Annotated in this window: 54 protein-coding genes (2 of these 54 only partly in view); 14 read left to right on the top strand and 40 right to left on the bottom strand. The window is 55.4% G+C overall.

Annotated features, from left to right (window positions below; genetic code table 11):
- Positions 1 to 180, bottom strand: the 5' portion of a protein-coding gene (yobA, locus tag INF86_RS02820) for a CopC domain-containing protein YobA (RefSeq protein ID WP_045308323.1). Its footprint begins 192 nt before the window's first position; only the first 180 of its 372 coding nucleotides appear in the window; it begins with the start codon at positions 178 to 180; its stop codon lies beyond the left edge, outside the window.
- A 137-nt stretch (positions 181 to 317) separates the two neighbouring features.
- Between yobA and INF86_RS02815 the strand changes: the two genes are divergently transcribed.
- The 3 genes from INF86_RS02815 (at position 318) to exoX (ending at position 1,985) form a co-directional block, all read left to right on the top strand.
- Positions 318 to 548: a DNA polymerase III subunit theta gene (locus tag INF86_RS02815; RefSeq protein WP_003859784.1), complete on the top strand. Its 231-nt coding sequence runs from the start codon at positions 318 to 320 to the stop codon at positions 546 to 548.
- Positions 549 to 659: 111 nt separating this feature from the next.
- Positions 660 to 1,298, top strand: a complete 639-nt coding sequence (locus tag INF86_RS02810) for a nitrilase-related carbon-nitrogen hydrolase (RefSeq protein WP_023300434.1) — start codon at positions 660 to 662, stop codon at positions 1,296 to 1,298.
- Positions 1,299 to 1,322: 24 nt separating this feature from the next.
- A complete protein-coding gene (gene exoX, locus INF86_RS02805; RefSeq protein ID WP_022648468.1) occupies positions 1,323 to 1,985 on the top strand; it encodes an exodeoxyribonuclease X in 663 nt (220 codons plus the stop codon).
- Here exoX and ptrB read toward each other — a convergent pair.
- Positions 1,967 to 4,042: an oligopeptidase B gene (gene ptrB, locus INF86_RS02800; protein ID WP_022648469.1), complete on the bottom strand. Its 2,076-nt coding sequence runs from the start codon at positions 4,040 to 4,042 to the stop codon at positions 1,967 to 1,969. The two genes, exoX and ptrB, sit on opposite strands and share 19 nt — an antisense overlap.
- Before the next feature lie 75 nt (positions 4,043 to 4,117).
- Entirely contained in the window at positions 4,118 to 4,768 is a 651-nt protein-coding gene (locus tag INF86_RS02795) for a tellurite resistance TerB family protein (protein WP_022648470.1), read from the bottom strand.
- Between the two features lie 172 nt (positions 4,769 to 4,940).
- Between INF86_RS02795 and purT the strand changes: the two genes are divergently transcribed.
- Complete coding sequence (gene purT / locus INF86_RS02790) at positions 4,941 to 6,119, top strand: formate-dependent phosphoribosylglycinamide formyltransferase (RefSeq protein ID WP_022648471.1); 1,179 nt, start codon at positions 4,941 to 4,943, stop codon at positions 6,117 to 6,119.
- A 61-nt stretch (positions 6,120 to 6,180) separates the two neighbouring features.
- Here purT and INF86_RS02785 read toward each other — a convergent pair whose 3' ends face one another.
- The 11 genes from INF86_RS02785 to zwf form a co-directional block, all read right to left on the bottom strand.
- A complete protein-coding gene (locus tag INF86_RS02785) occupies positions 6,181 to 7,575 on the bottom strand; it encodes a hypothetical protein (RefSeq protein WP_193543206.1) in 1,395 nt (464 codons plus the stop codon).
- Complete coding sequence (locus INF86_RS02780; RefSeq protein ID WP_369705944.1) at positions 7,575 to 7,757, bottom strand: PAAR domain-containing protein; 183 nt, start codon at positions 7,755 to 7,757, stop codon at positions 7,575 to 7,577. Before INF86_RS02780 ends, INF86_RS02785 begins: the two co-directional genes overlap by 1 nt.
- Before the next feature lie 87 nt (positions 7,758 to 7,844).
- Positions 7,845 to 8,552: a hypothetical protein gene (locus INF86_RS02775; RefSeq protein WP_193543205.1), complete on the bottom strand. Its 708-nt coding sequence runs from the start codon at positions 8,550 to 8,552 to the stop codon at positions 7,845 to 7,847.
- A 3-nt stretch (positions 8,553 to 8,555) separates the two neighbouring features.
- Positions 8,556 to 9,275 carry a hypothetical protein gene (locus tag INF86_RS02770; RefSeq protein ID WP_193543204.1) on the bottom strand — a complete coding sequence of 240 codons (720 nt, stop codon included), beginning with the start codon at positions 9,273 to 9,275 and terminating at the stop codon, positions 8,556 to 8,558.
- Between the two features lie 3 nt (positions 9,276 to 9,278).
- A complete protein-coding gene (locus tag INF86_RS02765; protein WP_193543203.1) occupies positions 9,279 to 9,986 on the bottom strand; it encodes a hypothetical protein in 708 nt (235 codons plus the stop codon).
- A 3-nt stretch (positions 9,987 to 9,989) separates the two neighbouring features.
- The gene (locus INF86_RS02760; RefSeq protein WP_193543202.1) at positions 9,990 to 10,697 is read right to left on the bottom strand and encodes a hypothetical protein; all 708 of its coding nucleotides are present in this window, start codon (positions 10,695 to 10,697) and stop codon (positions 9,990 to 9,992) included.
- A gap of 9 nt (positions 10,698 to 10,706) precedes the next feature.
- A complete protein-coding gene (locus tag INF86_RS02755; RefSeq protein WP_193543201.1) occupies positions 10,707 to 12,821 on the bottom strand; it encodes a DUF3274 domain-containing protein in 2,115 nt (704 codons plus the stop codon).
- Positions 12,818 to 15,331: a type VI secretion system tip protein VgrG gene (locus tag INF86_RS02750; RefSeq protein ID WP_193543200.1), complete on the bottom strand. Its 2,514-nt coding sequence runs from the start codon at positions 15,329 to 15,331 to the stop codon at positions 12,818 to 12,820. The genes INF86_RS02755 and INF86_RS02750 overlap by 4 nt, the downstream gene beginning before the upstream one ends.
- A gap of 335 nt (positions 15,332 to 15,666) precedes the next feature.
- On the bottom strand, positions 15,667 to 16,308 hold the full coding sequence (kdgA, locus tag INF86_RS02745) for a bifunctional 4-hydroxy-2-oxoglutarate aldolase/2-dehydro-3-deoxy-phosphogluconate aldolase (RefSeq protein WP_003859774.1): 642 nt from the start codon (positions 16,306 to 16,308) through the stop codon (positions 15,667 to 15,669).
- A gap of 39 nt (positions 16,309 to 16,347) precedes the next feature.
- The gene (edd, locus tag INF86_RS02740) at positions 16,348 to 18,159 is read right to left on the bottom strand and encodes a phosphogluconate dehydratase (RefSeq protein WP_023300442.1); all 1,812 of its coding nucleotides are present in this window, start codon (positions 18,157 to 18,159) and stop codon (positions 16,348 to 16,350) included.
- Positions 18,160 to 18,393: 234 nt separating this feature from the next.
- Entirely contained in the window at positions 18,394 to 19,869 is a 1,476-nt protein-coding gene (zwf, locus tag INF86_RS02735; protein ID WP_022648481.1) for a glucose-6-phosphate dehydrogenase, read from the bottom strand.
- A gap of 354 nt (positions 19,870 to 20,223) precedes the next feature.
- Here zwf and INF86_RS02730 point away from each other — a divergent pair, with 354 nt between their 5' ends.
- Together INF86_RS02730 and pyk are read left to right on the top strand one after the other, a co-directional pair.
- Positions 20,224 to 21,093 (top strand): MurR/RpiR family transcriptional regulator, encoded by an 870-nt coding sequence (locus INF86_RS02730; RefSeq protein ID WP_003859769.1) that lies wholly within the window; start codon positions 20,224 to 20,226, stop codon positions 21,091 to 21,093.
- Positions 21,094 to 21,207: 114 nt separating this feature from the next.
- Positions 21,208 to 22,650 carry a pyruvate kinase gene (gene pyk / locus INF86_RS02725; RefSeq protein ID WP_003859767.1) on the top strand — a complete coding sequence of 481 codons (1,443 nt, stop codon included), beginning with the start codon at positions 21,208 to 21,210 and terminating at the stop codon, positions 22,648 to 22,650.
- 43 nt (positions 22,651 to 22,693) lie between these two features.
- On the opposite strand, the gene lpxM is transcribed toward pyk, so the two are convergent.
- The 3 genes from lpxM to znuA form a co-directional block, all read right to left on the bottom strand.
- The gene (gene lpxM, locus INF86_RS02720; protein ID WP_193543199.1) at positions 22,694 to 23,665 is read right to left on the bottom strand and encodes a lauroyl-Kdo(2)-lipid IV(A) myristoyltransferase; all 972 of its coding nucleotides are present in this window, start codon (positions 23,663 to 23,665) and stop codon (positions 22,694 to 22,696) included.
- A 119-nt stretch (positions 23,666 to 23,784) separates the two neighbouring features.
- Complete coding sequence (gene mepM / locus INF86_RS02715) at positions 23,785 to 25,104, bottom strand: murein DD-endopeptidase MepM (RefSeq protein WP_063146310.1); 1,320 nt, start codon at positions 25,102 to 25,104, stop codon at positions 23,785 to 23,787.
- A gap of 15 nt (positions 25,105 to 25,119) precedes the next feature.
- Positions 25,120 to 26,064, bottom strand: a complete 945-nt coding sequence (znuA, locus tag INF86_RS02710) for a zinc ABC transporter substrate-binding protein ZnuA (RefSeq protein ID WP_032622452.1) — start codon at positions 26,062 to 26,064, stop codon at positions 25,120 to 25,122.
- 77 nt (positions 26,065 to 26,141) lie between these two features.
- On the opposite strand from znuA, the gene znuC reads away from it, so the two are divergent.
- Both znuC and znuB read left to right on the top strand, forming a co-directional pair.
- Positions 26,142 to 26,897: a zinc ABC transporter ATP-binding protein ZnuC gene (gene znuC, locus INF86_RS02705; RefSeq protein ID WP_003859757.1), complete on the top strand. Its 756-nt coding sequence runs from the start codon at positions 26,142 to 26,144 to the stop codon at positions 26,895 to 26,897.
- Positions 26,894 to 27,679 carry a zinc ABC transporter permease subunit ZnuB gene (gene znuB / locus INF86_RS02700; RefSeq protein ID WP_022648485.1) on the top strand — a complete coding sequence of 262 codons (786 nt, stop codon included), beginning with the start codon at positions 26,894 to 26,896 and terminating at the stop codon, positions 27,677 to 27,679. Before znuC ends, znuB begins: the two co-directional genes overlap by 4 nt.
- Before the next feature lie 52 nt (positions 27,680 to 27,731).
- Here znuB and ruvB read toward each other — a convergent pair whose 3' ends face one another.
- The 6 genes from ruvB to aspS form a co-directional block, all read right to left on the bottom strand.
- On the bottom strand, positions 27,732 to 28,742 hold the full coding sequence (gene ruvB, locus INF86_RS02695; RefSeq protein ID WP_006811035.1) for a Holliday junction branch migration DNA helicase RuvB: 1,011 nt from the start codon (positions 28,740 to 28,742) through the stop codon (positions 27,732 to 27,734).
- Positions 28,743 to 28,750: 8 nt separating this feature from the next.
- A complete protein-coding gene (gene ruvA / locus INF86_RS02690; RefSeq protein WP_022648487.1) occupies positions 28,751 to 29,365 on the bottom strand; it encodes a Holliday junction branch migration protein RuvA in 615 nt (204 codons plus the stop codon).
- An 80-nt stretch (positions 29,366 to 29,445) separates the two neighbouring features.
- Positions 29,446 to 29,967, bottom strand: a complete 522-nt coding sequence (ruvC, locus tag INF86_RS02685) for a crossover junction endodeoxyribonuclease RuvC (RefSeq protein WP_014884319.1) — start codon at positions 29,965 to 29,967, stop codon at positions 29,446 to 29,448.
- A 34-nt stretch (positions 29,968 to 30,001) separates the two neighbouring features.
- Positions 30,002 to 30,742 carry a YebC/PmpR family DNA-binding transcriptional regulator gene (locus INF86_RS02680; protein ID WP_003859747.1) on the bottom strand — a complete coding sequence of 247 codons (741 nt, stop codon included), beginning with the start codon at positions 30,740 to 30,742 and terminating at the stop codon, positions 30,002 to 30,004.
- A gap of 27 nt (positions 30,743 to 30,769) precedes the next feature.
- Positions 30,770 to 31,213: a dihydroneopterin triphosphate diphosphatase gene (gene nudB / locus INF86_RS02675; protein ID WP_023300445.1), complete on the bottom strand. Its 444-nt coding sequence runs from the start codon at positions 31,211 to 31,213 to the stop codon at positions 30,770 to 30,772.
- Between the two features lies 1 nt (position 31,214).
- Positions 31,215 to 32,987 carry an aspartate--tRNA ligase gene (gene aspS / locus INF86_RS02670; protein ID WP_023300446.1) on the bottom strand — a complete coding sequence of 591 codons (1,773 nt, stop codon included), beginning with the start codon at positions 32,985 to 32,987 and terminating at the stop codon, positions 31,215 to 31,217.
- 263 nt (positions 32,988 to 33,250) lie between these two features.
- Here aspS and INF86_RS02665 point away from each other — a divergent pair, with 263 nt between their 5' ends.
- The 5 genes from INF86_RS02665 to cmoB are packed head-to-tail and all read left to right on the top strand — an operon-like array spanning position 33,251 to position 36,831.
- On the top strand, positions 33,251 to 33,817 hold the full coding sequence (locus INF86_RS02665) for a hydrolase (RefSeq protein WP_023300447.1): 567 nt from the start codon (positions 33,251 to 33,253) through the stop codon (positions 33,815 to 33,817).
- A complete protein-coding gene (locus INF86_RS02660; RefSeq protein WP_165715581.1) occupies positions 33,814 to 34,632 on the top strand; it encodes a DUF72 domain-containing protein in 819 nt (272 codons plus the stop codon). Before INF86_RS02665 ends, INF86_RS02660 begins: the two co-directional genes overlap by 4 nt.
- 51 nt (positions 34,633 to 34,683) lie before the next feature.
- A complete protein-coding gene (locus INF86_RS02655; protein ID WP_003859737.1) occupies positions 34,684 to 35,079 on the top strand; it encodes an MAPEG family protein in 396 nt (131 codons plus the stop codon).
- Between the two features lie 40 nt (positions 35,080 to 35,119).
- Complete coding sequence (gene cmoA / locus INF86_RS02650; RefSeq protein WP_193543198.1) at positions 35,120 to 35,863, top strand: carboxy-S-adenosyl-L-methionine synthase CmoA; 744 nt, start codon at positions 35,120 to 35,122, stop codon at positions 35,861 to 35,863.
- Complete coding sequence (gene cmoB / locus INF86_RS02645; RefSeq protein WP_015570275.1) at positions 35,860 to 36,831, top strand: tRNA 5-methoxyuridine(34)/uridine 5-oxyacetic acid(34) synthase CmoB; 972 nt, start codon at positions 35,860 to 35,862, stop codon at positions 36,829 to 36,831. The genes cmoA and cmoB overlap by 4 nt, the downstream gene beginning before the upstream one ends.
- 244 nt (positions 36,832 to 37,075) lie before the next feature.
- Here the strand turns inward: cmoB and cutC are convergent, their stop codons facing one another.
- Together cutC and INF86_RS02635 are read right to left on the bottom strand one after the other, a co-directional pair.
- A complete protein-coding gene (gene cutC, locus INF86_RS02640) occupies positions 37,076 to 37,819 on the bottom strand; it encodes a copper homeostasis protein CutC (protein ID WP_023300450.1) in 744 nt (247 codons plus the stop codon).
- Between the two features lie 78 nt (positions 37,820 to 37,897).
- Positions 37,898 to 38,458 (bottom strand): VOC family protein, encoded by a 561-nt coding sequence (locus INF86_RS02635; protein WP_023306486.1) that lies wholly within the window; start codon positions 38,456 to 38,458, stop codon positions 37,898 to 37,900.
- Positions 38,459 to 38,696: 238 nt separating this feature from the next.
- Here INF86_RS02635 and argS point away from each other — a divergent pair, with 238 nt between their 5' ends.
- The gene (gene argS, locus INF86_RS02630; protein ID WP_193543197.1) at positions 38,697 to 40,430 is read left to right on the top strand and encodes an arginine--tRNA ligase; all 1,734 of its coding nucleotides are present in this window, start codon (positions 38,697 to 38,699) and stop codon (positions 40,428 to 40,430) included.
- A gap of 45 nt (positions 40,431 to 40,475) precedes the next feature.
- Here the strand turns inward: argS and INF86_RS02625 are convergent, their stop codons facing one another.
- From INF86_RS02625 to INF86_RS02555, 15 genes are all read right to left on the bottom strand, one after another.
- Positions 40,476 to 40,916 (bottom strand): DUF3421 domain-containing protein, encoded by a 441-nt coding sequence (locus tag INF86_RS02625; protein WP_022648495.1) that lies wholly within the window; start codon positions 40,914 to 40,916, stop codon positions 40,476 to 40,478.
- A 45-nt stretch (positions 40,917 to 40,961) separates the two neighbouring features.
- Positions 40,962 to 41,252, bottom strand: a complete 291-nt coding sequence (locus tag INF86_RS02620) for a hypothetical protein (RefSeq protein WP_022648496.1) — start codon at positions 41,250 to 41,252, stop codon at positions 40,962 to 40,964.
- 245 nt (positions 41,253 to 41,497) lie between these two features.
- Positions 41,498 to 42,637 (bottom strand): glycoside hydrolase family 105 protein, encoded by a 1,140-nt coding sequence (locus tag INF86_RS02615; protein WP_045308666.1) that lies wholly within the window; start codon positions 42,635 to 42,637, stop codon positions 41,498 to 41,500.
- Between the two features lie 4 nt (positions 42,638 to 42,641).
- Entirely contained in the window at positions 42,642 to 44,225 is a 1,584-nt protein-coding gene (locus tag INF86_RS02610) for an MFS transporter (RefSeq protein ID WP_022648498.1), read from the bottom strand.
- 261 nt (positions 44,226 to 44,486) lie between these two features.
- A complete protein-coding gene (locus INF86_RS02605; protein ID WP_048966690.1) occupies positions 44,487 to 44,879 on the bottom strand; it encodes a flagellar protein FlhE in 393 nt (130 codons plus the stop codon).
- Positions 44,879 to 46,957 (bottom strand): flagellar biosynthesis protein FlhA, encoded by a 2,079-nt coding sequence (gene flhA, locus INF86_RS02600; protein WP_003859723.1) that lies wholly within the window; start codon positions 46,955 to 46,957, stop codon positions 44,879 to 44,881. Before flhA ends, INF86_RS02605 begins: the two co-directional genes overlap by 1 nt.
- Entirely contained in the window at positions 46,950 to 48,098 is a 1,149-nt protein-coding gene (gene flhB / locus INF86_RS02595) for a flagellar biosynthesis protein FlhB (RefSeq protein WP_193543196.1), read from the bottom strand. Before flhB ends, flhA begins: the two co-directional genes overlap by 8 nt.
- Positions 48,099 to 48,247: 149 nt before the next feature.
- On the bottom strand, positions 48,248 to 48,892 hold the full coding sequence (gene cheZ / locus INF86_RS02590) for a protein phosphatase CheZ (protein WP_022648501.1): 645 nt from the start codon (positions 48,890 to 48,892) through the stop codon (positions 48,248 to 48,250).
- A gap of 10 nt (positions 48,893 to 48,902) precedes the next feature.
- Positions 48,903 to 49,292: a chemotaxis response regulator CheY gene (gene cheY / locus INF86_RS02585; protein WP_000763862.1), complete on the bottom strand. Its 390-nt coding sequence runs from the start codon at positions 49,290 to 49,292 to the stop codon at positions 48,903 to 48,905.
- Positions 49,293 to 49,309: 17 nt separating this feature from the next.
- Positions 49,310 to 50,359 (bottom strand): chemotaxis response regulator protein-glutamate methylesterase, encoded by a 1,050-nt coding sequence (locus INF86_RS02580; protein ID WP_193543195.1) that lies wholly within the window; start codon positions 50,357 to 50,359, stop codon positions 49,310 to 49,312.
- A complete protein-coding gene (cheR, locus tag INF86_RS02575; RefSeq protein WP_017384409.1) occupies positions 50,356 to 51,222 on the bottom strand; it encodes a protein-glutamate O-methyltransferase CheR in 867 nt (288 codons plus the stop codon). Before cheR ends, INF86_RS02580 begins: the two co-directional genes overlap by 4 nt.
- Positions 51,223 to 51,241: 19 nt before the next feature.
- Complete coding sequence (gene tap, locus INF86_RS02570; RefSeq protein ID WP_193543194.1) at positions 51,242 to 52,843, bottom strand: methyl-accepting chemotaxis protein IV; 1,602 nt, start codon at positions 52,841 to 52,843, stop codon at positions 51,242 to 51,244.
- A gap of 44 nt (positions 52,844 to 52,887) precedes the next feature.
- Entirely contained in the window at positions 52,888 to 54,555 is a 1,668-nt protein-coding gene (tar, locus tag INF86_RS02565) for a methyl-accepting chemotaxis protein II (RefSeq protein ID WP_045308580.1), read from the bottom strand.
- Between the two features lie 86 nt (positions 54,556 to 54,641).
- Complete coding sequence (locus tag INF86_RS02560) at positions 54,642 to 55,604, bottom strand: spore coat U domain-containing protein (protein WP_193543193.1); 963 nt, start codon at positions 55,602 to 55,604, stop codon at positions 54,642 to 54,644.
- Positions 55,601 to 57,671, bottom strand: partial view of a fimbria/pilus outer membrane usher protein gene (locus tag INF86_RS02555; protein WP_193543192.1) — the 3' portion only. It continues 314 nt past the right edge of the window; only the last 2,071 of its 2,385 coding nucleotides appear in the window; its start codon lies beyond the right edge, outside the window; the stop codon is at positions 55,601 to 55,603. The genes INF86_RS02560 and INF86_RS02555 overlap by 4 nt, the downstream gene beginning before the upstream one ends.

The following is a 57,671-nucleotide window of genomic DNA, read 5'->3' as shown; positions in this document are numbered from 1 at the left end:
GCTGAAGGCAGGTTCAATGCCTTCCGAGAAATTCAGGGTAATGACGTCGGGTGCCGTCGCGACGGTATTTTCCTGCGGGGATTGTTGCTTAAGGTGCGCATGGGCCAGAGCTGATGGCGCGATTGCCGAAGAGAGCAGAAACACCAGCGCACACGCGACGCGGGAAGGGGTAAAGTGCATCACAATCATTCCTTTTCGTTATGCCTGAATGCTAAAGAATAACTCTGTATAATTAACGAGTCGAGGAACATCCTTTGCTCCCTTGTCATCGTTGAACAATCGCGGTAACGTTGCCGCCGCAGAAAAAGGAGAAGGAAATGAACGTTAACCTGGCCGCCCTTCCTCAGGACGAGATGGACAAAGTGAATGTCGATCTCGCCGCCGCGGGGGTCGCATTCAAAGAGCGTTACAACATGCCCGTCGTGGCTGAAGTGGTAGAGCGTGAACAACCCGCGCATCTGCGCGACTGGTTCCGCGAACGTCTTATTGCGCATCGCCTCGCCTCCGTTAATCTCTCGCGCCTGCCGTACGAACCTAAAGTTAAATAAGCTTAACGTCCCGTTACACTTCCTTACGCGTTATGTGGCAGGATAAGAAAACCCTGATAAATTTAGGTGTAATCTTAAAATCCCAGCGACTTAGTGTATAAGGAAGTCACGATGTCACGATGGACTATTGCCGCGGCTCAGTATGCTCCGCGGCACAACTGTGTTGATGAGCACGTAAAACATCACCTGCACTTTATTGCCGAGGCTGCCTCGCATGGGTGCGATTTAGTCGTCTTTCCGGAGCTTTCGCTTACCGGCCCTGGCGGAACAACCTTACCCCCACCCCCTGACGATTTGCAGCTTGCCCCCCTCCTTCACGCGGCGCAGTCACGTTTCATCACGGTGATTGCCGGTATTACTCTCCAGCAACAGAAAGGACTCGCGCTTTTCACCCCTAACCTGTCGACCATCCGGCGCTATCCGCAGGGTAACGGTGCGGGTGTTATTCCTGGCAATAAACGGTTAACCATCGTTGATAATCAGGCTGACGCCCCGGAACTGGACCCAGAGGCAACGCTGTTCACCAGCAGCCTGGCGGTGGGTGAGCAACGCTGGCGGCAATCCATCAGTTCGTTACAACGCTTCGCGCATAAGTACGCCATCGCGGTATTAATGGCGAACGCGCGCAGCGGTAGCGCGTTATGGGATGAAAAAGGTCAGCTGATCGTGCGTGCCGATAAGGGAGAGTTGCTGTTAACCGGTTCTTTGGGCCGACAGGGTTGGCAAGGGGATATCATTCCATTAGGCTAGGCATTTTAGGATCAGGAGCGATCAATGCTGCGCGTTATCGATACCGAAACCTGCGATTTGCAGGGTGGAATTGTGGAAGTCGCCTCTGTCGACGTGGTTGACGGAAAGATAGTCAATCCAATGAGCCACCTGGTGCGCCCGGACCGTCCTATCAGTGCGCAGGCGATGGCAATTCATCGCATTACGGAATCGATGGTGGCGGATAAGCCGTGGATTGAAGAGATCATCCCTCTTTACCACGGTAGCCAGTGGTATGTCGCCCATAACGCCAGCTTTGACCGCCGCGTGCTGCCGGAGATGCCCGGTGAATGGATTTGCACCATGAAGCTGGCGCGCCGTCTGTGGCCGGGGATCAAATACAGCAATATGGCGCTGTATAAGTCGCGCAAACTAAGCGTGCGGACGCCGGAAGGGCTGCATCATCACCGCGCCCTCTATGACTGCTACATCACCGCAGCGCTCCTGATTGATATCATGAATACTTCCGGCTGGACGCCGGACGATATGGCGACCATTACCGGCCGCCCCGCCCTACTGACCACCTTCACGTTCGGTAAATATCGTGGAAAACCGGTATCGGAAGTGGCGGACAACGATCCGGGCTATCTGCGCTGGCTGTACAACAACCTCGACAGAATGAGCCCGGAACTGCGCCTGACGCTGAAGCATTATTTAGGCGAAGCCTGAGTTCCCGCGCGGCCTGGCAGCGTATCCTGCGCCAGGCCAATCAAAAAGGCGTACTCCAGCGCCACCCCTTCATAGGATTTAAATCGCCCTGATTTCCCTCCGTGCCCCGAGTCCATATCGGTACACAGCAGCAGCAGATTATCGTCAGTTTTTAGCTCACGCAGCTTCGCCACCCATTTCGCGGGCTCCCAGTACTGCACCTGGGAATCGTGCAGGCCGGTGGTCACCAGCATATGCGGATAGGCTTTCGCCTCGACGTTATCGTACGGGCTGTACTCTTTCATGTAGCGGTAATAGGTTTCATCCTGCGGGTTCCCCCACTCCTCAAACTCCCCGGTGGTCAGCGGAATGGTTTCGTCCAGCATGGTCGTCACCACGTCCACAAACGGCACCTGAGCGATAACGCCTTTAAACAGTTCAGGCCGCTGGTTTACCACGGCTCCCATTAACATGCCTCCGGCGCTGCCCCCCATGCCAAAGCAGAGTTGCGGATCGCCATAACCCTGCGCGATCAGCGCATCGCAGACATCAAGGTAGTCATTGAAGGTATTTTTCTTTTTGAGAAATTTTCCGTCTTCATACCAGTGCTGACCCAGCTCGCCGCCGCCGCGAATATGGGCAATCGCATAAACAAAACCGCGGTCGAGCAGGCTCAGCCTGCTGCTGCTGAAATCGGCGTCCATGCTGGATCCGTAGGAGCCGTAACCGTAGACGAGGATGGGGTTTTTACCTTTGTTGAAGTGATCCTTGTGGTAGACGAGAGACACGGGGACTTCAACGCCGTCGCGCGCGGTCACCCACAGGTGTTCACTCCGATAATTTTCCGACTCAAATCCCCGGACCTCAGCCTGTTTAATCACCTGACGCTGCCCGGTGTCCATATCCAGCTCAAACAACGTGTCCGGGGTAGTCATTGACGAATAGCCGTACCGCAGGCGGGAAGATTCCGGTTCCGGGTTAAAGCCGATCCACGTCACGTAAGCCGGGTCATCGAACGCAATGCCCACCACTTCGCGGGTTTTGCGGTTGATTTGGCGGATACTGGTCAGTCCGCGCTGACGCTCTTCCACCACCAGCCAGTCGGTAAACAGGGTGAACCCCTCCAGCATCACCTGATCGCGCGCAGGAATTAACACTTCCCACTTCCGTTCATCGCGCACTTTGGTTTTATAAAGGCCAAAGTTTTTGCCCTCGCGGTTCGAACGCAGGTAAAAGCTGTGCTGGAAGTGATCCAGACTGTACTCATGATCTTTACGGCGCGGCAGGAAGCATAACGGCTGGGCATCCGGCAGTTCGGCATCCAGCAGCAGCACCTCAGAGGTGGTGGCGCTGGCAAGGAAGATAATCACGTAGTGGCGAGACGAGGTTTTATGCAGGCTGACGTAGAACGTCTCGTCTTTTTCTTCATACACAAGCTCATCGTCGGCGGAATCGGTCCCCACCGTATGACGCCAGACCTGATAAGGCAGCAGCGTTGAGGCATGCTTTTTAACGTAGTAGACCGTTTCTGAATCGTTACCCCAGACGAAATCGGGGGAGACATTATCCAGCATTTCGGGATACCAGTTTCCCGTTTCAAGATTGCGGAAACGCAAACCGTACTGGCGGCGGGAGAGGTAATCCTCAGCCAGCGCCATAATGGCGTTATCGGGGGAAATGGACATGCCGCCCAGCGTATAAAACTCACTGTGGGCAGCACGTTTGTTAGCATCCAGCAGGATCTCCCATTCGTCCCACTCGGCGCTTAGCACAGACTGGCGCTGGTAGATGGGATATTCGTTTCCCGGCTCATAAATATGGCGATAGCGATAACCGTTTTTGCACCACGGGGCAGAGACATCACGCTGGGGGATACGCTGTACCATTTCGTTCAGGAGCTGATCCTGAAGCGCCTGCTGGCTGGCCATGACCTGGCGGCCATAGTCGTTTTCCTCGTGCAGATAGTCGAGCACCTCTGGCCGGGAACGAGAATCGTCCCGCAGCCAGTAGTAGTTATCGATACGCGTATCGCCATGCGTGGTGATCGCATAAGGAGTACGTCGGGCTTTTGGAGGCATGGCATTCTTACTTTTTCGTTTTACATCCTATAAGGTTGGCAAAACACGCGTATGATGCAAGCGAAACATGGCCTTCTAGCCCGCGAGGGTCTGCTTCTGCTGCTGAATATCCTGCTCAATTCCCTCACGAACGTCCTGTGGGATCTTCAGCGCATCACCCAGGGCGTTCAGGTAGCTGCGCTCCATAAAGTGATCGATATCGATGGCGGCACAGCTCAGAAAATAGAGTTCCAGTGCCTCTTCTTCGTTTTTCACGCTTTGCGCCAGACGCTGCGGATCGAGCGGCTGTTCGATGGCCTGCGCCACCAGCGCCCTGCCCTGCTCCTCAACGCCCGCTTCCCGCATCTGCTGTTCAATTGCGGCACGTTCACTGGCATCAATATGCCCGTCGCTCTTGGCTGCAAAGACCAGGGCGAGGATCAGACGCTCGGTGCGTAAATCTAACGGCGATACCTGCTTCCCGTACTGCGGTTCATCCTGATGCGCGTTGCGCACCTTGTCTTTGTATTTGTTCCATAAGACGGAGCCTGCAATAGCCCCTCCGCCCGCCAGCAGCGCGCCGGTACCGTATTTGGTAAGCAGTTTCCGCGATGATTTATTGGCAACCAGCAAACCGGCCAGCCCGCCGAGCGCACCCGGCACAAGCAGCTTGCTCAGACCCTGCTCGCCGGACGACGAGCCTTTTTGTCCCAACAGGGATTGCAGTTGATTCATCCAGCCTGACATATTTTTCCTCACGTAACCGTGCGTAACCTTCACAGCCTAAGCGAGCGGGTGTCAGGAAATGTCTGTCAGTGCTAAAGAAGCGCAAATTTCTCCCCTGTTCGGGTTATCCCTATACAAGACATACGCAAACGTTTTCGTTTATACTGCCCGCATCTTTTTCAGGGGGATTTTTATGACTCGTTTAGGAACTGCGCTGCGTCCTGCCGCGACGCGCGTTATGCTGTTGGGATCGGGTGAACTGGGTAAAGAAGTGGCCATTGAATGCCAGCGTTTGGGTGTGGAAGTGATTGCGGTGGACCGTTATGCGAATGCGCCCGCCATGCACGTCGCGCATCGCTCGCACGTCATCGATATGCTTGACGGTAATGCCCTGCGGGCGTTAATTGCCGACGAAAAACCGGATTTCGTGGTACCTGAAATTGAGGCCATTGCCACTGAGATGTTGGTTGCCCTTGAACAGGAAGGCCAGCGCGTGGTGCCCTGTGCCACAGCGGCAAAACTGACCATGAACCGGGAAGGCATTCGTCGCCTGGCGGCAGAAGAATTACAGCTCCCGACCTCCAGCTACCGTTTTGCCGGGGATAAAGCTGCGTTTCTCCAGGCCGTAGAGGAGATTGGCTACCCGTGCATCATTAAGCCGGTAATGAGCTCCTCCGGCAAAGGGCAGAGCTTTATCCGCGACAGCAGCACGCTGGACAAAGCCTGGGACTATGCCCAGCAGGGCGGCCGTGCCGGTGCCGGGCGCGTCATCGTAGAAGGCGTGGTGAAGTTTGATTTTGAAATTACCCTGCTCACCGTCAGCGCCGTGGACGGTGTTTATTTCTGCGACCCGATTGGTCATCGCCAGGAAGACGGCGATTATCGCGAATCCTGGCAGCCGCAGCGAATGAGCGCGCTGGCGCTGGCACGCGCGCAGGAGATCGCCCGCAAAACGGTGCTGGCGCTGGGCGGCTACGGCCTGTTCGGCGTGGAGTTATTTGTTTGCGGCGACGAGGTGATCTTCAGTGAAGTCTCCCCTCGCCCGCACGATACCGGGATGGTCACGCTGATTTCGCAGGATCTCTCTGAGTTCGCGCTGCACGTACGTGCTTTCCTCGGCCTGCCGGTTGGCGGCATCCGTCAGTACGGCCCGGCAGCCTCGGCGGTGATCCTGCCGCAGCTGACCAGCCAGAATGTCACCTTTGATAACGTCGAAGGTGCGGTTGGTGCAGGCTTACAGGTCAGACTGTTCGGCAAACCGGAGATCGACGGAAGCCGTCGTCTGGGCGTGGCATTAGCAACCGGGGAAAACGTGGACGAAGCCGTCGCGAGAGCGAAAAAAGCGGCCACTGCGGTAAAAGTGACAGGGTAAATAACTAGAGGCTGGTCAAGTAAGCGACCAGCCACATAGCATGATTAACGTTGTTTCGTTTCTATCGCTTCCATTCGTATTCCATGTCCTCGTAGGCTTCATTCGTTTTCGAGATGAAAACAAAACTACCGAGGCCTATAAAAATAACGAAGGGAATGATTATGCTCGCAATCAGTTCCCAGATTGCTGGCGGATCGTTTTGCGCCAGGAAACTGATACGATAGGCAATGAGGGATAACACGCAGAATAAAGCCGCCATCCCCGCAGGATAAAGGGGATTACTCCAGTTACACCAGGTAAGTTTATTTGGGATAGCTGTCTTCATGGAGGAAAGCGCAGTAATACAAAATTTGTTTTTGTCTGAATATGCTACCAGTTGCTCCCCCTGGGCATATTTGACCGCATCCGCCGCAAATGCCAGAACCAGCCACCGATACCCGGCACTCTTTGCGCCCAGAGAGGCATCGATATCCAGCCGTTCCACCGTGAGCGCTTTTTTGTCCAGTGCCTGCATTAATGGATATTTTTCAATACGGGATAGCCCGGTATACCAGAGATTTTTCGGCGTAAGTACCGAACCCGTCTCAAGGAAGACCGCCATTTTGTCCTCTACATCGGTCACGTCAGACATAGGTTGATATAAATATACCGGTTTTTCGCCCTCCTCCCGGACATAATGACTGGTTAGCAGGAATGCACATGCATTTTCCATGCTCTTTGATTCGCCGCTTTCTTCATGTAAATCAACGATAACAATCAACCGGTTTTCAACTCTGTAATCAGATAAGTTCATCCATTGGCTAACGATCGCGTAGTCAGGACATTCTGTGCTGTACTCAATTTTACACGTGCTGGCCGTTTCAATACCCAACCGCTCCAGAGTGCGCCTCAGTTCATCAATGCAGGATCCACTCCCTCCGTGAACCCAGACAACGGTTTCAAAAATACGGTAGTTATAGTCCTTCAATTTTTCTGCCATCGGATCCAGTAAGCGGTAAAACATCTGTTCATTCCTGGTCTGGTCGAAGCGATCTTCCAGCTGAATATTAACCGGCGTTTTCGGTGCCAGCGGAAATTCGCCTTCCAGTTTCAACATATTCAGCGCGGGTTGCTCCAGGGGGGTGATTGCAGACCATGCTGCGATAGCGATATTTTTTCGCGCATACGCCTTTAAATTAATCTCCTGCTCTTTTGCTATGAATTTTCGGGTTTCAGCATAATGAATGTTGGCGTCATGAAATATGAAACTTGTAAAAACTAACAACGACACAACACAGATGGGCAGAATAACTGAAGGCACAAAAAAGAGAGCCGTAATGTGTTCCTGTTCAGGCCAGGTGAGAGCCCGGATCGCGAGGCCCATTGCGACGGCTATCACATAGAGGAAAACAATCATGACGACTGGCACAGTGGAATCCGGGTCTGGCTGTTTTTTGTATAACCACCATGCGCGCATTACGAAGCTCCCGCCACAGGTAAGGTACTTTTGATTTCACATCCACACGCCGCGCGACAGCCATCTACCACAACCCCACGGCCATGCATGGTCCAGGTTGGGTGACATTCAGTGATTGCGAACGTCCCTTTATGGAGCGGACACTGCGCAAGATCATCTTTTAATGCCACGGGCTGACCCATAAAGTCTGCCCCAGAGGCCTTAGTGACTTTTCCTCCGCTTATCAGCGGATCGTTTAACCTAATGACGCCTTTCATCGCTTTATCTCCCTATTTTCCCGCATCCATGTTGCATTGCATGTGCTCCCAGCCGGTATAGCCTTTCACGTCGGGTACGCTGTCGGGTAAATCTTGCCAGTTAGCCTTAAATTGCTGCGTGCTGTGCTTAAGCCCCTGCTTAGTCATATAGACCATTCCCCAGGCCCAGCCAGGGAAACGGGGGTCCAGCGTATCGCTTACTTTATTTCCCATTCCGTCATCCACGGTATAGGTAATCCCCGGCCCACCGGGCAGAATGCGCGGGTCTTCAAATGGTTTTGACGACATGTACAGCCGGTGCTTGGTTAGTAGAAAGCCCTGATCGTTGACGACGGTGAAAGAAATAATATCCTCATAGGATGGTTGGTTAGTACCATCGGGCTCATTAGGCCCTACCGAAAAAAACTGGGGAGACCATGTTTTACCATAATCTTTTGAAATCATTGTTCCTGGGTCATCCCAGGTGGGTATGGCAATATATCGTTCAGAAGGATGAACAAATTTTTTGGTGAAAATCCGATAAAATTGACTGACGGGCCTGGTATGAATACCCCGAAGAGTATCCGTATACCAGAGTTCACCTTCGCAGCCCCAGCCTTTTAACTCAAGGTAGCGATGATCATCAAACCGGTAAACTATCTGCGTCGGTGGCTCTTTCGCCTGGCATCCGGTTGCCAGCACAACGGACGTCGCTGCGAGAACGGTACATAATCCTTTCATCAGTTATCGCCCCGCATCCATATCACAGCGCATATGATCGCAGCCGGTGTACTCCTTCACTTCGGGTACGCTGTCGGGTAAAACTTGCCAGTTTGCCTTAAGTTGCTGCGTGCTGCCCTCGAGCCCCTGTTTAGTCATGTAGACCATTCCCCAGGCCCAGCCAGGGGAACGGGGTTCCAGCTTCCCGCTGACTTTATTTCCCATTCCGTCATCCACGGTATAGGCAATCCCCGGCCCGCCGGGCAGAATGCGCGGGTCTTCAAATGGTTTTGACGACATATACAGCCGGTGTTTGGTCAGTAAAAAGCCCTGATCGCTGACGACGGTGAAAGATATAACATCATCATAATAAGGAGCGTTACTTCCATCAGGTTCATTGCTCCCTGATGACATAGATGCACCACCTCTTTCCCACGTTTTCCCATAGTCTTTTGATACTGAAAAACCACCAGTAACATTTCCCCACCACGGAATAGCAAGATAGTGCTCTGAAGGATGCACGAATTTTTTGGTGAAGATTCGATAAAACTGACTGGCAATCTGTGAATGGATACCTTTCTTAGTATCGCTAAACCAGAGTTCACCTTCGCAATCCCAGCCTTTCAGTTCGAGATAACGATGATCATCGAACCGATAAACAACCTGTGTCGGCGGTTCTTTCGCCTGGCATCCGGTTGCCAGCACAACGGACGTAGCTGCGAGAACGGTACATAATCCTTTCATCAGTTATCGCCCCGCATCCATATCACAGCGCATATGATCCCAGCCGGTATAGCCCTTCACCTCGGGTACGCTGTCGGGTAGGTCCTGATAGTTTGTCTTAAATTGAGATATATCTTCGTGCAGACCTTCTTTGGTGATGTAATCCAGCCCCCAAGCAGGGCCAGAAGAACCGGGTTCCAGCTTACCTCTGACTTTATTTCCCATTCCGTCATCCACGGTATAGGTAATCCCCGGCCCACCGGGCAGAATGCGCGGGTCTTCAAATGGTTTTGACGACATGTACAGCCGGTGCTTGGTCAGTAAAAAGCCCTGATCGTTGACGACGGTAAAAGACACTGCATCTTCTGCGGGTGCTCTGTTATCTCCATTTGGTTCATTACCCGCTGGGGAAAAACCGACAGCTTTCCATGTTTCGCCATAGTCTTTCGATACATGAAACCCATCCACCTCCCAGTTAGGAATTGAGATATATCGTTCTGATGGATGAATAAACTTACGGGTAAATACTCGATAAAATTGAAAATAAGGCTGTGAATGAATACCCCTTTTCGTATCTGTATACCAGAGCTGGCCTTCACAGCCCCAGCCTTTTAACTCAAGATAACGATGATCATCGAACCGGTAAACAACCTGTGTCGGCGGTTCTTTCGCCTGGCATCCGGTTGCCAGCACAACGGACGTAGCTGCGAGAACGGTACATAATCCTTTCATCAGTTATCGCCCCGCATCCATATCACAGCGCATATGATCCCAGCCGGTGTACTCCTTCACTTCGGGTACGCTGTCGGGTAAATCTTGCCAGTTAGCCTTAAATTGCTGCGTGCTGTGCTTAAGCCCCTGCTTAGTCATATAGACCATTCCCCAGGCCCAGCCAGGGAAACGGGGGTCCAGCGTATCGCTTACTTTATTTCCCATTCCGTCATCCACGGTATAGGCAATCCCCGGCCCACCGGGCAGAATGCGCGGGTCTTCAAATGGCTTTGATGACATATACAGCCGGTGTTTGGTCAGTAAAAAGCCCTGATCGTTGACGACGGTGAAAGAAATAATATCCTCATACGGCGCGTAGTCATCACCATTGGGTTCATTATGATTTGGTGAAAACGCTACAGAGCGCCACGTTTTCCCATAGTCCTTAGATACTATGAATCCACTCACTCCCCATCCCGTCAGTGCAATATATCGCTCTGATGGATGAATAAATTTACGGGTAAAGAGTCGATAAAACTGACTAACTGGTTCGGTGTGAATGCCTCGCTTCTTATCCGTGTACCAGAGTTCGCCTTCACAGCCCCAGCCTTTTAACTCAAGGTAACGGTGATCATCGAACCGGTAAACTATCTGCGTCGGTGGCTCTTTCGCCTGGCATCCAGTTGTCAGCAAGATAGCTATAGCAGCAAGAGCTTTGCATAATCCCTTCATGTTTTGTCCTTACGCCAGTTGACTGTCACTCATTGGTTTTGGCATATCCCATTGGAGGCTTTTCAATTCTTGATTTCCTGAAACCTGATCGTGAGAAGGCTTGAAAGAGGTATGTTTGTTAAACTGATTTTTCACACCGTAAGTGCTCTTTGGAAGCACTTCGTCAGGTCTGTTCATGAAGTCTTTCGTCTCAGCAATTGGCAACCTTCCCGAACGATAATATTCTCTGGCATCGGCATTGCCGTTCTGCGGATCGCGCCAGTCCGCACGATGTAACAACCCTTCCCAAAATTTCCCCGCCTGATAATCGAATGATTTGCACTGCCCAATAGCCAAATCAAACGCCATAGCGTGCGATGGCGCAAATTCGCTCATCACAATAGAGGAGTGCTGGCTGTAGCCTACCGGGTCAATTTTCTGCCATTCCGCTTGCAGTTCTTCCGGTGTTTTCTTCCAGGTAAGGGTAACTAACTGAAAATCACGCGAACCTGACACCTCACCATAAATAACCTCATGCTTGCGTTCAAAACTCTCTTCTTTAAGCTCTGAAGCAGATAAAACGTGACCCGGCTGCCAGCCAATATTTTGATAGCGGTTCACAGCAAAGGTTGTCGTTACCGTGCGCTTAATGGCGCTGGCTTTGGCGGAATAGGAAATGTAGGCGTCCGGGCTGTCCGGATCGACATAATAGGTATACGGTTTATCACTGGTTTTAGGATCGTTATCCGGGTGATTATCCTCCCCCTGAAGTTTGAAAATAAAAGGTTCCGGTAACTCCTCACCGTTTATTACCACATCGCGAGCGCTGTAACTGGCGTTCGTGAGAAAGGCATATTTTGCATCCCCCTCATTTCGCGATGGTAGCTCAAAGGGGTTAGCGTCAGGGATTTTTCCTACTTCACCATGCTGGTAAAACACGCGCTGAAACAGATTCGGTATATCACTGGCAATATTCTGAGGAATGCCCCGCCAGCCAACCCCCTGCACATTCTCCAGCGACACGACGCCATCATTCGGGCAAAAGTAGTTATACACTTTTCCGTCGTTGCTTCGGCAATATCTGTCATCCGTTCGTAGCGGATTATCGGAAGGTTTACGCAGGGTACAGGAGGCCTCCAGAGCCAGTAATTCGCTCTCTGCTATTTTCCCGCCACCTTTCCATTGCGTATGCATAAGGCGACAGAAATTTTTAAATGTCTGCTGTCTGGCATCGTCGGTCTGTTGATAACCCGGCTGAATATTTTCAGCCACGCGCGACTTAAGAGAATACGGTGAGTGATTAAGAATGACACAGTTGACAGGCTTTAATCCCTCTTGTTTGACCAACATATTCGCCAGCATGGTAAGGATTGTGCCCTGACTATGCGCCACTACGTTGATAACATCATTTGCTGTGACCGGATTTCGGCGGATAGTTAAAATCAAATCCGCCAGCCGTTGAGCGGCAAAAAACTGGTAAATGCGGTGTGGGCTTTCATAGATAGGATGGGTAAAATCGCCATCATTGAAGTGCAGCGAGGCAAATCCCGCAGCGGCAACGCCGAAGCCACCGGCGCCGGGTCCCAGCATATCCGGGATCGTCGTCGTTGCGTTGGCAAAGGTCCCGCCCCCCTTGGCAAAACTCGTATCAAGTGCATTTTTAAAGTTATCGTTCTGGTACTGAAACGGCCCTTTCCCGTCATTACCCAGCGACTTTTTATTCGTCTCGTTATCTTCCTGGTACGCATCATAGGGCAGATGCGCTTTGTCACTCAGCTTCCCGACTTCCTCCCGGTAGCGCTTCTGGTCCGCCCGGTAGTCAGCATGCGTAACCGGTTTATATCCCCAGTAAAACGGGATGATGGGGGAACGCCCGGGAGTGATAATTCTGTAGTCTTTCCATTCGTGGGCGTAAAAATCCTGCCGGTTGAGTCGCTTACCCAGCCCGACAAGTATTCCTTTCTCCTGATTCTGGTAAGCTTCACCCACGTCGTTCACGCCATGGACGAGGATCACAATGCCGGGCATCGGACGCGGTATCCCGACGTTGCGCGTCTGGGCGACTTCGCCCAGGGTTTTGTGTACCGGAATATCGCCTTCTGATACCACCCGTGGAGCGTAGGGTTTTGTCTTCGCCTCCGTCATTCCATTATCTCCATTTTATAGCTGTCGAGGTCGTCAGCATCGAGCAGTGTTGAACGACCGGAGCTGTCCGTCACGCCTTCCACCACCTGACCGGATGCACTGGTCAGCCTGAATTTTTTGTTTGCCAGAATTTGCTCCGGATCATCGCAGGCGTGCAGTTTGTAGCGAAGTTTAAAGGCGCCTTTGTCAAAGGATGGCGTCGGTACCGACACACTTTCCGGACCGTCGTATTTCAGGCTCGGCGCTTTGAGCTCAATGCCCGTCGGCGAGAAAATCGTGACCAGTCCGGTCGGGCTGATACGGATCCCGCCGCCCCCGCAGACAAACTGCATTCCCTTTCTGGCACTGCCGTTCATTTTCCCGGCGGTGCTCGTCAGCGTGAAATCCTGCTGCGACAGCATGTGCATTTCGCCCCGCTGCGCCTGCGTCGTAATATCCCCCGCACCGGCAATCATCTCGATGCCGAGTTTGCGGGCAAACAGCGACAGTTTTTCCCCTACGGCCAGCGAGAATTTTTTCACCACATTCACGCTGGCATTCCCGCCCGCTGTGGCAATCAGGTCTTTCCCGGCTGACAATTGCAGGCTGTCCGGCGTAACCTGCGCAATTCCACTTTTTCCATATGCCAAGATACCGGGCTCCGCGAGATGACTCAGCGTCTGGCTGAGCGCATTTTGCCGATCGGTTTCCACATTACTCGCACCTGCCGTAAGCGCACTTTGTTGTAGGGTCATCGCCAGCGATAACGCCTTTTCGAGTTGTGAAATAGCCGCTGTCATATCCAGTTGCTTACCCCCCGCGCGGGGCTGTGCTTCCGTGGTGATCATCACGCCTTTGGCAGCACGCAGCGCCATCCAGTCGTCGGTGCGAGCCTCCACACCTTCCCCGCGCTTTTTGCCCTCAGCATCAACCAGGTGGCCCACACTCACTTGCCCTTTGCCGTACTCGGTAGAGATTTTGATGTGTTCCTGCCCGCGACGATCTTCAAGACGGATCTTGTTCAACGCGGCCGTGCGGATCACGTTTCGGGTATCGTTACGGTTTGTGACTAAATCCGGGTGGCTGCCGTCGTGCATGACATGGGCGATAAAAGGTCTGTCCGGGTCGCCGCCTTCAAAACCTACGGCAACTTCAGTCCCCTCCAGCAACGGAAAGTGAATACCAAAAGTGTCACCGGCGTACGGCCTGCCGAGGCGTACCAGGGCGCTTTCAAATCCGACCCGTTTTTCATCAAGGTCAAAATCGAACTTAACCCGGTAGCGTCCAACCGCATCAAGTCCGGCATAGGTTTTATCTCCCCCGATAGCCTTCACTCTGGCGGGCACCGTTCCGGCTATCACCGGCCGGGATATGTATTCAGGACGGAAGCTATAGCCGTGGATATAGGGGATCCCAGAAAGTACGGCGCGATAGTGTTCAGCACGGCTGCCGCGGATAATCATCGCAGTTATCACAAACCCGGACTTAAACCCGTCAGGTACAGGCCCTGAGGGATAAAACATAATGCCTGGCTGAAGCTCGGGATCGCTGGTTGTCGCCCCCAGAAGACTCTGTCCGTTCAACAGGCGTTCATAACGCAGACGAGCGTAAAATGCGGCGGTTTCCGCCTCTTCACCGTGAAAATCCCCCGCAGCAAGATAGTGATCGGCATAGTGATAGTGTTGGCCTGTCGTTACACCTTCGGGAATATCGCTCGTTTTAATGGTCTTATCCGTCTGCGGCGATTGCGGGTCACGGTAGTTATAGGTGCGAACCAACACATTTTTTGGGATCAGGCCGTGCTGCTCCTCCAGATCGGTGATGTATTCGTTATAACTGGTCATGCCTGAATGTCGGACATAAGGCATCTGTTTGTCGCTGAAGTTGTAACGACGCGCAGAATCCCCAAAAATAACGACGGTTTCCGTTTTCACTTTGTTGTGATTCTCAAAACGGAACCAGATCCCTATCTCTGCCAGCAGCCGACGGATGAACCGCAAATCGGTTTCTTTCCACTGAATGATCATTTCCCGTCGTGGATAGCTGTGGCTCAGTTGCTCAAAATCAATGTTGTAGCCGTCAAAGTGACCACTGTCCTTCATCAGCTTTGTAACGAGCTCCGGGACTGTCATGTTCATGTAAACCGCAGAACGGTAATTTTGATCCAGCAGCGCCAGCTCATGCTCCAGCACGCATTCATACAGTGCTTCGTCACCTGAAGACATCAGCCGGGAAAATTGGGTGATCGTGCCATTAATCTGGCGAACCGGCAGCCAGGAGGTTTGCCCATGCCATGAGGCTTCCAGATTGGGTGCACGCAGAATAAACTCAGCCCTTTGATTAAGAACAGCATTAATGGCAATGTTTTGATCCGGACTGGTAAAGCGGATGGTATAGCGATAAGGCTCGCTTAATATCTCTTTTCCTGTAAAAGAATGAACATCAGAAATAACATTTTTGCTACGCGGGAAATACAATAAATATCTGTTTAACGTGTCCCACCGTTGAGCCACCTCAGATTCCCCTGACATTATTATTTATCCTTTTAACAAACATTCCGTTTATTAAAAACAATACACCTATCGTTCTCCTATTAAAATACCCAACCTCAAGTTGAATTGACTCAAAGGAAGTAATATTATTCACAGAATAAATAAAAAGAGCCCAGGCAATTTCATCACAGATAAATTAAGAATGAATTATTCATCAAATATATAAGTGAGGGATTATTTAATAATGAAGAATGATACGCCTGGGGGTTAGGGATATTAAAAATGTTTGTGGGAAGAAGAAGAACTTATACATGCTGGTCACATAAAGTGACCAGCATCAGGCCAGAGGGCCTGCTTTATGCATTGAGCATTTGTTACTGTTTCGCGCCTTCTACCGCTTCGCGAGCCAGTTTAGTAATGCGATCCCAGTCGCCTGCTTCCAGCGCATCCGCCGGAACCAGCCAGGAGCCACCGATGCAAAGCACGCTTTTCAGCGCCAGGTAGTCGCGGTAGTTGGCCGGAGAGATGCCGCCCGTTGGGCAGAAACGCACCTGGGAGAATGGGCCTGCAATCGCCTGCAACGCTTTGGTGCCGCCGTTCGCTTCAGCTGGGAAGAATTTAAACTCTTTCAGGCCGTAGTCCATACCCAGCATCAGTTCAGAAACGGTGCTGATACCCGGGATCAGCGGAATAGAACCTTCGGTTGCGGCTTTCAGCAGCGGCTCGGTCAGGCCCGGGCTGATGGCAAACTGTGCGCCCGCTTCGGTCACTTCCGCCAGCTGCTGCGCATTCAGAACCGTACCAGCACCGATGATCGCTTCCGGCACTTCTTTGGCGATAGCGCGAATCGCATCCATCGCACAGGCAGTACGCAGGGTCACTTCCAGAACACGAACGCCACCCGCAACCAGCGCCTTCGCCATTGGGACAGCGTGCTCCAGTTTGTTTACCACAATAACCGGCACGACAGGGCCAGTAGTCAGGATTGCTTCTGCACTTGTTTTCCAGTTTTTCATCAGAGTTTTCTCTCGCCAGATCGTTAAAATCAAGTCGTCTTAAAACGTAATACAGGTTGCGCCCTGCTCCGCACCGGAGAGTTTCTCACGCAACGCACCAAACATCTCGCGTCCGGTACCCACGCGGGATGCGCTCAGGTCAGGAATATGTGGCTGACGCGCCGCCAGCTCTGCTTCGTCCACCAGCAGGGTTAACTCGCCTGTCTGACCGTTAACGCGGATCATGTCTCCATCATGGACTTTCGCCAGCAGGCCGCCGTCGTAGGCTTCCGGGGTGACATGAATCGCTGAAGGCACTTTACCGGATGCCCCCGAGAGGCGTCCATCGGTCACCAGCGCAATTTTGAAACGGCGGTCCAATAATACACCAAGCGGCGGCATAAGTTTATGTAATTCTGGCATCCCGTTCGCTTTTGGTCCCTGATGACGCACCACGACTACGCAGTCTTTATCAAGCAGACCCGCGTCGAAGGCAGGTAAAACGTCGTGCTGGCTTTCAAACACCACCGCCGGGGCTTCGATAACCTGATTCTCTTCCGGCACGGCAGAAGTTTTCATTACGGCACGCCCAAGGTTACCGCTCAGCACTTTGGTGCCGCCGTGAGGAGAGAACGGCTGTTCGAAGGTCGCGATAACCTGAGGATCGAGCGAGTTGCTCGCCCCCTCGCGCCAGTCCAGCTCACCGTTGTTCAGCCACGGCTCAAGGGTATAGCGATGCAGGCCAAAGCCCGCCACCGTGTTGACATCCTCATGCAGCAGGCCGCCTTTCAGCAGCTCGCGCATCAGCACCGGCACGCCGCCCGCGGCCTGGAAGTGGTTAATGTCCGCCGGACCGTTCGGGTACAGACGCGCCATCAGCGGTACCACGGAGGAGATCTCGGAGAAGTCATCCCAGTTGATCAGAATGCCCGCCGCGCGCGCCATCGCGACAAGGTGCATGGTATGGTTGGTTGAACCGCCGGTCGCCAGCAGGGCGACAATCCCGTTGACGATGACTTTTTCATCCACCATTTTGCCCATTGGCATCCACTCGTTGCCGTTACCGGTCAGGCGCGTCACCTGACGGGCTGCGGCTTCGGTCAGCGCTTTACGCAGTGGCGCATCCGGCTGGATGAACGACGAGCCCGGTAGCTGCATCCCCATAAACTCCACCACCATCTGGTTGGTGTTAGCCGTACCGTAGAACGTACAGGTGCCCGGCGCGTGATAGGACGCGGCTTCCGCTTCCAGCAGCGCCTGACGGTCCGCTTTTCCTTCGGCATACAGCTGGCGGATACGGACTTTTTCCTTGTTTGGCAGACCGCTTGCCATCGGGCCTGACGGCACAAAAATCGCTGGCAGATGGCCAAACGACAGCGCGGCCATCACCAGCCCCGGGACGATTTTGTCGCATACGCCCAGGTAGAGCGCGCCATCAAACATATTGTGAGAGAGGCCCACTGCCGCCGACATGGCGATCACTTCGCGGCTCAACAGAGACAGCTCCATACCGTCCTGTCCCTGAGTCACGCCATCACACATGGCCGGCACGCCGCCTGCAACCTGGCCCACCGCGTTCACGCTGTGCAGCGCATTGCGGATGATAGACGGGTAAACCTCATACGGCTGGTGGGCTGAAAGCATGTCGTTATAGGAGGTAATGATGGCGATATTGTTACGCAGCATGCTTTTCAGCGCGTCTTTATCACCAGGCTGGCAGGCGGCAAAGCCGTGGGCCAGATTCCCGCAGGCCAGCTGTGAGCGATGGACCGTTTCACTCTTCGCCTGTTCGATGCGGGCAAGGTAGGCAGCACGGGTCTCTTTCGAGCGTTCAACGATGCGTTGTGTTACGCGTAACAATGTCGGATTCATAAAAGCTCCTCTAATTTATCTGTCCAGGCTCGGGAGTTTACACAGTTTCTGACGGTTGTTAACAACGCTGAAACGCCTGATATCCGGAGCACAGGGGCAAAATGTCTGAAGGGAGTGTAATAAAAAAAGCTCCGCGGGTGAATCCACGCGGAGCTTAAAAGATTAAAAATTATGCCACTTGCTGTGTTAGATCATGTTACCGGTAAAATAACACCTTTGGGCTAGAGATGGGGGTTATTCAAACTCGTTCCAGGAGCGGCCATCACGGGTGATCATCGCAACGGAGGCGACAGGTCCCCATGTTCCCGCCTGATACGGTTTTGGCGCGTCCTGGTCGGCTGCCCACGCTTCGGTGATTGAGTCCACCCACTTCCACGCCTCTTCCACTTCATCGCGGCGGACGAACAGCGCCTGGATACCACGCATGGTTTCCAGCAGCAGACGCTCGTAAGCATCGGCCAGATGCGTCTGGTTGAAAGTTTCAGAGTAACTCAGGTCGAGCTTGGTGGTTTGCAGGTTGTGTTTGTGATCAAGACCCGGCACTTTGTTCAGGATCTGAATATCCACACCCTCATCCGGTTGCAGACGAATAGTCAGTTTGTTCTGCGGCAGTTCCTGCCAGGATTCTTTGAACAGGTTCAGTTCCGGATTTTTGAAGTAGACCACCACTTCGGAGCATTTTGCCGGCAGACGTTTCCCGGTACGCAGGTAGAACGGCACGCCGGCCCAGCGCCAGTCGTCGATATCCACGCGGATCGCCACAAACGTCTCGGTGTTGCTGGACTTGTTCGCGCCCTCTTCTTCCAGATAGCCAGGGACTTTTTTCCCCTGGGCAAAACCTGCGGTGTACTGGCCGCGCACGGTTTTCTCACGCACGTTGGAGCGGTCAATACGGCGCAGTGATTTCAGCACTTTCACTTTGGCGTCACGAATGCTGTCGGCCGTCAGATCTGACGGTGGAGACATGGCAATCATGCACAGAATTTGCAGCAGGTGGTTCTGGATCATGTCACGCATCTGGCCGGCCTGGTCGAAGTAGCCCCAGCGGCCTTCGATGCCCACCTCTTCCGCCACGGTAATTTCCACGTGGTCGATAGTGCGGTTGTCCCAGTTGTTCACAAACAGGGAGTTGGCAAAACGCAGCGCCAGCAGGTTCAGAACCGTCTCTTTACCCAGATAGTGGTCAATACGGTAAACCTGACACTCCTCAAAGAACTCGCCCACCTGGTCGTTGATTTCACGCGAGGTTGCCAGCGACGTACCCAGCGGCTTCTCCATCACCACGCGCGCCGGTTTGGCGTTCAGCTTCGCTTCGCCCAGACCTTTGCAGATGGCGCCGAAGGTGCTTGGCGGCATGGCGAAATAGTTAATGGTGACGCGATTTTCCTGGTCCAGCATTTCACCCAGACGGGTAAAGGCGCTTACATCGTTGACGTCCAGATTGCAGAAATCGAGACGCCCGCTCAGCTTATCCCAAAGGCTTTCATCGATTTTCTCTTTCATGAAGGTTTCGAGCGCCTCGCGCACGACTTTGGTATAAGCCTCCTTATCCCAGTCGGCGCGCCCTACCCCAAGGATTCGGGTATCGGGATGGATCTGGCCCGCTTTTTCGAGCTGATACAGGGAAGGCAGCAATTTTCGGCGTGCAAGATCGCCTTTCGCGCCGAAAATGACCAGGTCACATGCCTGGGCTGTTTGCGTTACCGCCATGTCATTCTCCTCAGTTAGATCTCCTGGTACTCTGCCAGGTATCGTTGTAATTTTATTACAATGCACTGTACTGCTTTTACGCGTTTCCTGAAACCATTAGCGCTTAACGTCACGTGCGATACGGTGATTTTTCGTCGCCGGTGCCATAATGCCCGTCTGGTGACGCAACTAATGTCGATTCTTTGCGCAACAGGGTCAGAGCAAAACCCGACGTCGATCAAGTAATGAAAAAAAACAACAACATTTCTTGTCGACGATTACCCTTTCGGGTGTCCCGGGGGTAATATCGGCTAAATCGAATCAAGGTTTCATCTCTATGAAATCGTTTATGCCCTCACGAGCGTCTTGTTAACAATGAACATGCTGGAAAAAATCCAGTTTCAACTGGAACACCTTAGCAAATCCGAGCGCAAAGTGGCTGAAGTTATTCTCGCCGCGCCCGCTCAGGCGATTCATTCAAGCATCGCCGCTCTGGCACAGGAATCGGGCGTCAGCGAACCGACGGTCAATCGATTCTGTCGTAGTCTGGACACCCGCGGCTTTCCTGATTTTAAACTGCATCTGGCACAAAGTCTGGCAAACGGTACCCCGTATGTTAATCGCAATGTAGATGAAGACGACAGCGTTGATGCTTACACCGCAAAAATATTTGAATCGGCAATGGCCACGCTCGACCATGTTCGCCAGTCTCTGGACATGAGTTCAGTGAATCGCGCGGTCGATCTTCTCACGCAGGCCAAACGGATCGCCTTCTTTGGCCTTGGCTCGTCCGCCGCCGTGGCGCATGACGCCATGAATAAGTTCTTTCGCTTTAACGTGCCGGTGATTTACTCCGATGACATTGTGCTGCAACGCATGAGCTGTATGAATTGTAGCGAAGATGATGTCGTGGTACTCATCTCCCATACGGGCCGCACCAAGAGCCAGGTGGAGCTGGCGCAACTCGCGCGTGACAACGATGCGATGGTCATCGCCCTGACGACGGCAGGTACGCCGCTGGCCCGGGAAGCAACGCTCGCCATCACCCTGGACGTACCGGAAGACACCGACATGTACATGCCGATGGTCTCCCGCCTGGCGCAGCTGACGGTCATCGACGTGCTGGCGACCGGTTTTACTTTACGCCGGGGCGCAAAATTCCGGGATAACTTGAAGCGGGTCAAGGAAGCCCTGAAAGAATCGCGTTTTGATAAAGAATTGCTTATAAAGAGCGATGTTCCCTAATAACGACGATGTACGATTTACGGCATTCGGTCCCCTCGCTACTGCCTTGCGATAGATGAAGGCCGATTCTATGTTCACGCAACACCAAAGTTGTTTCAGTCAACGGAGTATTACATGTCCAGAAGGCTTCGCAGAACCAAGATCGTCACCACCCTAGGCCCGGCCACCGACCGCGATAATAACCTCGAGAAGATTATCGCCGCGGGTGCCAACGTGGTGCGCATGAACTTCTCTCACGGTACGCCAGAAGACCATAAATTACGTGCCGACAAAGTGCGTGAAATCGCAGCTAAACTGGGCCGCCATGTTGCTATCCTCGGTGACCTGCAAGGTCCAAAAATCCGCGTATCGACCTTTAAAGAGGGCAAAGTCTTCCTCAACATCGGCGATAAATTCCTGCTGGATGCCAACCTGAGCAAAGGCGAAGGCGATAAGGAAAAAGTGGGTATCGACTACAAAGGTCTGCCTGCTGACGTTGTGCCTGGCGACATCCTGCTGCTGGACGACGGACGCGTACAGCTGAAAGTGCTGGAAGTTCAGGGTATGAAGGTGTTCACCGAAGTGACCGTCGGCGGCCCGCTCTCCAACAACAAAGGCATCAACAAACTCGGCGGTGGCCTGTCTGCCGAAGCGCTGACCGATAAAGACAAAGCGGATATCGTGACCGCAGCGCAGATCGGCGTGGATTATCTGGCCGTCTCCTTCCCCCGCTGCGGCGAAGATCTGAACTATGCTCGCCGCCTGGCGCGTGATGCAGGCTGCGATGCGAAAATCGTTGCGAAAGTGGAACGCGCTGAAGCGGTCTGCGATCAGGACGCGATGGACGACGTGATCCTGGCGTCTGACGTGGTGATGGTTGCCCGTGGTGATCTGGGCGTGGAAATTGGCGACCCTGAACTGGTCGGTATCCAGAAAGCGCTGATCCGTCGCGCGCGTCAGCTGAACCGCGCGGTGATCACCGCCACCCAGATGATGGAATCCATGATCACCAACCCAATGCCAACCCGTGCGGAAGTCATGGACGTGGCGAACGCCGTGCTGGATGGTACTGACGCGGTGATGCTGTCAGCAGAAACCGCTGCGGGTCAGTATCCGGCGGAAACCGTGGCCGCCATGGCGCGCGTCTGCCTGGGTGCGGAGAAGATCCCAAGCATTAACGTCTCCAAGCACCGCCTGGATATCCAGTTCGACAATGTGGAAGAAGCGATTGCGATGTCCGCGATGTACGCAGCCAACCACCTGAAAGGGGTCACGGCGATCATCACCATGACCGAATCTGGCCGTACCGCGCTAATGACGTCTCGCATCAGCTCCGGTCTGCCGATCTTCGCCATGTCCCGTCACGAGCGTACGCTGAACCTGACGGCGCTGTATCGCGGCGTGACGCCAGTCTACTTCGACAGCACCAACGATGGCGTGGCCGCCGCGCACGATGCCGTGAACCTGCTGCGCGACAAAGGTTATTTGGTATCCGGTGATATCGTTATCGTGACGCAGGGTGACGTGATGAGCACCATCGGCTCAACCAATACCACCCGCGTACTGACCGTAGAGTAAGCTCCGATCCCCTCTCCCCTAAGGGGAGAGGGGTGAAGGTTTCCTATTTCTTCGGGAAAAGCTCTTTACGCTTGTACGGCTCTGTTTCGCCAGGTTTACGCGTTTTGAGCAACTTCAGGATCCACGTATATTGCTCCTTATGTGGTCCCACCAGCACTTCCACCTCTTCATTCATGCGGCGTGCAATGGTGCGATCGTCCGCGGTCAGCAGATCGTCCATCGGCGGACGTACCTCAATGCTCAGGCGATGCGTTTTACCGTCATAAACCGGGAACAGCGGGATCACGCGGGCACGGCAGACTTTCATCAGGCGACCAATCGCGGGTAGCGTAGCTTTATAGGTCGCGAAGAAATCGACGAACTCGCTATGCTCAGGACCGTGGTCCTGATCGGGCAGATAGTAGCCCCAGTAACCCTGACGTACCGACTGAATGAAAGGCTTAATGCCATCGTTACGGGCGTGCAGACGTCCGCCAAAGCGACGGCGCATGGTATTCCAGACGAAATCGTAGATTTTGTTTCCCTGATTATGGAACATCGCCGCCATTTTCTGGCCCTGCGACGCCATTAACATTGCCGGAATGTCGACCCCCCAACCGTGCGGCACCAGGAAAATCACTTTTTCATCATTGCGACGCATCTCGTCGATGATTTCCAGCCCTTTCCAGTCAACGCGGTCGACGATCTTTTCCGGCCCTTTTAGGGCCAGTTCCGCCATCATCGCCATGGCCTGTGGCGCGGTGGTATACATGTCATCAATGATTGCTTCGCGTTCGACGTCGGTTTTATCCGGGAAGCAGTACAGAAGGTTTATTTGCGCCCGGCGGCGTGCGCTTTTACCTAAGCGCCCTGCCAGGCACCCCACTTTTCCGAGCACCGGATCGCGGAGGGAAGCAGGTAGCAACGCCATGCCAGCAAACGCGTATACGCCAAGCCAGGCGCCCCAGTTACGCGGGTGGCGAAAGGATTTTTCAAACTCGGGAATGTACTCAATATTGTTTTTTTTGGTTTCCATGCGGGTTCCAGGGTCTGGTGACGCAAAAATATATTCAGATAGTGTAGCGATGCAGCCGTCCGCGTACAAAAGAAAAAGCCGGCGCACACTGACGCCGGCTTATTTTTGAGGGTGTTAGCTTAGTCGAAGCGCAGCTGTGGCATCACCTCTTTCACCTGCGCCAGGTATTCTTTGCGATCTTTCCCGGTCAGCCCTTCGGTGCGCGGCAGTTTCGCCGTCAGCGGGTTAACCGCCTGCTGGTTGATCCACACTTCGTAGTGCAGGTGCGGCCCCGTCGAACGGCCTGTGTTACCGGACAGCGCGATGCGATCGCCACGTTTCACTTTCTGGCCCGGTTTGACCAGCAGTTTACGCAGGTGCATGTAGCGGGTGGTGTACGTGCGACCGTGACGAATAGCAACGTAATAGCCAGCAGCACCGCTGCGTTTCGCCATGACCACTTCACCATCCCCTACCGCCAGCACTGGCGTGCCCTGCGGCATGGCGAAGTCAACGCCACGGTGCGGCGCTACGCGACCCGTTACCGGGTTCAGACGACGCGGGTTAAAGTTGGAGGAGACACGGAACTGTTTCGCCGTTGGGAAACGCAGGAAGCCTTTTGCCAGGCCCGTACCGCTGCGGTCATAGAACTTACCGTCTTCCGCGCGAATGGCGTAGTAGTCTTTGCCGTCTGAACGCAGACGAACACCCACCAGCTGGCTCTGCTCGCGCTTACCGTCCAGCATTTCGCGGGACATCAGGACAGAGAACTGATCGCCTTTTTTCAGTTTGCGGAAATCCATCTGCCACTGCATGGCTTTGATCACCGAGCTGATTTCAGCGCTGGTCAGGCCAGCATCGCGGGCACTGGAAACAAAGCTGCCGCCGACGGTCCCTTTCATCACGCTGTTAACCCAGTCGCCCTGCTGCATTTCACTGGTCATTTTGAAACCGTTTGCGGTGCGATCGTAGGTGCGGGTTTCGCGACGGGACATCTCCCAGGTCAGACGTTGCAGATCGCCGTCGGGCGTTAAGGTCCAGGAAAGCTGCTGACCAATTTTCAGGTTACGCAGCTCTTTATCGGATGCGGCAAGCTGGCTAATGTTGCCCATGTCGATACCGTACTGGTTCAGGACGCTGCTCAGCGTATCGCCAGTAGAAACAACATATTCATGAATGCCGGTTTCATTCTGGATCTTGTCATCCAGCTCATCCTGGGGAATAGCTTCATCTTCCTGTGCGGCCTGATCGATAGGCTCGCTGGCCTCAGGCAGCAGAGAGCGGATCTCGCTCTTCTCCAGTTCGATGGTTTTAATAATAGGGGCAGAACTCGGGTGGTAAACATAGGGCCGCCAGACGGCGACCGCTAACGTGAGAACTGTAAGCGACCCCAGCATAACGCGGTGGGGTCGAGGCAGATTGTTAAATGCCAGGGCGACAGAGCGGGCTATCTGTTGCACGTATTCACTTCCTCGTTAATCTCCTTTCAGGCAGCTCGCATACTGATTCGCCAGTTGGCTGAGGAACTGCGAATAGCTCGCTTTGCTCAACTGGATGTTCGTACCTAGCGGGTCAAGGGTTCCCATGCGCACGGATGTTCCCCTGGCCACGGCTTCTACGACCGCTGGCCTGAACTGTGGCTCAGCAAAAACGCATGTCGCTTTTTGCTCAACCAACTGTGTTCTGATTTCATGTAAACGCTGCGCACCAGGCTGAATTTCAGGGTTGACGGTAAAATGCCCCAATGGGGTCAGACCGTAATGTTTCTCGTAATACCCGTAGGCATCATGAAAAACGAAGTACCCTTTTCCTTTAAGCGGTGCGAGCTCGTTACCTACCTGTTTGTCGGTTGCGGCTAATTGAGCCTCAAAATCCTTAAGGTTGGCGTCGAGTTTGATTCGACTTTGCGGCATAAGTTCCACTAATTTGTCGTGGATTGCAACCGCTGTAAGCCGCGCTATCTCTGGGGAGAGCCAGAGATGCATGTTGTATTCACCGTGATGGTGATGGTCGTCACCTTTTTCGCCATGAGCATGGTCGTGGTCGTGTTCGTCGCCCTCGTCCTCAGCCCCTTTCATCAGCAACGGTTTCACAGCGGACAGCTCACCAATCGTCACCTGTTTCTCCGCAGGGACCTGTTTAGCGGATTTCTGCATGAACGCTTCCATCTCAGGACCAATCCAGACGACTAAGTCCGCGTTCTGTAAGCGTTTTACATCAGACGGACGCAGAGAATAATCATGCTCGGAGGCCCCGTCAGGCAGAAGAACCTCTGTGTCCGTCACACCGTCGGCGATGGCAGCGGCGATAAAGCCAAGTGGTTTAAGCGAAGCGACAACGGCAGCGTTAACATCTTGTGCTGTTGTCCCCCAAAGAGCAGCGGATAAAGCTGCGAAAAGAAGCGTATTTTTCTGTAACATAATGCGACTAATCATCGTAATGAATGCGTGGAATGTGATATTATAACATTCGATGACTTCTGCAAGCTTAAATTGACATGACGACTTTAGTTTCTCTTGAAAATGTTTCGGTCTCATTCGGCCAGCGCCGCGTCCTTTCTGACGTGTCGCTGAATCTGAAGCCCGGCAAAATACTCACGCTGCTCGGCCCTAACGGTGCAGGCAAATCGACGCTGGTGCGCGTCGTATTAGGCCTGGTAGCCCCTGACGCAGGTGTTATCGTCCGCGAGGACAAATTGCGTATCGGCTATGTGCCGCAAAAATTACATCTTGATGCCACCCTGCCCCTGACGGTGAGCCGCTTCCTGCGTCTCCGTCCCGGTACGCGTAAAGCGGATATCCTACCGGCGCTAAAACGCGTTCAGGCGGGACATCTTGTTGAGGCGCCTTTGCAAAAGCTGTCGGGCGGTGAAACCCAGCGCGTATTGCTTGCCCGCGCCCTGCTCAGTAGCCCTCAGCTGCTGGTCCTGGACGAGCCGACGCAGGGTGTCGACGTCAACGGTCAGGTTGCGCTGTACGATCTTATCGACCAGCTCCGTCGGGAGCTTAACTGCGCGGTGCTGATGGTCTCCCATGATCTGCATCTGGTAATGGCCAAAACCGACGAAGTGCTGTGCCTGAACCACCACATCTGCTGTTCCGGTACGCCGGAAGTGGTGTCAATGCATCCTGAATTTATCTCCATGTTTGGCCATCGTGGCGCCGAACAGCTGGGCATTTATCGCCATAATCACAATCACCGCCATGATTTACAGGGACGAATTGTCCTGCGTCGGGGAAATGGACACTCATGATTGAACTGTTACTGCCCGGCTGGCTGGCCGGGATTATGCTTGCCTGCGCCGCGGGTCCACTCGGCTCGTTTGTCGTGTGGCGCAGAATGTCCTATTTCGGCGATACGCTGGCCCATGCTTCACTGCTGGGTGTCGCGTTTGGTTTGTTGCTGGACGTGAACCCGTTTTATGCGGTGATTGTCGTCACGCTGCTGCTGGCCGCCGGTCTGGTCTGGCTGGAAAAACGCCCTCACCTGGCCATTGATACCCTGCTCGGCATTATGGCGCACAGCGCCCTGTCGCTGGGCCTGGTGGTGGTGAGCCTGATGTCAAACATCCGCGTGGACCTGATGGCCTATCTGTTCGGCGATCTGCTGGCCGTCACGCCCGAAGATCTGATTTCCATTGCCATTGGCGTGGTGGTGGTGCTCGGGATCCTGCTGTGGCAGTGGCGGAATTTACTGGCAATGACCGTCAGCCCCGATCTGGCCTTTGTCGACGGCGTGAAGCTTCAGCGCGTGAAGCTGCTCTTGATGCTGGTGACGGCGTTAACCATCGGGGTGGCGATGAAATTTGTTGGCGCGCTGATCATCACGTCGCTGTTGATAATCCCTGCCGCCACGGCGCGTCGTTTTGCGCGTACGCCGGAGCAAATGGCCGGTATCGCGGTGATTATCGGAATGATCGCGGTGACGGGCGGCTTAACCTTCTCGGCTTTCTATGACACGCCAGCAGGGCCGTCGGTGGTATTGTGCGCGGCGGTGTTGTTTATTTTCAGTATGATGAAAAAGACCGCGCAGTAGTCAGCATGTCCCCGGTGGCGCTTCGCTTACCGGGGCTACCATTAATCGCTACTTACGGCATCGCGGGCGGCGTAATGCCGAAATGATTCCACGCCCGCACCGTCGCCATACGACCACGCGGGGTACGCTGTAAGAAGCCCTGCTGGATTAGATACGGCTCCAGCACGTCCTCGATAGTCTCACGCTCTTCGCCAATTGCCGCCGCCAGGTTATCCAGCCCCACCGGCCCGCCAAAGAACTTATCCAGCACCGCCAGCAGCAGCTTACGGTCCATATAGTCAAAGCCTTCGGCATCAACGTTCAGCATATCCAGCGCCTGCGCAGCAATGTCAGCCGAAATGGTGCCATCGTGCTTCACCTCGGCAAAATCACGCACGCGACGCAGCAGGCGGTTGGCGATACGCGGCGTACCGCGGGAACGTTTCGCCACTTCAAACGCTCCCTCTTCGCTCATATCCAGCCCCATGTAGCGCGCGCTGCGCCCCACAATATGCTGAAGGTCGGGCACCTGATAAAACTCCAGACGCTGCACGATACCAAAACGGTCGCGTAGCGGTGAGGTCAGCGAGCCGGCGCGGGTCGTGGCACCAATCAGGGTAAACGGTGGCAGATCGATTTTGATCGAGCGCGCGGCCGGGCCTTCGCCGATCATGATATCCAGCTGGTAATCCTCCATCGCCGGATAGAGCACTTCCTCCACCACCGGGGACAGGCGGTGGATTTCATCGATAAACAGCACGTCATGCGGTTCGAGGTTGGTCAGCATCGCCGCCAGGTCCCCTGCTTTCTCCAGCACCGGGCCGGAGGTGGTACGCAGGTTAACGCCCATTTCGTTGGCGACGATATTCGCCAGAGTGGTTTTACCTAACCCCGGCGGACCAAAAATCAACAGGTGATCGAGCGCATCGCCGCGCAGCTTTGCCGCCTGGATGAAAATCTCCATCTGAGAACGAACCTGCGGCTGGCCGATGTACTCATCCAGCAGTTTGGGACGGATCGCGCGATCCACCACGTCATCTGGCTGAATGGTGCCTGCCGATACCAGGCGGTCTGCTTCAATCATCCTTTACCTCACAATGCAGCGCGCAGCGCTTCACGAATCAGAGTTTCACTGCTGGCATCCGGTTTGGCAACTTTACTCACCATACGGCTGGCCTCCTGAGGTTTATAGCCCAGCGCCACCAGCGCGGCAACCGCTTCCTGCTCGGCATCATCATCCGTCGCTGGCCCGCCCGGTGAAGTCAGCACCAGATCGGCTGCCGGAGTGAACAGATCGCCATGCAGACCTTTAAAGCGGTCCTTCATCTCGACAATCAGGCGCTCGGCGGTTTTCTTGCCGATGCCCGGAAGTTTAATTAACGCAGCCGGATCTTCGCGCTCAACGGCATTCACAAACTGTGGCGCTGACATACCGGACAGAATCGCCAGCGCCAGCTTGGGCCCGACGCCGTTGGTTTTAATTAATTCGCGGAACAGGGTGCGTTCCTGTTTGTTATTGAATCCGTACAGCAGCTGAGCGTCTTCACGCACCACAAACTGGGTAAAGACAACCGCCTCTTTGCCCGCCTCCGGCAACTCGTAGAAGCAGGTCATCGGCATATGGACTTCATAGCCCACGCCACCCACTTCCAGCAGCACTAACGGGGGTTGTTTTTCAATGATGATGCCTCTGAGTCTGCCTATCACGTGACGCTCCTGCGTTCTGGATGAAATTAACTGCCGACATAATAAAAAAAGGCTGGATAAACATCCAGCCTGATTTGTCATTATCGTAATCTGCCTCGCGCCAGATTGAGCCTCGACTCGCTCATTTGCATCGCGTTCTGGCTGACGTGGCAGTGGGTAATCGCAATGGCCAGCGCATCGGCGGCGTCGGCCTGCGGGTTCGCCGGGAGCTTCAGCAGGGTACGCACCATGTGCTGCACCTGGCTTTTCTCCGCGCTACCTATGCCCACCACCGTCTGCTTAACCTGACGGGCCGCGTATTCAAACACTGGCAGGTCCTGGTTCACGGCGGCAACTATCGCCACGCCGCGCGCCTGCCCGAGCTTTAACGCCGAGTCAGCGTTCTTCGCCATAAAGACCTGCTCGATGGCGAAAAAGTCCGGCTGAAACTGGGTGATGATCTCCGACACGCCCGCATAAATGAGCTTCAGGCGCGACGGCAGATCGTCCACTTTGGTACGAATACAGCCGCTGCCGAGGTAGGTTAGCTGGCGTCCCACCTGACGGATAACGCCATAACCGGTGACGCGTGAGCCGGGGTCAATCCCGAGGATAATCGACATCACGCGTCTCCCGTAAACGGTTTACAGGCTCTCATCAGAGAGTCGCTGCAACCTCATCAGAGATTTCACCGTTGTGATACACTTCCTGCACGTCGTCGCAGTCTTCGAGCATGTCGATCAGACGCAGCAGTTTCGGTGCGGTTTCTGCATCCATGTCCGCTTTTGTGGAAGGGATCATGGACACTTCAGCGTTATCCGCTTTCAGACCTGCCGCTTCCAGCGCATCGCGCACGGCACCCATCTCTTCCCATGCGGTGTAGACATCGATAGCGCCGTCGTCGTAGGTCACTACGTCTTCCGCACCGGCTTCCAGCGCCGCTTCCATGATCGCATCTTCGTCGCCTTTCTCGAAGGAGATGACGCCTTTTTTGCTGAACAGGTAAGCAACGGAACCGTCAGTGCCCAGGTTACCACCGGTTTTGGTGAACGCGTGGCGCACTTCCGCAACGGTACGGTTACGGTTGTCGGACAAGCACTCTACCATCACCGCCGTACCGCCAGGACCGTAACCTTCATAAATGATGGTTTCCATGTTCGCGTCTTCATCACCGCCCACGCCACGTGCGATTGCACGGTTCAGGGTGTCTCGCGTCATGTTGTTGGACAGGGCTTTATCCACCGCCGCGCGCAGACGTGGGTTAGAGGCCGGATCGCCGCCACCCAGACGCGCCGCTGTTACCAGCTCACGAATGATTTTGGTAAAGATTTTACCGCGTTTGGCATCCTGTGCCGCTTTACGGTGTTTGGTGTTGGCCCACTTACTATGACCTGCCATAAAAAGTTCTCCAAAAATCGCGCCTTCTCAGGCAGCGTTAATTACAAATTCTTCTATCGCCTGCCGGTTGCTCCATGACTTGGTCAGTGCGGCGGCATCCGCCGCATCCACCCAGCGGTAGGTCAGGTGTTCCGTGAACACGATCTCCCGCTCATGGGGAAGCGCAAGGCAGAACCACGATTCCGTATTGCGCTCAATTCCCGGTGCATAGCGATGACGTAAATGGCTAAAAATTTCAAACTCCACCGTGCGCTGACAGTCCTTCAGGGTCAGTTGCTCGCGAGCAACGTCAATGGCGACCTCTTCCTTTACTTCACGCGCGGCGGCCTGCGGCGCGGACTCCCCCTCTTCCAGACTGCCGGTAACCGACTGCCAGAAATCAGGATCGTCGCGCCGCTGCAACATCAGCACCCGCTTCGAGTCTTCTGCATAAATGACCACCAGAACCGAAACGGGACGCTTATATGCCATATCAGTTTTTCTCTTCCTTCTTCACCACCTCAATGCCCAGCTCAGCCAGCGCGGCCGGGTTGGCAAAGCTTGGCGCTTCAGTCATCAGACACGCCGCTGCGGTGGTTTTCGGGAAGGCGATAACATCACGGATGTTGTCGGTGCCGGTCAGCAGCATGGTCAGACGGTCAAGACCAAAGGCCAGACCCGCGTGCGGAGGCGTACCGTATTTCAGGGCGTCCAGCAGGAAGCCAAACTTCTCGCGCTGCTCCTGCTCGTTAATGCCCAGAATGCCGAACACGGTCTGCTGCATTTCACCGCTGTGAATACGCACGGAGCCGCCGCCCACTTCGTAGCCGTTGATAACCATATCGTAGGCATTCGCTACCGCATCTTCCGGTGCAGCCTTCAGTTCCGCCGCCGTCATGTCTTTTGGCGAGGTGAACGGGTGGTGCATCGCGGTCAGGCCGCCTTCACCGTCGTCTTCAAACATCGGGAAGTCGATCACCCACAGCGGCGCCCATTTGCTTTCATCGGTCAGGTTCAGGTCTTTGCCGAGCTTCAGACGCAGCGCGCCCATCGCATCCGCAACGACTTTCTTGTTGTCTGCGCCGAAGAAGATCATGTCGCCGTCCTGCGCGCCGGTGCGCTCCAGAATAGCTTCCACGATGTCCGCATTCAGGAATTTCGCAACAGGGCTGGTAATGCCTTCCAGACCTTTAGCACGCTCGGTTACTTTAATATAGGCCAGACCTTTCGCACCGTAGATCTTGATGAAGTTGCCGTAGTCGTCAATCTGCTTACGGCTCAGCGCAGCACCGCCCGGTACGCGCAGGGCAGCCACGCGGCCTTTCGGATCGTTAGCCGGACCAGCAAAGACCGCGAACTCAACGGCTTTCACCAGGTCTGCCACGTCCACCAGCTCCATCGGGTTACGCAGGTCTGGTTTGTCGGAGCCGTAGCGACGCTCGGCTTCCGCGAAGGTCATGATTGGGAAATCGCCCAACTCAACGCCTTTTACGTCGTTCCACAGGCTACGCACCAGGGCTTCCATCACCTCACGCACCTGCTCGGCGGTCATGAAGGAGGTTTCCACATCGATCTGGGTAAATTCTGGCTGACGGTCTGCACGCAGATCTTCATCGCGGAAGCATTTCACGATCTGATAGTAGCGGTCGAAGCCTGACATCATCAGCAACTGCTTGAACAGCTGTGGTGACTGTGGCAGCGCGTAGAATTTGCCCTTATGGACGCGGGATGGCACCAGGTAGTCGCGCGCGCCTTCCGGCGTGGCTTTGGTCAGCATCGGGGTTTCGATATCGAGGAAACCGTGGTCATCCATAAAGCGACGCACCAGGCTGGTGATTTTCGCACGGGTTTTCAGGCGCTGAGCCATCTCCGGGCGACGCAGATCCAGGTAGCGGTATTTAAGACGCGCTTCTTCGGTGTTGACGTGGTTGGAGTCCAGCGGCAACGCTTCTGCGCGATTGATAATCACCAGATCGGACGCCAGCACTTCGATAGCACCGGTCGCCATGTCGGCGTTGATGTTTTTCTCGTCACGCGCACGCACGGTGCCCGTCACCTGAATGCAGAACTCATTACGCAGCTCAGAGGCCAGCTTCAACGCATCAGCGCGATCCGGATCGAAGAACACCTGAACGATACCTTCGCGGTCACGCATATCAATAAAGATAAGGCTACCAAGATCGCGACGACGATTGACCCAACCACACAGGGTGACCTGCTGCCCGACGTGGGACTGACGCAGCTGCCCGCAATATTCTGTACGCATGAGATATCCCTTAATTAGCCGCAGGCTGATTGTCGCCTGTCTTACAGGCTACGATGTCGCAGCTTTCTGTATGTCACAACTGGATGAAAAAAGGCGGCTATTATACTGGAAATTCTGCCGCACGATAAGAGCGAAGCACGGCCTGACGCGTGTTTGCTGTGCTCTTATTGTCTATTCTCACAAAAATTAACAAAATTATCCGACCGATAACAGGCCATCCCGTCGTAAGGTGTAAAAAAGCAATTAATTTTACTGGAGTGACAATGTTAACGCTTGATGCCACCAAAACCGCCCTTGTGGTCATTGATTTACAGGAAGGGATCCTGCCTTTTGCCGGTGGTCCACACACCGCTGACGATGTTGTAAGCCGTGCTGCGCGTCTGGCGGAAAAATGCCGGGCCAGCGGTGCGCCTGTCGTCATGGTGCGCGTCGGCTGGTCCACTGATTTCGCCGAAGCGCTAAAGCAGCCAGTTGATGCTCAGGCCCCGGCGCATGCGCTGCCGGACAACTGGTGGACGTACCCGGTCTCACTCGGTAAACGCGACAGCGATGTAGAAGTCACCAAACGCCAGTGGGGCGCATTCTATGGCACTGACCTGGAGCTCCAGCTGCGCCGTCGCGGGATAGACACTATTATTCTGTGCGGGATCTCCACCAACATCGGTGTGGAATCCACCGCCCGTAACGCCTGGGAGCTGGGCTTTAACCTGGTGATAGCGGAAGATGCGTGCAGCGCAGCCTCTGCGGATCAGCATCAGGGCAGCATGACCCATATCTTCCCGCGTATTGGTCGCGTGCGCAGCACGGATGAGATCCTCAGCGCGCTATGATGTACGTGGGTTTGCCCCAGTGGTCGCACCCGAAATGGGTGCGCCTGGGTATTACTGGCCTTGAAGAGTATGCCCGACACTTTAACTGCGTGGAGGGCAATACCACGCTGTACGCTCTGCCACGCACGGAGATCGTCGAGCGCTGGCGCGAGCAAACCACCGACGATTTCCGCTTTTGCTTCAAATTTCCGGCAACCATCTCCCACAACGCCGCACTGCGAAACTGCGATGATTTAACCCACGAGTTTTTCACCCGGATGTCGCCCCTGGCAAACCGTGTTGGCCAGTACTGGCTCCAGCTTCCCGCCACGTTCGGCCCGCGCGATCTACAAGCCCTCTGGCAGTTTCTCGACGCCCTGCCCCACGATTTCACGTACGGTGTGGAGGTGAGGCATCCAGATTTCTTTACCAAAGGCGACGCGGAGAAAGCGCTGAATCGCGGCCTGCATGAACGATCGGTCAACCGCGTGATCCTCGACAGCCGCCCCGTGCACAGCGCAATCCCGCACAGCGAAGCCGTTGTTGATGCCCAGCGCAAAAAACCGAAAGTACCGGTTCACGCCATTGTTACCGCGCAGAACCCGATGGTCCGGTTTATCGGCAGCGATAACATGCAACAGAATGAGGAGATGTTCGCCGTCTGGCTGCAAACGCTCGCGAAATGGGAGCAAACCACCACTCCGTACCTGTTTTTACATACGCCGGATATTGCCCAGGCACCTGAGCTGGTCGATGCTCTCTGGCAGGCCTTGCAGCAGGCGGTTCCGTCGGTTGGCCCCGCGCCGTCCATCCCACAACAATCTTCTCTTTTCTGAAATCACCCCCTATCATAGAGACGTGCCATCTGCCAAAAACAGGGAGTTAGTATGGTCAGCGCGCTGTATGCGGTGTTAGGTGCATTACTGCTGATTAAATTTTCATTTGATGTTGTGCGCCTGAGAATGCAGTACCGCGTCTCCTACGGTGACGGGGGCTTTTCTGAGCTGCAAAGCGCAATCCGGATCCACGGCAACGCGGTCGAGTACATTCCCGTCGCGTTAATTTTACTGCTGTTAATGGAGATGGATGGCGCTGAAACCTGGATGGTGCACGTCTGTGGGCTGCTGCTGATTGCAGGTCGTTTGATGCATTATTATGGTTTTCACCACCGCCTTATCCGCTGGCGTCGTTCCGGCATGAGCGCGACCTGGTGCTCGCTTTTGCTGATGGTGCTGGCTAACCTTTGGTATATGCCGTGGGAGTTGGTTTTCTCCTTCCATTAGCGCACAATATGCCCCTTTATTTTTCCCGGATTTTTACGTTATGTCAGATCGCGACACGCTTTTTTCCGCGCCTATCGCCAGCCTGGGCGACTGGACCTTTGATGAACGGGTAGCCGAAGTCTTCCCGGATATGATCCAGCGCTCTGTTCCCGGTTATTCCAATATCATCTCCATGATCGGCATGCTGGCGGAGCGTTTTGTTCAACCCGGCACGCAGATCTATGACCTGGGCTGTTCGCTGGGAGCGGCAACGCTGTCCATTCGTCGTAACGTTCATCACGATGGCTGCAAGATTGTGGCTGTCGATAACTCACCGGCCATGGTTGAACGCTGCCGTCGCCACATTGACGCGTATAAAGCCCCTACGCCTGTGGAGGTGGTGGAAGGCGATATCCGCGATATCGACATCCAGAACGCCTCGATGGTGGTCCTGAACTTTACCCTTCAGTTCCTGGTGCCGGACGATCGTCAGCGGTTGCTGGATAAAATTTATCAGGGCCTCAACCCGGGCGGCGCGCTGGTGTTGTCTGAGAAATTCAGCTTTGAAGACGCCAGCGTGGGCGAATTGCTGTTCAATATGCACCATGATTTCAAGCGTGCAAACGGCTACAGCGAGCTGGAGATCAGCCAGAAGCGCAGCATGCTTGAAAACGTCATGCTGACGGATTCCGTTGAAACCCACAAAGCGCGCCTGCGCAAAGCCGGATTCGAACACAGCGAACTGTGGTTCCAGTGCTTTAATTTTGGTTCTCTGGTGGCGCTGAAAGCCGGAGACACAGCATGATCGAGTTCGGTAATTTCTATCAGCTGATTGCCAAAAACCACCTATCCCACTGGCTGGAAACCCTGCCTGCGCAAATTGCCACCTGGCAGCGCGATCAGCAGCATGGTCTATTGAAGCAGTGGTCCAACGCCGTGGAGTTTCTGCCTGAACTGACGCCTCATCGTCTGGATTTACTGCACAGCGTGACGGCGGAGAGCGAAGAGCCGCTCCCGGCCGGGCAGATCAACCGCATCGAAACGCTGATGCGTAACCTGATGCCGTGGCGCAAAGGGCCGTTCTCGCTGTACGGCGTGAACATCAATACCGAATGGCGCTCAGACTGGAAGTGGGATCGCGTTCTGCCGCATTTATCCGACCTGACCGGGCGCACCATTCTGGACGTGGGCTGCGGTAGCGGCTATCACATGTGGCGCATGATCGGCGCAGGCGCGCATCTGGCCGTCGGTATCGATCCGATGCAGCTGTTCCTGTGCCAGTTTGAAGCGGTGCGAAAGCTGCTGGGTAACGACCAGCGCGCGCACCTGCTGCCGCTGGGTATCGAGCAACTCCCTGCTCTGAAAGCCTTTGATACCGTGTTCTCGATGGGCGTGCTGTACCACCGTCGTTCCCCGCTGGAGCATCTCTGGCAACTGAAAGATCAGCTGGTCAGCGGCGGTGAGCTGGTGCTGGAAACGCTGGTCATCGAAGGGGATGAACATGCCGTTCTGGTGCCAGGCGATCGCTATGCGCAGATGCGCAACGTTTACTTCATCCCTTCCGCGCTGGCGCTGAAGAACTGGCTGGAGAAATGTGGGTTTGTCGATGTACGCATCGCCGATGTGTGCGTGACGTCGGTTGAGGAACAGCGTCGCACCGACTGGATGATCACCGAATCGCTGGAGCAGTTCCTCGACCCGGACGATCACAGTAAAACCATCGAAGGCTATCCGGCCCCGATGCGTGCGGTATTGATTGCGACCAAGCCGTAGTATTTATCCCCTCACCCCGGCCCTCTCCCCAAAGGGGCGAGGGTGAAAAGACCGCACCGTGCAGTCCCCTCTCCCCAAAGGAGCGAGGGTGAAAAGACCGCACCGTGCAGTCCCCTCTCCCCTGTGGGGAGAGGGTTAGGGTGAGGGGCAAGAATAAAAAAAGGCCCCTGTTGAAATTGCAGGGGCCTGGTACAAGCAAGCATCATATTGGGCGACATGATGCGCGGTAAAAATCGGTACGTTGCTACACGTGATGACGTTCAATCAGCGATTTCATTTCCGCAACCGACTCTCCATCCACACCGTAGCGCGAGTACTCATCCGCTTCAGCATCCGTCGACATTGACAACCCTGTATTGCGATAACGCATGGGTGAAGGTATCCATTTACCCGCCGAGCTGTGTAGCTCTTCCACCCCTGCGTTTAAAAACAGTTCCAGATTGCTGGCGCGTACTCCTGCGCCCGCCATGATTATTGGAACACCGGAATGTGCTTTTAGTTCCGTAATTAATTTCAGTCCTTTTTCAGCCGAGGGCTGCTGGCCCGACGTCAGAACGCGCGCCACGCCCAGTTCTGCCAGCGTATCAAAGGCTTGTATCGGATCCTGACACATATCGAACGCACGATGAAAAGTGACCGCCATTCCCTGGGCTGCACGCATGACCTGGCGCATACGCGAAAGATCGATGTTTCCGTCTTCGTCCAGCACACCGATCACCAGCCCCGGAAAACCGGAATCACGGACGAGGGCGATATCCTCAAGCATGGCACTGAACTCACCCGCCGTATAACAAAAATCACCGCCGCGCGGGCGAATAATCGGGTGCACCGGAATAGTGATGGCCTGACGGGCTGATTTCAGCACGCCAAAGGACGGGGTTAATCCCCCTTCTTTCGGTGCCGCGCAAAGCTCGATGCGATCGGCCCCCTGCCGTTGCGCAGTGACGGCACACTCCACGCTGTAACAACAAATTTCCAGCAGCGCCATGTCATCCTCCTTAAATTTCACTCAACGTACCATCGTGGCACGTTGCCCGATTCGTGTCTGGATCGACGCTCACAGTGCTTACGCTTCGCTGGCGACGATCTGCTCAATAGTCCAGGGATGGAATTTCACCGTCACGCTGCCGTCCGTTACGGCAAGCGTAGGGTTCGGTAAGCGTTCGCGCTCACCTTTTGGCGAGCTGGTTTTGACGAAAATACCCGGCTGGCTTAACCCCTCGTCGGAAAGCAGCGCCAGCGCACGGGCGTTCAGCGTCTCGGGCTCCCCAGGCAGAACAATTTCGATATGCTCCCAGCCTTCGTGCGGATAACGCTTCTCTCCTGGCCAGGGCAGTTCCACAACGGTGAATTGCCAGTGCGCCACCGTAACCGGCGCGTGAAGTTTGAACAGGCAAATCGGGCGACCGTTAATGATATTCTCTGACAGCAGTTCTCCGCACTGCTCAAAGCCACGCCGCCAGCGTTCTGCGGTGGCATTCTGGTGGCAGCGCAAAGAGATGTGATCGGCCTCAAGCGGCGCGATATCCAGCCCGAGACGGGTGGCAAGTTCTGTGAACGCCTGGGTGAAGCGCGGTAAATCTGCGGAAATATCATGCAGTTCGTCAATGGTGTGCCAGTTCGCCATAGGTCAGTCTCGTTTCGTGTCGCAAAGCCGCTAATTTACTCTGTTGCCCTCTGTCGACCAACCGCATAATCACGGTTTTTTCGACTGCATGATTATGCATACCGTCTTCGCCTGGATTCTGAGCGATCTTCGCCCCCCGCAGGGCTGACGCCCGAGGGCATTTGCAGTATACTCCCGCCCTAAATTCTTAAACTGGCGTGGGTGTTTTTTACCCGCATCAAAAACGTAAGGTATCCAGGTGAATATTCAGGCTCTTCTCTCAGAAAAAGTCAGTCAGGCACTGATTGCCGCAGGTGCGCCTGCGGATTGCGAACCACAGGTTCGTCAGTCAGCGAAAGTACAGTTTGGCGACTATCAGGCTAATGGCGTGATGGCAGTGGCTAAAAAACTGGGCATGCCGCCGCGACAGCTCGCTGAGCAGGTACTGACGCATCTGGATCTCAACGGCATCGCCAGCAAAACCGAAATCGCCGGTCCGGGCTTTATCAACATTTTCCTTGAGCCTGCGTTCCTGGCAAGCCACGTTGACGCGGCGCTGAAATCTGACCGTCTGGGCGTGGCTCAGCCAGAAGCGCAGACCGTGGTGGTTGACTACTCCGCGCCAAACGTGGCGAAGGAGATGCACGTCGGTCACCTGCGCTCCACCATTATCGGTGATGCGGCCGTGCGTACCCTGGAGTTCCTCGGTCACAAGGTGATCCGCGCAAACCACGTAGGCGACTGGGGCACGCAGTTCGGTATGCTGATTGCGTATCTGGAAAAACAGCAGCAGGAAAACGCAGGCGAAATGGCGCTGGCAGACCTGGAAGGTTTCTACCGTGAAGCCAAAAAACACTACGACGAAGACGAAGCCTTTGCCGAGCGCGCGCGCAGCTACGTGGTGAAACTTCAAGGCGGCGATCCGTACTTCCTCGAGATGTGGCGCAAGCTGGTGGACATCACCATGTCCCAGAACCAGCTTACCTATAACCGTCTGAACGTGACCCTGACCCGCGACGACGTAATGGGTGAAAGCCTGTATAACCCGATGCTGCCGGGCATTGTGGCGGACCTGAAAGCCAAAAACCTGGCGGTGGAAAGCGAAGGCGCAACGGTAGTATTCCTTGATGAGTATAAAAACAAGGAAGGCGAACCGATGGGCGTGATCGTCCAGAAAAAGGATGGCGGCTACCTCTACACCACCACCGATATCGCCTGTGCAAAATACCGTTACGAAACCCTGCATGCGGACCGCGTGCTGTATTACATCGACTCCCGTCAGCACCAGCACCTGATGCAGGCGTGGACTATCGTGCGTAAAGCGGGTTATGTGCCGGATTCCGTGCCGCTGGAACACCACATGTTCGGCATGATGCTGGGTAAAGACGGTAAGCCGTTCAAAACCCGTGCGGGCGGCACCGTGAAGCTCTCCGATCTGCTGGATGAAGCGCTGGAACGCGCCCGTCGCCTGGTGGCCGAGAAGAACCCGGATATGCCTGCTGACGAGCTGGAGAAACTGGCTAACGCGGTTGGAATCGGTGCGGTAAAATACGCGGATCTCTCCAAGAACCGTACCACCGACTATATCTTCGACTGGGACAACATGCTGGCGTTTGAAGGCAACACGGCGCCGTACATGCAGTACGCTTACACCCGCGTACTCTCCGTCTTCCGTAAAGCCAGTATTGACGAAAGCGTGCTGGCGAACGCCACGGTGACCCTTACCGAAGACCGTGAAGCACAGCTGGCTGCCCGCCTGCTTCAGTTCGAAGAGACGCTCTCTGTGATCGCGCGCGACGGTACGCCGCACGTTATGTGTGCATACCTTTACGATCTGGCCGGTCTGTTCTCTGGCTTCTACGAACACTGCCCTATCCTGACCGCCGAGAGCGAAGCGGTGCGTAACAGCCGCCTGAAGCTGGCGCAGCTGACGGCGAAGACCCTGAAACTGGGTCTGGATACCCTGGGTATCGAAACCATAGAACGTATGTAAAAAAGAAACCCGGCGGTTGCCGGGTTTTTTTATAAATGAACGCCATCAGTCGTGAACGAGTACCTGGAAGGTATCTAATTCATACTCTCTGCCGTTATAGCCGATGCAGCAACCTCTGCTGAGGTGACTTCCAGCTTTACCCACAAAGAGACCGTTATCGAATTTTGCACGGGCAACGTAGAGCTTAGTGCCATTGGCTTCATGTCCCGCCTCAACCATATTCGGTGGGAAATGTTTATCCTTAACGTCTACCCATTTTAAAGCGCCCACGTAAACTTCAAATTCATTACAAAAGTGCTCTCTTCCTCCCCATGGGACCCATGCCGTATTGCCGAACACCCATTTCCCCGGATGAATCCCACCATTCACTTTTGCGCGAATAATAAACAATGGAGAAGGTCCTTTGATACCAGGAACACCTATTTCATAACCTGCTACAGGCGCGTCCAATGGGATAAACTCATCTCTTTTCGCTGATTTCCACATAATGATGTCCTTTTCAGTCTAAATAATTATCCGTAGTTAAAATCATTAAAACTCAGAAATTGAATGAATGGCAAAGTCATTATTCAGGCTTTGAAAAATAATCACCTTAACCAGTGATTTTTCCGGGCCTTCCGCATGTATAAAACGGCGAAGCGCAATAAAGGTATGGAACTGGCCAGCCACAAGCTGGCTTCCGACATACAGTAGTGGGAAATAACCCGCACCATCAATATCCTTGAAAACCGTGTCGAACATATTGATATGTTCATCAGACATTTTATCGGCATGCATATTTACAGCAGGGTTAACGATAATACCGCCCATTGTATTTTCCATTGCATCACTCCTTGCATGAATATTAGAAGAATCTTAACGCAGATAAAAAATAGGATAAATACGGATTGTGTTTTGTGAAGAAAATCACGATTTAATACTAAGCGTAATGTATTTTCAGCCTAGTATTCACCCCATCAATATATAACACACCTGATATTGATAGCGTAAGGTATTTTCCCGGTGCCATTATAAAAAAAAGCCTCTTCTAAAAGAGGCTTTGCAGTAATGAGATTATTATTCAGGTATTAAAAATATTTCCGTAAATATTCCGTCAGGCACAGAATCGCCATTGCCTGGCCATACGGCATCGAGGTCAGCGGTATCTGGCGGTAAAACGCCAGATCGCTGCCCATCCCCGTCCCGAAGGACGTTTGCAGCAGTTCCCCTTCCGGCGAGATGTTTTGCACGATACCGCGGATCGCTTTCTCCGCCACCTCTGCATACTCTGCGCCGACATACCGCTTGCGCACGGCTTTCAGAATGCCGTAGGCAAACCCTGCCGTGGCCGACGCCTCCAGATAAGAATCAGGATCGTCCAGCAGCGTATGCCACAATCCACTCTCATCCTGACATTTTGCCAGTGCGGCGATCTGCGCATTTAGCACCTGCACCAGATAGCGACGAACGGCGTTGTTTTCTGGCAGATCCACCAGTTCGAGGAAATCCGGGATCACGATGGTCAACCAGCTGTTGCCGCGCGCCCAGCGGGCCCGGGCAAAGTTGTGATTGCCGTCGTAATTCCAGCCGTGGAACCACAGCCCCGTCTCACGATCCATCAGGTTCTGTACGTGGAGCAGGAACTGATAGATCGCCTCCTCGACGTACTCCGGCTTGTTAAGCAGTTTGCCGATTTTCGCCAGCGGCAGCACCGTCATCATCAGCGTGTCATCCCACATCTGCTGATGGTTCTCTTCCGCCAGTGTGATGTGCTGCATGCCGCCATGTTCGGTGCGCGGCATCTCATTCATCGCCCATTCCGCCCAGCTTTCCAGCCACGGCAGCCAGGCCGGGTTTTTGGTCTCTTCGTAGCGATACGCCAGCGTCAGGAACGGCGACATGGTATTCACGTTTTTGGTGGTTGCGCCTTCTGCGAAACGGTCAGTAAACCAGCTGTCGATAATCTCGCGCATGCCTGCGTCACCGGTCTGGCAGTAATACTGCCAGATACCGTACAAACCAACGCCGTGCGTCCATTCCCATCCGGCCCAGCCTTTGGTGTCGATTACGCGTCCGTCGTCCAGCCGCAGCAAAAACTCACCCGTTTTGTCGTGGATATTGACCAGATTATGCGTCACCTTTTGAATCAGCGATTTCAGTTCATCCCTGGCGATAAAGCGCTCAGGCTGACGCAGTAACGGGCTATGTTTGACAGGCCAAACTTTCATTATCTTAACCTCTGTTGTATGTCGAATTCAGTACCGCACGATCCTTCAGTGAAGGGGCCGCCGGCTTGTTGCGATTCAGGTAACCGATATTGTTGTTGCCCCACAGGGATTCATACGGCATACCGGCCAGCATCTCCACGGTGGCGCGGGCCTGCGGGGTCGCCGCCTCCGGCATCGCATGGCCGGACTCGCGCATTTTCGCGGTCTCTTCACGCAGGGTGCTGTGGGTCTGCAAATTGAGTTTGAAGCGCAGGGAGACCAGGAAGCCGCAGAACAGTACCAGAATGGTGCCGACGCTCAGGATCATCAGGATAGTGTGGCTCACTTCCGCAGGCTGCACTTTTTGACCGCTGACAAAGCCAGACATCTGCATCACGATCCCCACCAGCATTACCGCACCGGCCTGGGACGCTTTACGGGTCAGCGTCATGATGCCCGCGAAGATCCCTTCGCGACGCTGACCGGTGATCACTTCGTCCACGTCAGCAATGTAGGTGTAGGTATTCCACGGTACGTAGTTGATACCCCCGCGGCCAAGACCGGCAACCGCAGAGATCAGCAGCAGCAGAGCGTAAACGTCGCTCAGGCCCGCGTAATAAAGCACCGCGTAAGAGAGCGAGGCCAGGCCAAACAGCACGACCACCATGCGGTAAGACGGCGCAGGTCCGAAGCGAATGCACAGCGGGATCATGCCAATCACGGCGAGGAACTGGAAGATGGCCATCGTGCCCAGCAGGTTGGACGCCATGGATGCTTCCTGCATCAGCACAAACACCACGTAATAGGTGAATACGGCGTTGAACACATCCTGGGCAATATAGCCGCCGAGATACATGCCCAGATGCTGGCGGAAAATCTTGATACGCAGCGTCGAACTTAATTCGACAAAAAGACGGTTCAGGCTCTGTCCCAGGGTCAGCTTTTTCTTCTCTTCTTCAGCGCGCAGGGCTGCTTCAGACCACTCTTCCCGCGGACGCTCCCAGGTGAAGAACCAGACGAAAGTAAGCATCAGCGCGCAAAGTACGGAGAAGACCAGGCTTGCATAGAAGAAGGAGATCGCGTTGTCTTTGCCGAAATGCGTGAGCAGGATCCCCGGCAGAAAGGAGGCCAGAATGGCGGACATCTGGGCCATGGAGATACGCGCCCCGGAGAATTTGGTTTTTTGTTTGAAATCGTCAGTCATTTCCGGCACCAGCGTTTCATACGGCACCAGAATCATGGTGTAAACAATATCAAAGATCAGATACGTCAGCAGGTAATACCAGAAACTCATGTCCCCTACCCACATCAGCGAGTAGCTGAAAACGCAGGGAATACCGAGCAGGATGAAGAACTTACGCCGGCCAAAACGCTTACCCAGCCAGGTGGTACCAAAATTATCGGTTAAAAAGCCCATTAACGGACTGACAACCGCATCCAGCACCCTTGCGGCGGCGAAGATAAAGGTTGCTTCAATCGGTGTGAGTCCACAGAAGGTCGTATAAAAATACAAAAGCCAGGCGGCCGTCAGGGCGGTAGTCCCCGCTCCGAGGAAGTCCCCTGAACCGTAAGCAAGATAATTTGCGAGTCCAATTTTACGTGTTTTCATTGCCGTCAACCCTAATCAGTTTTGGGAGACTCCCTGTAAGCAAACCTCGTCCGGGAGTTTTTACACGGCTACAGTAAAAGTATCGACCTGGTGAAACCTTTCTGTTTCTGCCATCACAGGGTGGTGAATGGCAAAAATGCAAAGAGTGTCAATACGCGTGTCACTGATTTATAAAACAGCGTTTCTTTTGTATCAAAAGGGAAGGTCAATTTTGCGAGCCAGCCTTCAGAAATGCCTGAAGACTGGCGAAAAGGCGGGCAGTTAGCGGTAGTTGACGAGCACCTCGTTGCGCTGAACCTTCAGCGCCGGGATCAGGCGTCCGCCGCCTGGCACTTCCCAGATAAAGCGTAAAGGTTCCTGAGCAGACACCCCGTTGAAGGCCTGGGTGATGCCACTTTGGCCCTCGATTTCCGCGCAGCGGGTCAGCGAGCACAGCCGCACCCGCAACCCGGCCGGTGTGGGTCCCGTCAGGGTGTAATTCCAGGCCACCAGCGTCATCTGCCCGGAGACGGGCTCAGAGGCTGACAGCGGACGGGAGGAGATCGACTCCCCCCGATGGTTGAGCGTTAAGCCGATACTGCTGGCCTGCCATGCCCCCTCGCCTGCGGCCTGCACCGCCAGCGGGAAAAATAAGATCCACAGCCACTTACGCATTATTTCCCTCCTATGGTCGCCGTCATGCGAATATTGCGGTTATCGGACAGCTCCATATTCGACAGCACCACCAGCTGGTTCAGGCTCCGGCGCAGGAAGCGCGACAGCAGCGGACGCAGCGCATGATTCACCAGCAGCACCGGCGGCGCGCCCAGCATCTCCTGACGCGCCAGCGCCTCCTGGGTTTGCGCCAGCAATCTGTCCGCCAGACCCGGCTCCAGCCCGCCACCGCCCTGTAGGGCCTGAAGCAGCAGACGTTCCAGCGGCGTGTCCAGGCCAATCACCTGCACTTCGCCGGTTCCCGGGAACCATTGCTGGGTTATGGCGCGCCCGAGCGCCACGCGCACCACCGCCGTCAGCTCATGTGGATCGCTCTGGAGCGGCGCATGCTCGGCCAGTGTTTCCAGAATGGTGCGCATATCGCGGATCGGCACCTTCTCATCGAGCAGATTTTGCAGCACTTTGTGCAGGGTGGTTAAGGTCAGCACGCCCGGCACCAAATCTTCGGTCAGCTTCGGCATTTCCTGCGTTACGCGGTCAAGCAGCTGCTGCGCCTCCTGACGTCCAAACAGTTCCGCGGAGAACTGGCCAATCAGATGGTTGAGGTGCGTCGCGACCACGGTACTGGCCTCAACAACCGTGTAACCCTGGATCTGCGCCTGCTCTTTCAGGGCGCTCTCAATCCAGATGGCCGCCAGACCAAAGGCCGGGTCGGTCGTCTGCTCACCCGGCAACGTGCCAGCGGCCGTGCCAGGGTTAATCGCCAGCCAGCGGCCGGGGTACGCATCACCGCTGCCGATTTCCACCCCTTTCATCAGGATGCGGTAGCGTGCGGGCGGGAGATCCATATTGTCCCGGATATGCACCACCGGCGGCAGGAAGCCCATGTCCTGGGCGAATTTTTTACGAATGCTGCGGATACGGCCAAGCAGTTCGCCATCCTGCTGGAAATCCACCATCGGGATAAGGCGGTACCCCACTTCCATCCCCAGCGAATCTTCGAGCTGAACGTCGTTCCAGGTGGCTTCCACCGCCTGGGTATTCTCAGGCATTTTGACCGGCGCTGGCTCTGCCTTAGGCTGCGTTTCGCGGCCACGCATCCACCAGGCAAGGCCCAGCAGCGCGGCAGTGAACAGCAGGAATACCAGGTTTGGCATGCCCGGCACCATACCGAGCAGGCCCAGTACCGCCGCGGAGAGCAGCATAACGCGCGGGTTGCTGAACAACTGCCCCACCATCTGCTCGCCTACATCCTGATCGGTGCTGACGCGGGTCACAATCACCCCCGCCGCGGTGGAGATCACCAGTGCCGGGATCTGCGCCACCAGACCATCACCAATGGTCAGCAGCGTATAGCTTTCCGCTGCGTGGCCCATGTCCATGCCGTGTTGCAGCACGCCGACCAGCAGGCCGCCGACGACGTTAATCACCATGATCAGAATGCCCGCGATGGCGTCACCGCGCACAAACTTACTCGCACCGTCCATTGAGCCGTAGAAATCTGCCTCCTGGGTCACTTCGGCACGGCGTTTTTTTGCTTCATCTTCCGCAATCAGCCCGGCATTCAGGTCGGCGTCGATTGCCATCTGCTTGCCCGGCATCCCGTCGAGCACGAAGCGCGCGCCCACTTCTGCGATACGCCCCGCCCCTTTAGTGATAACCATGAAGTTGATAATCACCAGAATGACGAACACCACGATACCGATGGCGAAGTTGCCGCCCACCAGGAAGTGACCGAAGGCTTCGACCACCTTGCCCGCCGCCGCCGCGCCGGTATGCCCTTCCATCAGGATGATACGCGTGGAGGCAACGTTCAGCGCGAGGCGCAGCAGCGTGGTGAACAGCAGGATCGTTGGAAACGCGGCGAACTCCAGCGTGCGCTGGGTGAACATCGCCACCAGCAGCACCATGATGGACAACGCAATGTTGAAGGTGAAAAGCAGGTCGAGGATAAATGCCGGTAACGGCAGCACCATCATCGACAGAATTAGCAGGATCAGAATCGGTCCGGCAAGGATCTGCCATTGCGTCGATTTCAGGTTGCCGGGCAGGCGCAACATTGCCACCAGATTAGCCATCAGTGTCCTTCTCGTTCAAAAAATCCAGTGCTTCAGGCACCGGAAGGTTCTCAGGTTTTACAGGTCGTTGACCGCCCGCTAAACGCCAGCGTTTCAGTTGCCACACCCAGGCCAGCACCTCTGCGACAGCGGCGTAGAGCTGGCCCGGGATCTGTTGTCCAATTTCCGCGTGGCGATACAGCGCACGGGCTAATGGCGGTGCTTCAAGGATCGGTACGCGGTTTTCCGCCGCGATTTCACGAATGCGCAGCGCAATCAGCCCGGCCCCTTTCGCCACCACTTTCGGTGCGCTCATTTTGTTTTCGTCGTACTGAAGCGCCACGGAGTAGTGGGTCGGGTTAGTGACAATCACATCGGCTTTCGGCACATCTTCCATCATGCGACGACGCGCGGCAGCACGTTGCATCTGGCGGATACGGCCCTTGACGTGCGGGTCGCCTTCCATCTGTTTATATTCATCGCGAATATCCTGACGCGACATTCGCAGCTTCTTGATATGGGAAAAGATCTGGAAGATAACGTCGAACGCCACCATCGGAATAATGCTGAGAACCACCAGCAGCGAGCCTAATCCGACCAGGTTCAGAGCATTCTTCATCGCCGTCATGGGGGATTCACTGATTAGACGCATCATCTCCGGCCAGTGGTGCCACAGAAAAAACCCGGCAGCACTGCCCATAAGAAGCGATTTCAGGATCGCTTTAAGAAGCTCAGCCCCGGTTTGAGCTGAAAACATTTTCGCAATACCGGGTAGCGGGTTGAGCTTGGAGAATTTCGGTTGCAGCGATTTACCGCTGAACACCAGGCCACCGAGCATGACCGGCGAAACAAGAGCCACGATGACCACCCCGGCAATCAACGGCAGCAGAGCGATCATGGCGCTTTTAACCAGGTTGATGATCTGAATGAGGATCAGATTGGGGTCATTGACCATGCTGTGATCAAAACGTAAGCCAGCAGAGAGCATTCCCGCCAGTCTGCGGGCAAGCATCTCCCCGCCCCACCAGATTATGCAGACGCCCACCACCAGGATCAGCAGGGAGGTCAGCTCTCGGGATCGGGGGATCTGCCCATCCTCACGGGCTTTTTCAAGTCGGTGGGGTGTGGGGGCTTCTGTTTTGTCGTCGTTCTCTTCTGCCACTGTGCCTGCTCGCAGCCCATTAATTCACGGGTATCATGCCAGCGCAGAGAAAATCCAATGGCGGGAAAAGCCCGTTTATTCGGGCTCTTTTCGCTGTTTTTGTTCTGAACAACCTCAGGCCGCGTTCACAGCCTGAGGCAGAAGGGCAATCAGAAACCAAGACTGTCCAGCAGATCGTCCACCTGATCCTGGCTTGCCACCACGCCCGCTTTGCTGGTGTCAAGCTGTGGACCATTGAGCAAGCTTTCGTTCTCGCGTTTCGGACGGGCAGCCGGTTCCGGAATATTTTCCAGCAGCACCATCAACAGCTGACGTTCAATCTCCTGAATCACATCCATCATGCGCTTGATCACCTGGCCGGTGAGGTCCTGGAAATCCTGCGCCATCATGATGTCCAGCAGTTGCGCATTGGTGAAGCTGGTGTGCCCTGGCACATCGCCCAGGAACTGACGGGTGTCCGTTACCAGTTCGCGGGCATCCGCCAGCTCAATGGGGTTCTCAAACCACTCATCCCAGCGTTGGGTCAGCGCTTTCGCCCCCTTCTCCATCGCATCCTGATGCGGCTGTGACGCCTCAACGCTGTTCAGCGCTCGCTCGGCCGCCTGCGCGGTCATCTGCACCACGTAGTCCAGACGGTCGCGCGCGTCGGGGATGGCTTCCGCCGCTTCGGCGATAGCCTGGTCCAGCCCCAGCTCACGGAGGCTGTCGCGCAGCATGCGGGTCAGGCTACCAATACGGGCAATAATGTCGCTCGGCGAATGTTCTTCAACGGGTTTCATAGCAGGTTGCAACATTTCCATCACCTCACATGCCGAGTTTCTCGAAGATCTTCCCGAGCTTCTCTTCCAGAGTCGCCGCGGTGAATGGCTTCACCACGTAGCCGCTTGCGCCCGCCTGTGCAGCGGCAATAATGTTCTCTTTCTTCGCTTCTGCGGTCACCATCAGCACCGGCAGAGAGGCCATGCCTGCATCCGCGCGGATGGTTTTCAGCAGTTCGAGACCGTCCATGTTCGGCATGTTCCAGTCGGAAATCACAAAACCAAACCCGCCAGCCTGGAGTTTGTTCAGCGCATCCACCCCGTCTTCTGCTTCTTCAACGTTGTTGAAGCCTAGCTCTTTTAGCAGGTTGCGCACAATGCGACGCATGGTGGAAAAGTCATCCACAACCAAAAACTTAAGCTCTTTATCCGCCATAAAATAATACTCCTGAGTCAAATACGTATTGCCTGTCCGGCACTGATTTTCGCCAGCATCTGCTGGCTTATCTGGCTAAGATCGACCACTTCGCTTACGCCACCCATATTGATGGCCTCGCGCGGCATGCCGAACACCACACAACTTGCTTCATTCTGCGCAATCGTCCAGGCGCCAGCCTGGTGCATCGCGAGCATTCCGGCGGCGCCGTCGTTGCCCATCCCCGTCAGGATCACCCCCACGGCGTTGCGCCCCGCATGTTTCGCCACCGAATGAAACAGCACATCCACCGACGGACGGTGCCGGTTAACCGGCGGCCCGTCATGAATTTTGATTTGATAGTTCGCCCCGCTGCGCGCCAGCTCCATATGTTTGTCACCCGGGGCGATATACGCGTGACCTGGCAGCACGCGCTCGCCGTCTTCCGCCTCTTTCACGCTGATCTGGCACAGCTTATTCAGGCGCTCCGCGAATGAGCGGGTAAAGCCCGGCGGCATATGTTGCGTAATCAGGATACCCGGGCTTGAGAGCGGCAATGGCTGGAGTACATGGCGAATTGCCTCTGTTCCTCCGGTTGAGGCCCCAATGACCAGCAGTTTTTCCGAGCTGAGTAACGGTCCGGCCTTCAGGGTTGCCAGCGCGGCCATCGGCTTGTGGGCCGCCAGTTTTGCACGCGACGCGGTACGGATTTTCTCGGCGATCATCTCGCTGTACGCCAGCATCCCCTCGCGAATGCCGAGCTGCGGCTTGGTGACAAAATCCACCGCCCCCAGCTCCAGCGCGCGCAGGGTGATTTCTGAACCTTTACCTGTCAGAGATGACACCATCACCACCGGCATCGGGCGCAGGCGCATTAATTTTTCCAGGAAATCGATGCCATCCATGCGTGGCATTTCGACATCCAGCGTCAGCACGTCGGGGTTATATTTTTTGATTAAATCCCGCGCGACCAGCGGATCGGGCGCTGTTGCCACCATCTCCATATCGCTGTGGCTATTGATGATTTCGGTCATAATCTGACGCATCAGCGCAGAATCATCGACAGACAATACCCTGATTTTACTCATGCTTTTTCCTTACTCAGCGCATAAACCGTTTGCCCACGCAGGCTAAACTCACGCACGAGGTTGCTGAAGTTTTCCGAGTGCCCGGCAAACAGTAAACCGTCAGGCTTGAGCAACGGAACAAAGCGACGCAGGATGTCCTGTTGCGTCGTTTTATCAAAATAGATCATCACGTTACGGCAAAAAATGGCGTCGAATGGCCCCGGCACGTTGTACTGCTTATCCAGTAAATTAACGGGGGCGAATTCCACGCAGTTCGCCAGCTCCTGGCGTACGCGCACCAGTCCTTCATGCGGGCCGGTACCGCGCATGAAGTAACGCTGTAGCTGCTGAGGAGACAGCGTTTTTAGTTCATCCTGGCGATAAACGCCGTTACGGGCTTTTTCCAGCACTTCGGTGTCGATGTCGCTGGCGTACACTTTCCAGCGGCCCGGCGCCATTCCCAGGGTGTCTGCAAGGGTGATGGCCAGCGAGTACGGCTCTTCCCCGGTAGAGGCTGCCGCGCTCCAGACGCGATACTCTCCGCTACGGCGACGGGCGTGTTCCGCCAGCACCGGGAAGTGATGCGCCTCGCGGAAAAACGCGGTCAGGTTGGTGGTTAATGAGTTGATAAATGCCTGCCATTCGGCGCTGTTCTGGTTCGCTTCGAGCATGCTCAGATAGCGGCCAAAATCATCCAGCCCCAGCGTGCGCAAGCGCCGCACCAGCCGGTTGTAGACCATGTCTCGCTTATGGTCCGCAAGCACGATCCCCGCACGCTGGTAGATTAACTGACATATCCGACGAAAATGCGCGTCGGACAGCGCGAGGCGCTGTGTCATCTGCAACAATAATGACGTTTGCCCTGAGGGCATGGGTGATGTCATAGCGCCTTCTCAATCACATTCAGGATACAACGGGTACGGCCTGTGACCGTCCGACTTCTGTTACTGCTTCAACGTGCTCTTTCACATTAAATACGGCGACCAACCCGGTAAGGTGATCCGCCTGGTTTGCCAGCTGATCGGTAGCCGCCGCCGCCTCTTCCACCAGTGAGGCGTTCTGCTGCGTAACCTGATCCATCTGTGTAACGGCCTGCGCCACCTGCTCAATACCACGGCGTTGTTCATCAGACGCCGAGGCAATCTCGCCCATAATGTCGTTAACCCGCGTCACGGAGGTGACAATCTCGTGCATGGTCTGCGCGGCGGTATCCACCAGCGCGGAGCCCTGCTGAACGCGGGAGACCGACTCTTCTATCAGCCCTTTGATCTCTTTCGCCGCGTTGGCGCTGCGACTGGCGAGGTTTCGGACTTCACCGGCAACCACCGCGAACCCGCGCCCCTGCTCTCCGGCACGCGCCGCTTCAACGGCCGCGTTCAGCGCCAGAATATTGGTCTGGAACGCGATACCGTCGATGACGCTGATAATGTCGCCAATTTTCTGCGAGCTGGCGGCAATCTGCTGCATCGTGCTGGCGACGTGAGAAGCCTGGTCGCCCCCACGTTTCGCCGTCATCGCCGCCTGTTTTGACAAGTCGGACGCCTGACGCGCGTTATCGGCGTTCTGGCTTACCGTCGCGGTCAGTTGCTCCATGCTGGCCGCCGTCTGCGCCAGCGATGCCGCCTGCTGTTCGGTGCGGGATGAGAGGTCGTTATTGCCTGCCGCAATCTCGGAGATCCCGGTATGCATGGCGTAACTGCCCTGACGAACGTTGCTTACCGTTTCCCGCAGCGAACTCTGCATCGCCTTCAGGCTGGCGAAAATCGCTGATATTTCATTCCTGCCATACACGGCCACCGGACGCGCCAGGTCGCCCTTCGCCATACTGTCGAAGTGGCTGCTGACGATCGCCAGCGGCTGGACGATCATTTTGCGCGACCACCACAGCGAGCCGCCGGTCAGCAGGGCGGCCAGGATCACCATGGTCAGGAAAATCACCCCTGACATGCGGTAGCTGGTACGGCTGTCCGCACCGGCACGCGCCACAAACTGGTTAATATCCTGCTGCCATGCGTTAAAGCTGTCGTCAAATGCCGCCTGAGACGCCTGCACCGGCGCGGTCAGGAAGTCAGAGAGCTGGTTGTTCTCCAGCCACGTCGCCTGATGGTCGAGATCGCCGTACCACACATCAAAGGTCTTTTTCATGGCGACCTTCAGCGTTTTCTCTTTCTCACTCACCGCCTCCTGCGCCGTAAACGCCTTAAACTGCGCGTCGGCCTGCTTCAGGCTGCTGCGGGCCACGACCATCAGCGCCTTAATATCCTCCGGCGGATAGCTCAGCGCGGTTAACGTCCCTGCTTTGTTCAGCGCAGTGCTTGCCTGCAACAGCACGGCACGCGTTTGTGCCAGTGCGGAGCGCTGCTGATTACTCGTCTCAACTTCCTGCAAATTCTGATAGCCATCGCGAAACGCCCAGAAAGACAACCCGTTACTGCCAACCTGCAAAACCCCACACAGGATCAGAATCAAAAACAGTGTGGTCGAGATACGAATACGATTTAACATCCACGCTCCCATCAAGCGGCAAGCAGCCGCGGTTTAATTGTCAGTCAAAATGTTTCCCAGTTTTCATCTTGTCCGGTCACCGCTGCGCGCGTAGGTGTTGTCACGGGCGCCGGGGTTGCTTCGCTGTACGCCGACCGCGAGCTGACCGTATTTGTTGTTTTTGAAGTAAGACGGAACGCCGAGACGGCCATTTTCAGGCGGCTCGCCTGATCCTCAAGCGCAGCGGCCGCGGCAGCGGACTCCTGCACCAGGGCGGCGTTTTGCTGCGTCACACGATCCATTTCCGATACCGCCAGAGCGACCTGGTCAATACCACGACTCTGCTCATCCGATGCAGAGGCGATTTCACCCATGATGTCCGTCACGCGCGTCACTGCATTCACGATGTCATTCATGGTTTCACCCGCACTTTCCACCAGCACCGAGCCGGTATCCACGCGTGAAACAGAGTCTTCAATCAGGGCTTTGATCTCTTTCGCCGCATTGGCGCTGCGGCTGGCGAGGTTACGTACTTCGCCAGCGACCACGGCAAACCCACGTCCCTGCTCGCCCGCACGCGCCGCTTCAACGGCCGCGTTCAGCGCGAGAATGTTGGTCTGGAAGGCAATGCCGTCGATAACGCTGATGATATCGGCGATTTTCTTCGAGCTGTCGGCAATGTCATGCATGGTTTTCACCACGCCGTCGACCACCCGACCGCCGCGCTGGGCGGTGTCGGACGCGCTTTCTGCAAGCTGCGACGCCTGACGGGCGTTGTCGGCATTCTGCTTCACGGTCGCGGTGAGCTGCTCCATGCTTGCCGCCGTCTCTTCCAGAGCGGACGCCTGCTGTTCGGTACGGGACGAGAGATCGTTGTTGCCCATCGCGATTTCACTCGTGCCGGTATAGATGGCATCCGCCCCCTCGCGCACGTTGGCGACGGTATCAATCAGCGAACGCTGCATATGGTCGACGCTGGTCGCCAGCTCGGTGATCTCGTTGCGACCAGAAACGGTCAGCGTTTTCGTGAGATCGCCCCGGCCAATATCGCGGATATGGGCAATGACGCGGCCAAGCGGATTAAGAAGGATATGACGAATGCCGTACCACACGGCCACCAGCACGATGACCAGCGCGAGGGCGAGCACCGCCATCTGCCATTTCGCGAAACGGTAGTCGTTCTGGCTTTGCGTAAAGGCGGAGTGATAAAGCTCGCCGCTGGCTTTGGCGTACTCGCCGAGCGCCGCGCCGAGGGCGTTCTGCATGCCCTGGGTCGGCTGCGCGAAATAGGCATCCATATTGCCCTTCTCCAGGAACTGCACCAGCTCCGTGAGGCCGGCGAAGTAGGCCTGATATTTTTCATCTATGTTCGCGCTCGCCTGCACCATTGCGGGCTGAGGGGCGATTTTTTTGAAGGCCTCGTAATGTTTCGCCGCATCTGCCAGGGTGGCGCGCGCATTCTTCAGCAGTTCCGTTTTTGCGCTGCTCTGCTGGTTGTTCGGATCCATCATCATGCGGGCAGACGAGCGGCTCAGATTGATACGCGTCTGCAACATCAGATCCCAGGTTGTGGTCAGTTCGCTTTGCTGCATCCGCAAATCGTTCGAGGCCGCGAAGCTGTCCTGGTTCTGTTTTAACGAGGAGAAAAAGAGGCCGCCAGAAATAAGCTGAAGAAGTGCGAAAATGACCAGCACCATCATAAGCATTGTGACAACGCGGATACGGTTCAACATACAACACCTTCTCATCGATTGATTAACGGTGTTATCGGCAGGGGCCACGGGAACTTTACATTTGCGAAAGGGAAAAGCGCGGGGAGTCAGAACGCGACGTCAACGATCAGCGTGTCGGTGTAGGTTCCGGCAGGCGGCGTGGCCTGGCTGGTCAGGACCTTAGCGCTGTAGTTATAGGTGCGTAAAAGCCCGTCGGTACTGACCTGGGATGAGCTGGCGCTGGCCCAGCGCTCGCTGCCACTGCCGCCCCAGCGGTTGCTGGTCGCCTCTTTATAGATGTCGTAACTCATAAAATTGCTGCCGCTAACCATACGACGAACGTTGTTCAGGGCGTTTGCTCCATTATTAATGCCTATGGTGTAGGTGCTGCCCTTGGTGCAGGTGACGGCGATCGACTGCGAAACGGTGGGAAAATTTTGCACCAGCGGCGCGCTGTTAAAATTCACGTCCGGCGTGGTCATCGTGCTGCAATCGTTGGTGACGGTCATGTTGAGGAGAATGGAGGTAGTTGCCGTGCCGGTTTGCGGGGTCAGGCATAGCCCGCCCGCGCCAACGGCGCACACGTTGTAGTTGATGCTGAACGTTAACAACACCTGGTACGGCCCGGCCGTGACGTTCTGCCCCGGCACAGTACGGAAATAAAGCGGAATGTTGTAGCGCCTTGACCCCAGCAGCCCGAGCAGGGTGTTGCCATTCCAGGTATAGGTTTTGCTGATTTGTACTTCACTGTTTCCGCCGCAACCAGTGGCACCGCACAGGCGCGTGGGGATAACATCCGCGATGGCCGCATTATCGGTACGTTTCATGGTGGCGCGGCTGTTGGCGGCTATCGACGCCGAGGTGTAGGTCAGCGTCACCGAGTCGTTGGTTAGCAGGTTGAGAACAGTATCGCAGGACACCACCAGCGTGCCGGTGGTTTGCACCTCCCCCGTACTGCTCAGGGCGAATGAGGTGACGCTGCCAAACGAGGCGTTCACCGTACTGACGGTGCAGGCCGCCCAGCCGCTGCCCGAGAACAGCAACAGTATGGCTAACAACAGGCGTTTCACGGCGCCTCCCGGCAGGTCAGCGGACCGTAGGTTTGCAGCTTATGCTCGGGATTTGCGCCCACGTTCAACGTTGCGATACAGCGTTTACCGTCCGGGGTGATGACCTCCAGAGGATTCACATCGTTGAGGTTTTCCAGCCAGGCGAGGCCGTCGTAGCCAACAACCGCGCTACTGCGGGACGCGCGTTTGACCTGGCTTCCCACCGGGATCGCATTGCCCTGCGCGTCATGCAGGATCACGCTGGCAACCCGCTCCTGCTCCATCGGGAAATCCACCAGATAACCGTTATGCCGACGAATCGCCACCCGACGCTCGGTCTCTTTCAGCCGGGTATCCGCAGGTAAGTTCAGGGTATCAATGCGGTAGCTCGCCGGGTAATAGGCGGAAACGCCGCTGACCAGCAGATAACCTTTGTTATTGGTTTTACCAACCGGCTGGTTCTCGTAGCTGACGGGTACGTCCGGATGTCCGTCGGTGCTGATCACCACAAACGCATCGTTGATTTTGTTCGCCGCAAACAGCTCACCGTCCATCAGGACGACAGAGCCCATCGCCTCGCCCCACCAGGTCATCATCCCCTTCTCACCGTAGCCGCCGCCCTGAAGCTCAACATTGTTATTCCGCCAGCCGAGCGTGGCCTGTTGATAGTTACTCGACCGCGACTGGTTGGCCCAGGCCATGTTCCAGCTAAAGCCGCCGTCAGACGGCATCGAGTGGTTGTAGTTAATGCGTTGAGTGCTGCCTGCATCAGGCGTGTTTTCAAAGGTAACGGCGGCGCTGTCACGTTCGCCCAGAGGGACCTGCAACGACAGCGCAACCGTCCAGTCGTCCCGCTGCTGGTCACGGCTGGCCGCCAGGTAAATACTGCTTGAGCGCCACAGATTTCGGCTCCAGGAGAGGTTGAGCAGCTCGGTTTTCCGGCTGTCAAAACTCTCCACGCCGATCCACGCCGCACCGATATTGCCGTAATCACCGAGGTTAAAGGTTAAGGAGTACTGGTCGGTATTGCGGCTCAGGCTGGCAACGGGGTTATCATATTCATCATAAACGGTGGGCTGATCGTACAGGGCGAGGTTGCCGAAGCCGCGGTCGCGTCGGGTATGCTGGGTCGCTACGCTAAACTCGCTGGTGCTGTACTGATAGCCCCAGTTCATCTGGCCCCCTTCGTCGCCGCGCATCCGGCTTTGGGTATAAGACGTATTCACCACGCCAAAACGCCCGAGCTTTAGCACCGTGCCCGCGCCGCCGAGCGCCAGCGACTCCGCCCCTTCCGCATGCCCCTCCAGCGTCAGCCAGTCGGTCACCCCGTAGCGATACGATCCGCTGCCCGCCGCCGGGCCATAGTCAAAATTCTCTATACCGTAGTTGCGCCGCAGGCTGCCCAGCGTCACGGCGCCGTCGCTTAACCCCTGCTTCAGCAGATCGCTGCTGACATAAAACGGCAGCGTGGTGCTCACCTGACGTCCCAGCGCGTCGGTGGTGACCAGTACCGCATCCCCTGCGCCGTTGATGTACGGCAGATTAGTGAGGGTAAACGGCCCCGGCTGAAGGCGGGTGGAGCCGGAACGGTAGCCATTAATAAAGAGATCGACCGAGGTCGGGACGGCCGCCTCACCGGAAAACGCCGGCAGCGGCCAGGTCACCAGATCCGGACGCAGGGAGAAGTCGCGCCCATAGCTGATCCCGCCCATCCGCACGCTGGTGCTCCAGCTCAGCGCATCGCTGATGACGTCCCCAACGGTCCAGGTGGTGGCATCCTCCTCGTTGGTGATCAGCAGGGTTGAGTCATAGCGCACGTATCCTTCCTGCTGCCCGCTGCTTCCGGCGAAATTCTGTCGGGCGTACCCTGTCGAAGAAAACGAATAGTCTTCGTTGAAATAGCGGAACTCATGCCACACCGACGCCTGGCCGCCCGTATGTTCGGTATGGTTGGTATAAACGTCGTAGTTGAGCAGCGCGCCCCGGCCATAATGCGGCTTGCTTTGCGCGCTCTGACCGCTAAACGACGTGATCCGCGCCGCAACCCAGTCCCGGGGGACCGTCAGCATGAGCCGCTGGGCGCTGCTG

The sequence above is a fragment of the Enterobacter cloacae complex sp. I1M genome (assembly GCF_014982425.1).
GTDB classification, from domain to species: Bacteria; Pseudomonadota; Gammaproteobacteria; order Enterobacterales; family Enterobacteriaceae; genus Enterobacter; species Enterobacter intestinihominis.
The sequence above is the reverse complement of the archived record's forward strand: the minus strand, read 5'-3'. Positions and strand labels throughout refer to the sequence as shown.

Excerpts from the sequence above, each read along its gene's own strand:
- INF86_RS02815 (WP_003859784.1), top strand. The coding sequence starts at position 318 with ATGAACGTTAACCTGGCCGCCCTTCCTCAGGACGAGATGGACAAAGTG.
- INF86_RS02810 (WP_023300434.1), top strand. The coding sequence starts at position 660 with ATGTCACGATGGACTATTGCCGCGGCTCAGTATGCTCCGCGGCACAAC.
- exoX (WP_022648468.1), top strand. The coding sequence starts at position 1,323 with ATGCTGCGCGTTATCGATACCGAAACCTGCGATTTGCAGGGTGGAATT.
- ptrB (WP_022648469.1), bottom strand. The coding sequence starts at position 4,042 with ATGCCTCCAAAAGCCCGACGTACTCCTTATGCGATCACCACGCATGGC.
- INF86_RS02795 (WP_022648470.1), bottom strand. The coding sequence starts at position 4,768 with ATGTCAGGCTGGATGAATCAACTGCAATCCCTGTTGGGACAAAAAGGC.
- purT (WP_022648471.1), top strand. The coding sequence starts at position 4,941 with ATGACTCGTTTAGGAACTGCGCTGCGTCCTGCCGCGACGCGCGTTATG.
- INF86_RS02785 (WP_193543206.1), bottom strand. The coding sequence starts at position 7,575 with ATGCGCGCATGGTGGTTATACAAAAAACAGCCAGACCCGGATTCCACT.
- INF86_RS02780 (WP_369705944.1), bottom strand. The coding sequence starts at position 7,757 with ATGGGTCAGCCCGTGGCATTAAAAGATGATCTTGCGCAGTGTCCGCTC.
- INF86_RS02775 (WP_193543205.1), bottom strand. The coding sequence starts at position 8,552 with ATGAAAGGATTATGTACCGTTCTCGCAGCGACGTCCGTTGTGCTGGCA.
- INF86_RS02770 (WP_193543204.1), bottom strand. The coding sequence starts at position 9,275 with ATGAAAGGATTATGTACCGTTCTCGCAGCTACGTCCGTTGTGCTGGCA.
- INF86_RS02765 (WP_193543203.1), bottom strand. The coding sequence starts at position 9,986 with ATGAAAGGATTATGTACCGTTCTCGCAGCTACGTCCGTTGTGCTGGCA.
- INF86_RS02760 (WP_193543202.1), bottom strand. The coding sequence starts at position 10,697 with ATGAAGGGATTATGCAAAGCTCTTGCTGCTATAGCTATCTTGCTGACA.
- INF86_RS02755 (WP_193543201.1), bottom strand. The coding sequence starts at position 12,821 with ATGACGGAGGCGAAGACAAAACCCTACGCTCCACGGGTGGTATCAGAA.
- INF86_RS02750 (WP_193543200.1), bottom strand. The coding sequence starts at position 15,331 with ATGTCAGGGGAATCTGAGGTGGCTCAACGGTGGGACACGTTAAACAGA.
- kdgA (WP_003859774.1), bottom strand. The coding sequence starts at position 16,308 with ATGAAAAACTGGAAAACAAGTGCAGAAGCAATCCTGACTACTGGCCCT.
- edd (WP_023300442.1), bottom strand. The coding sequence starts at position 18,159 with ATGAATCCGACATTGTTACGCGTAACACAACGCATCGTTGAACGCTCG.
- zwf (WP_022648481.1), bottom strand. The coding sequence starts at position 19,869 with ATGGCGGTAACGCAAACAGCCCAGGCATGTGACCTGGTCATTTTCGGC.
- INF86_RS02730 (WP_003859769.1), top strand. The coding sequence starts at position 20,224 with ATGAACATGCTGGAAAAAATCCAGTTTCAACTGGAACACCTTAGCAAA.
- pyk (WP_003859767.1), top strand. The coding sequence starts at position 21,208 with ATGTCCAGAAGGCTTCGCAGAACCAAGATCGTCACCACCCTAGGCCCG.
- lpxM (WP_193543199.1), bottom strand. The coding sequence starts at position 23,665 with ATGGAAACCAAAAAAAACAATATTGAGTACATTCCCGAGTTTGAAAAA.
- znuA (WP_032622452.1), bottom strand. The coding sequence starts at position 26,064 with ATGTTACAGAAAAATACGCTTCTTTTCGCAGCTTTATCCGCTGCTCTT.
- znuC (WP_003859757.1), top strand. The coding sequence starts at position 26,142 with ATGACGACTTTAGTTTCTCTTGAAAATGTTTCGGTCTCATTCGGCCAG.
- znuB (WP_022648485.1), top strand. The coding sequence starts at position 26,894 with ATGATTGAACTGTTACTGCCCGGCTGGCTGGCCGGGATTATGCTTGCC.
- ruvB (WP_006811035.1), bottom strand. The coding sequence starts at position 28,742 with ATGATTGAAGCAGACCGCCTGGTATCGGCAGGCACCATTCAGCCAGAT.
- ruvC (WP_014884319.1), bottom strand. The coding sequence starts at position 29,967 with ATGTCGATTATCCTCGGGATTGACCCCGGCTCACGCGTCACCGGTTAT.
- INF86_RS02680 (WP_003859747.1), bottom strand. The coding sequence starts at position 30,742 with ATGGCAGGTCATAGTAAGTGGGCCAACACCAAACACCGTAAAGCGGCA.
- nudB (WP_023300445.1), bottom strand. The coding sequence starts at position 31,213 with ATGGCATATAAGCGTCCCGTTTCGGTTCTGGTGGTCATTTATGCAGAA.
- aspS (WP_023300446.1), bottom strand. The coding sequence starts at position 32,987 with ATGCGTACAGAATATTGCGGGCAGCTGCGTCAGTCCCACGTCGGGCAG.
- INF86_RS02665 (WP_023300447.1), top strand. The coding sequence starts at position 33,251 with ATGTTAACGCTTGATGCCACCAAAACCGCCCTTGTGGTCATTGATTTA.
- INF86_RS02660 (WP_165715581.1), top strand. The coding sequence starts at position 33,814 with ATGATGTACGTGGGTTTGCCCCAGTGGTCGCACCCGAAATGGGTGCGC.
- INF86_RS02655 (WP_003859737.1), top strand. The coding sequence starts at position 34,684 with ATGGTCAGCGCGCTGTATGCGGTGTTAGGTGCATTACTGCTGATTAAA.
- cmoA (WP_193543198.1), top strand. The coding sequence starts at position 35,120 with ATGTCAGATCGCGACACGCTTTTTTCCGCGCCTATCGCCAGCCTGGGC.
- cmoB (WP_015570275.1), top strand. The coding sequence starts at position 35,860 with ATGATCGAGTTCGGTAATTTCTATCAGCTGATTGCCAAAAACCACCTA.
- cutC (WP_023300450.1), bottom strand. The coding sequence starts at position 37,819 with ATGGCGCTGCTGGAAATTTGTTGTTACAGCGTGGAGTGTGCCGTCACT.
- INF86_RS02635 (WP_023306486.1), bottom strand. The coding sequence starts at position 38,458 with ATGGCGAACTGGCACACCATTGACGAACTGCATGATATTTCCGCAGAT.
- INF86_RS02625 (WP_022648495.1), bottom strand. The coding sequence starts at position 40,916 with ATGTGGAAATCAGCGAAAAGAGATGAGTTTATCCCATTGGACGCGCCT.
- INF86_RS02620 (WP_022648496.1), bottom strand. The coding sequence starts at position 41,252 with ATGGAAAATACAATGGGCGGTATTATCGTTAACCCTGCTGTAAATATG.
- INF86_RS02615 (WP_045308666.1), bottom strand. The coding sequence starts at position 42,637 with ATGAAAGTTTGGCCTGTCAAACATAGCCCGTTACTGCGTCAGCCTGAG.
- INF86_RS02610 (WP_022648498.1), bottom strand. The coding sequence starts at position 44,225 with ATGAAAACACGTAAAATTGGACTCGCAAATTATCTTGCTTACGGTTCA.
- INF86_RS02605 (WP_048966690.1), bottom strand. The coding sequence starts at position 44,879 with ATGCGTAAGTGGCTGTGGATCTTATTTTTCCCGCTGGCGGTGCAGGCC.
- flhA (WP_003859723.1), bottom strand. The coding sequence starts at position 46,957 with ATGGCTAATCTGGTGGCAATGTTGCGCCTGCCCGGCAACCTGAAATCG.
- cheZ (WP_022648501.1), bottom strand. The coding sequence starts at position 48,892 with ATGTTGCAACCTGCTATGAAACCCGTTGAAGAACATTCGCCGAGCGAC.
- cheY (WP_000763862.1), bottom strand. The coding sequence starts at position 49,292 with ATGGCGGATAAAGAGCTTAAGTTTTTGGTTGTGGATGACTTTTCCACC.
- INF86_RS02580 (WP_193543195.1), bottom strand. The coding sequence starts at position 50,359 with ATGAGTAAAATCAGGGTATTGTCTGTCGATGATTCTGCGCTGATGCGT.
- cheR (WP_017384409.1), bottom strand. The coding sequence starts at position 51,222 with ATGACATCACCCATGCCCTCAGGGCAAACGTCATTATTGTTGCAGATG.
- tap (WP_193543194.1), bottom strand. The coding sequence starts at position 52,843 with ATGTTAAATCGTATTCGTATCTCGACCACACTGTTTTTGATTCTGATC.
- tar (WP_045308580.1), bottom strand. The coding sequence starts at position 54,555 with ATGTTGAACCGTATCCGCGTTGTCACAATGCTTATGATGGTGCTGGTC.